This is a genomic window from Streptomyces sp. NPDC102360, from assembly GCF_044766085.1.
In the GTDB taxonomy this organism is placed as follows: domain Bacteria; phylum Actinomycetota; class Actinomycetes; order Streptomycetales; family Streptomycetaceae; genus Streptomyces.
On sequence record NZ_JBIWLG010000006.1, the window covers coordinates 418,526 to 474,896 of the forward strand.

Genomic DNA, 56,371 nt, shown 5'->3' on the forward strand with positions numbered 1-56,371 from the left:
GGGCCCCATTTCGCGGGTTGCCACAAACACACCCGCCCCCCCCCCCCCACACACACACGGGGGGGGGGGGGGGCGGCCCCGGGCCCCCCCCCCCCCACGGCGTTACCTACAGTGAACCGGGCTCACTGGTCGCGGTACATCTCCGCCACCAGGAACGCCAGGTCGAGCGACTGGCTGCGGTTGAGGCGCGGGTCGCAGGCCGTCTCGTAGCGCTGGTGCAGATCGTCGACGAAGATCTCGTCGCCGCCGCCCACGCACTCGGTGACGTCGTCACCGGTGAGCTCGACGTGGATGCCGCCCGGGTGCGTGCCGAGCGCCTTGTGGACCTCGAAGAAGCCCTTGACCTCGTCGAGCACGTCGTCGAAGCGCCGGGTCTTGTGACCGGAGGCCGCCTCGTACGTGTTGCCGTGCATCGGGTCGGTGATCCAGGCGACCTGCGCACCGGACGCCGTGACCTTCTCGACCAGCTCGGGCAGCTTGTCGCGGACCTTGTCGGCGCCCATGCGGACGATGAAGGTCAGCCGGCCGGGCTCGCGGTCGGGGTCGAGGCGCTCGATGTACTGCAGCGCGTCCTCGGCCGTCGTCGTCGGGCCGAGCTTGATCCCGATCGGGTTGCGGATCTTCGAGGCGAACTCGACGTGCGCGTGGTCGAGCTGACGCGTGCGCTCGCCGATCCAGACCATGTGGCCCGAGACGTCGTACAGATTGCCCGTACGCGAGTCCACGCGGGTCAGCGCCGACTCGTAATCGAGGAGCAGCGCCTCGTGGGAGGCGTAGAACTCGACGGCCTTGAACTCGGCCGGGTCGGTACCGCAGGCCTTCATGAAGTTCAGCGCGTTGTCGATCTCGCGGGCGAGCTTCTCGTAGCGCTGCCCGGAGGCCGACGCCTTCACGAAGTCCTGGTTCCACGCGTGCACCTGGCGCAGGTCCGCGTAGCCACCGGTGGTGAAGGCACGCACCAGGTTGAGCGTGGAGGCGGAGGCGTTGTACATCTGCTTCAGGCGCTCGGGGTCCGGGACCCGCGCGGCCTCGGTGAACTCGAAGCCGTTGACCGAGTCGCCGCGGTAGGTCGGCAGGGTCACGCCGTCGCGGGTCTCGGTGTTCTTGGAGCGCGGCTTGGAGTACTGGCCCGCGATGCGGCCGATCTTCACGACCGGCACGGAGGCCGCGTACGTGAGGACGGCGCTCATCTGGAGCAGCGTCTTCAGCTTCGCGCGGATGTGGTCCGCGGAAACGGCGTCGAAGGCCTCGGCGCAGTCGCCGCCCTGGAGCAGGAACGCCTCTCCCTTGGCGACGGCCGCCAGGCGGTTGCGCAGCTGGTCGCACTCGCCGGCGAAGACGAGCGGCGGATACGACTCGAGGTCCGCGATCACATCGCGCAGAGCCTCGGCATCGGGGTACTCGGGCTGCTGCGCCGCGGGCAGGTCTCGCCAGGTGTTGCCAGCGCTGGCGCTGGTCTTAGCGTTCACGGTCACCTCGTAAACACTACGGGGTCGGGTCGCCGGTCCATTCCCCCGCTCATCTTTTGAGACGGACGCGACACGTCTGAGCCGCACCGCCCGGCCATCGGGTACGGTGACGCTCATGTTCGCGCAGCAACTGCACCGCACCTGGTGGTGGACCGCACATCCGGCGGCCCACTGACTGCGCGTTCCCGAAACCGCGAAGGCCGCCCGAGGGGCGGCCTTCAGTGTTTTCACGGGCTGTTCCTCCCTGACGACTCGAAGTCGACGACTCACGAAGTCCCTGGAAGGAACACTCCTCATGCTGGACGCCCTGCTCACCGACGACCGCCCCTTCGCCCTCCTGCGCCGCCGCACACCCGGCCGCGAGCAGGACACGGTCGAGGTCCTGGTCGGCCAGGTCGGCGCGTACGAACGCCTGGCCGACATCCCCGAAGGGCTCGCCCTCGTCCCCTTCCGGCAGATCCGCGAACGCGGCTTCGACGTCCGCGACGACGGCACCCCGCTCACGGTCCTCACCCCCGAGGAGTCGTACGAGCTCCCGCTCGCCGAGGCCCTGGAACAGCTCCCGCGCCACGACGTCCAGGTCCGTGACGGCGGCTTCGACGTCGACGACGACCGTTACGCGGACATCGTCGGCCGGGTGCTGCGCGAGGAGATCGGCCAGGGCGAAGGCGCCAACTTCGTCATCCGTCGTACGTACGAGGGTGAGATCGCGGGATTCTCGCGGGCCGACGCCCTCGCGCTGTTCCGGCGGCTGCTCGACGGGGAACGGGGCGCGTACTGGACGTTCGTCGTGCACACCGGGGAGCGCACGCTGGTGGGCGCGAGCCCGGAGGTGCACGTGCGGATGTCCGGCGGCACCGTCGTCATGAACCCGATCAGCGGCACGTACCGCTACCCGGCCGAGGGGCCGACGCCCGAGCACCTGCTGGACTTCCTGGCCGACGGCAAGGAGATCGAGGAGCTGTCGATGGTCGTCGACGAGGAGCTCAAGATGATGTGCACCGTCGGCGACATGGGCGGTGTCGTCGTCGGTCCGCGGCTCAAGGAGATGGCGCACCTCGCGCACACCGAGTACGAGCTGCGCGGGAAGTCGACCCTCGATGTGCGGGAGGTCCTCAAGGAGACGATGTTCGCGGCGACCGTCACCGGCTCGCCCGTGCAGAACGCCTGCCGGGTCATCGAGCGGCACGAGGTCGGCGGCCGCGGCTACTACGCGGGCGCGCTCGCGCTCGTCGGCCGCGACGCGGGTGGGGCGCAGACGCTCGACTCCCCCATTCTGATCCGCACCGCCGACATCGACGCCGCCGGGCGGCTCCGCGTCCCGGTCGGCGCGACCCTCGTGCGCGGCTCCGACCCGGCGAGCGAGGTCGCGGAGACGCACGCGAAGGCGGCCGGTGTGCTCGCCGCGCTCGGCGTGCGTCCGGCGCGCCCGCGCGGGGAGGGTGCGCGGGCGCCGCTCGCCGACGACCCGCGGGTGCGGGCCGCGCTCGACGGGCGGCGGGCATCCCTGGCGCCGTTCTGGCTGCGGATGCAGAAGCGCGAGAACGACCTCTGCGGGCACGCGCTCGTCGTCGACGGCGAGGACACGTTCACCGCGATGCTGGCGCACGTACTGCGCTCGACGGGGCTCGACGTGACGGTGCGGCGCTACGACGAGGAGGGGCTGCGGGAGGCGGTGCTCGCGCACGAGGGCCCGGTCGTCCTCGGCCCGGGACCCGGGGATCCCTCCGACGTCACCGACCCGAAGATGCGCTTCCTGCGGGCCCTGACCGCCGACGTGATCCGCGACCACGAACACGGCGTGCTCGGCGTCTGCCTGGGCCACGAGCTGATCGCGGCGGAGCTTGGCCTGGAGATCGTCCGCAAGGAGGTGCCGTACCAGGGCGCGCAGACCGACGTCGAGGTGTTCGGGCGGACCGAGAAGGTCGGGTTCTACAACAGCTTCGTGGCGTCCTGCGACGACGGGGCGGCGACCGAGCTGGCCGCGCACGACGTGGAGATCAGCCGGGACCGGGCGACCGGCGAGGTGCACGCGCTGCGCGGCCCCACGTTCGCCGGCGTCCAGTTCCACCCGGAGTCGGTGCTGTCGCTGCGCGGCGCCGGGATCGTGCGGGAGCTCCTCGCTCAGCTGCTGGACTCGGCGGGCACCAGCACGTTCTCGGAGCGGCGGCCCGCCTGATAGTCCAGGACGTTCTGCACCGTGGTCTCGATGATCTGTCCGACCGCGTCCACGGTGTAGTACGCCTGGTGGGACGTGACCAGGACGTTCGGGAACGTGACGAGGCGGGCCAGGGTGTCGTCCTCGACGACGTCGAGGGACTTGTCGAGGAAGAACAGGCCCGCCTCGGCCTCGTACACGTCGAGGCCGACGCCGGCGAAGCGGCCTTCGCGGAGTTCGGTGACGAGCGCCTTGGTGTCGATGAGGCCGCCGCGGCTGGAGTTGATCAGGATCGCGTCGTCCTTCATGGCGCGCAGCGCGGCGGCGTCGACGATGTGCTCGGTGGCGGGCAGCAGCGGCACGTGCAGGCTGATGACGTCCGCCTCCGCGAACAGCTGCTCCTTGTCGACGTACTTCATGCCGAGGGCCGTGCAGTTCGGATCCTCGGCTACGTCCCAGCCGAGCAGGTTCATGCCGAAGCCGTGCGCGATCCGGGTGAAGGCCTCACCGATCTTGCCGGTGCCGAGCACGCCGACGGTGCGGCCCCGCAGATCGCGGCCCATCAGCCCGTCGAGGCGGAAGTCGAAGTCGCGGGTGCGGGTGCTGGCGCGGACGATGCGGCGGTTGACGGCCATCGCGAGGGTCCAGGCGAACTCGGCGACCGAGTACGGCGAGTAGTACGAGACGCGCGCCACGGTCAGGCCGAGCCGCTCGGCGACCTGGAGGTCGATGTTGTTGAACCCGGTGGAGCGCTGGGCGATCAGTTGCGTGCCGCCGGCCGCGAGGGTCTGGAGCACGCGGTGGTTGAGGGTGGCGTTGACGCTGGTGGAGACGATCTCGTAGCCGGCCGCGATCGGAGCGGTGTCCTCGTTGAGGAAGACGTCGACGCAGCGGACGTCGTGGTGCCCTTCAAAGGCCTTCTCGATGAGCGGCTTTTCGTCCGATTGAACCCCGAATGCGAGAATCTCCATGCGGGCGAGTCTAGGCGGACCAAGCCCGTGCGGCGATCAGTCCCCCACCCCGCCCTTTCCCGAAAGTCCTGCCGGACGGGCCTGCTCAATCGCCGCAGGGGCTATAAACAGCCCCTGCGGCGATTGGCGTCAGCCGAAGAAGACGCCCACCTCTTCGTACAGCGCCGGATCCACCGTTTTCAGCCGGGACGTCGCGTCGGCGATCGGGACCCGCACGATGTCCGTCCCCCGCAGCGCCACCATCTTCCCGAAGTCCCCGTCCCGCACCGCGTCGATCGCGTGCAGCCCGAACCGGGTGGCCAGCCACCGGTCGAAGGCGGACGGCGTGCCGCCCCGCTGCACATGGCCGAGGACCGTGGTCCGCGCCTCCTTGCCCGTGCGCTTCTCGATCTGCTTCGCGAGCCACTCCCCCACGCCGGAGAGGCGCACGTGCCCGAAGGAGTCCAGGGACTCGTCCTTCAGCACCACGTCGCCGTCGCGCGGCATCGCCCCCTCGGCGACCACCACGATCGGCGCGTACGAGGACCGGAAGCGCGAGGTGACCCAGGCGCAGACCTGCTCGACGTCGAAGCGCTGCTCGGGGATGAGGATGGCATTGGCCCCGCCGGCCAGGCCCGAGTGCAGCGCGATCCAGCCCGCGTGCCGGCCCATGACCTCGACGACGAGGACCCGCATATGGGACTCGGCGGTGGTGTGCAGCCGGTCGATGGCCTCGGTGGCGATGCCGACGGCCGTGTTGAAGCCGAAGGTGTAGTCCGTGCCGGAGAGGTCGTTGTCGATGGTCTTCGGTACGCCGACGACCTTGATGCCGTACTCGTCCGCGAGCCGGGCCGCGACGCCGAGGGTGTCCTCGCCGCCGATCACGATGAGGGCCTCGACCTCCTGCTTGGCGAGGTTCTCCTTGACGCGGCGGATCCCGTTCTCCGCCTGGAGGGGGTTGGTCCGCGAGGAGCCGAGGACGGTGCCGCCGCGGGGCAGGATGCCGCGCACCGCGGGGATGTCGAGAGGGACGGTGTCGTTCTCCAGGGGCCCGCGCCAGCCGTCGCGGAACCCTACGAAGTCGTAGTCGTACTCCTGAACGCCCTTGCGCACGATGCCCCGGATGACAGCGTTCAGTCCGGGGCAGTCACCGCCTCCGGTCAAAACTCCGACCCTCATGGCGTAACTCCCTTGTCACGGCGAGTGGTTGGGGCCACTCTCCCGCGCGGGGTCAGTCGTCGTCCAGACCCCGCTCGATCGCGTACCGGACGAGCTCCACGCGGTTGTGCAGCTGGAGTTTGCCGAGGGTGTTCTGCACGTGGTTCTGCACCGTGCGGTGCGAGATGACCAGGCGCTCGGCGATCTGCTTGTAGCTCAGCCCCTTCGCGACGAGCCGCAGCACCTCGGTCTCCCGGTCGGTGAGCTGCGGGGCGGCGCCCGGCTCGTCGCCGCCACCGGCCGGGGACGGGTCCGAGGCGAGCCGCCGGTACTCGCCGAGGACGAGGCCGGCGAGGCCCGGCGTGAACACGGGATCGCCGACGGCGGTGCGCCCCACCGCGTCGATCAGCTCGTCCGTGGAGGCGGACTTGAGCAGATAGCCGGTGGCGCCGGACTTCACCGCTTCCAGTACGTCGGCGTGCTCACCGCTCGCCGACAGCACGAGGACGCGCAGGCGGGGGTCGGCGCCGACGAGTTCCTTGCAGACCTGTACGCCCGGCTTGGCCGGCAGATTCAGGTCGAGGACGAGGACGTCGGGGCCCGCGGCCTGCGCGCGGCGCACCGCCTGCTCGCCGTCACCGGCCGTGGCGACGACCTCGAAGCCGGCCGCGCCCAGGTCGCGGGCTACGGCGTCGCGCCACATCGGGTGGTCGTCGACCACCATGACCTTGATGGATCCGTTCGGTTCGCTCATCTCTCCTGCCCTGCCTTCCCCCGTGACCCTCGCGGGCCCTTCCTCAACTACTTCTTCGGTACGCGCAGTTCGACCTCGGTGCCCTGGCCGGGGACCGAGATCAGCTCGGCCGTGCCGCCGATGTCGCGCAGCCGGCCCCTGATCGACAGGGCGACGCCAAGCCGCCCCTCGCCCTCGGCCTGCGCGAGGCGGCCCTCCGGGATGCCCGGACCGTCGTCCCGCACCGTCACGATCACCGCGTCCGACTCGTCCTCGACGAGGATCCACGCGCTGGCGTCCGCGCCCGCGTGCCGACGCACATTGTCCAATGCGGCACTGACAGCGGCGGCCAGTTCGCGGGCCGCGGCGGGCCGCATCGGCACCGGGGCGCCCGGCTCCGAGAAAGTGATGCGTCCACCGGCGTGCCCGGCGAGCAGGGGGCGCAGATCGCGGGCGTCCGCGCCGTCCCCCTCGGCCGCTTCGTCCAGTTCCTCCGGTTCCACCTCGCCGCGTACGAGCGCGCCGCTCTCCGCGTCCTCGGAGACACGGGAGGCCGGCACGAGGCCCCCGGCGACCAGGGTGCGCAGCGCGACCTCCTGCTCGCCCGCCATCCGGCCGAGCTCCGCCGCCTCGCCGCCCAGGGCGGTGCCACGGCGCTGCACCATCGCGAGGACCTGCAGCACGCTGTCGTGGATGTCGCGGGCGAGGCGCTCCCGCTCGCGCGTCGCCGCCTCGATCTCCAGGGCGCGGGCGAGGGTGCGCTCGGAGGCGCGGGCCACCTCCACGACGTAGCCGATCGCGATGGAGGCGATGCAGACCAGCAGGACGCTGTGGACGAGGCCGCGGGTGATGTCACCGCGCTGCAGTACGTTGGCGACGCCGATGAGCAGGGAGGCTCCGGCCGCCCACCGCCAGCCGCCCTTGAGCGCCCAGGCGAGGACCGCGCCCGCCGTCCAGATCGACGGCAGGGTGGCACCTCCGGTGGCGGCCCGCTCGTGCCCGGCGACCGGCGAGAGCAGGATGCCGGCGACGGCGATCGTCAGGTCGGCGGTGAGGAACCGCTTGGTGCAGCGCCGGGCGCCCGACACCTGCGGCAGCGTCGTCAGCGTCCACACCGTGATGACCACGAAGTAGCCGACACCGACCCACGGGCGCTCGTACACCTCGTACGAGGAGGCGAAAAGACCGACCGCGTAGACGAGGGTCAGCAGGCGGTACCCGGTGAGGGCGCGCCACAGCGGCTGCTCGACCGACATCCGCACGACGCGCTCGCGCCCGGCCGTGTTCCCCATGTCCCCTGTCCCCCCGTGGCACTTCTGGGTACGTCCGCTTCTGGGCACTTCTTGAGAACGACGCGGCTAGGAGCCGCCCCGTTCCTTCTCCAACGCCTTCTTCGCCGCTTCCTTCTCCGCCTTGGCCGCCTTCTCCGCGTCCGCGATCTGCCGCTTGGCGGCCGTCGCGTAGATGTCGACGTACTCCTGGCCGGAAAGCTTCATGATCTCGTACATGACCTCGTCGGTGACAGCCCTCAGGACGAAGCGGTCGCCCTCCATGCCGTGATAGCGGCTGAAGTCGAGCGGCTTGCCGATGCGGATGCCCGGCCGCATCAGCTTCGGCATCACCTTGCCCGGGGGCTGGATCTTCTCCGTGTCGATCATGGCGACGGGGATGACGGGGGCGCCGGTGGACAGCGCCACGCGCGCGAGGCCGCCCGGCTTGCCGCGGTAGAGGCGGCCGTCGGGGGAACGCGTCCCCTCCGGGTAGATGCCGAACAGCTCGCCGCGCTCCAGGACCTCGACGCCGCTCTTGATGGCGGCCTCACCCGCGCCCCGCGAGCCGGAGCGGTCCACGGGCAGCTGGCCGACGCCCTTGAAGAAGGCGGCCGTCATCTTGCCCTTGACCCCGGGGGTGGTGAAGTACTCGGCCTTCGCGATGAAGGTGACCTTGCGGTCGAGGACGGCGGGGAGGAAGAACGAGTCGGAGAACGAGAGGTGATTGCTGGCGAGAATCGCGGGGCCCTCGGCGGGAATGTTCTCGAGGCCCTCCACCCACGGCCGGAAACCGAGCTTCAGCGGCCCTCCGATGGCCACCTTCATTGCGCCGTAGATCAACCCACTGCCTTCCCTCGTGCCCGGACCTCGTACCGGGACCAGTCCGAGGATCCGACCTTAACCCGCGGGGCCGCCCAGGGGCCCGATGACCCTGGCCGACCGGCTTGTCCGGCCGGGGGTCCGGGGGTTGTCCCCCGGGAAGACACAGCACCCGCGGGGCCGCCCAGGGGGCCGACGACCCTGGTCGGTGTCAGTCCGGTCGCGTACCGTGAGGTCCAGGTCGCTGTTGCTCTTCAGCGTTGCTCTTCAGCTCGTTCCCCCGCACGTCCGTCCACCGTTTCTCTGCCATGAACAGGAGACCGAAGGTGCCGGTCCTTCCTGGAGCCGAGCCGTACCGCCATGACGGCGGCGAGGTCGGCGTCCTCCTCTGTCACGGATTCACCGGATCACCCCAGTCGCTGCGGCCCTGGGCCGAATACCTCGCCGAGCGCGGCCTGACCGTCTCGCTCCCGCTGCTGCCGGGCCACGGCACGCGCTGGGAGGACCTGGCCGTCACCGCGTGGCAGGACTGGTACGCGGAGGTGGACCTCGCCCTGCGCGAACTCACGGAGCGCTGCTCCACGGTCTTCGTGTGCGGCCTGTCGATGGGCGGCGCGCTCGCCCTGCGCCTCGCGGCCAAGCACGGGGACGAGATCGCGGGCCTCGTCCTGGTGAACCCCGGCAACAAGGTGCACGACCTGGCCGCGCATACGCTTCCGGTCACCCGGCACCTCGTGCGTTCGGTGAAGGGCATCGCCAGCGACATCGCCAAGGAGGGCGTGGAAGAGCTCGGCTACGGCCGGATGCCGCTGCACGCGGTGTACCAGCTGCGCCGCTTCTTCCAGCTCGTCGACCGTGAACTGCCGCAGGTGACACAGCCCTTGGTGGTGCTGCACAGCATGAACGACCATGTGGTGCCGCCCGCCGACTCGGCGCGTGTGCTCGGCCGCGTCTCGTCCACGGACGTCACGGAGATCCTGCTGGAACAGAGCTACCACGTGGCGACGTTGGACCATGACGCGGACCGGATCTTCGAGGAGAGCTACGCGTTCTTCGACCGGCTCGCTCCCGAAGTCGGCAAGATCCCCAGCGAGGGCGTGGAAGGGACGGGACCGGGTGACTGAGCAGGAGCGGGGCGGGTCCGAGCGGCCGGACAGCTCGGAACCGCACGACCAGGAGGAGACCGGCGGGCAGTCGCGCGATCCCCTCCTGCCGAGCGACGAGGACGCCGCGTGGGCGGCGATCGTCGCCGGTTACGGGGAGGAGCCGCCGGACCCGCCGGGCGCCAAGCCGTTCAAGTCGGTGGAGGACCTGGCACTGCTCGAACCGGAGACCAACGAGTCACCGGAGCGGCCGTCGGACACCCAGCGGAGCCCCCTGAAGAAAGACGCCAAGGACCAGGGCCAAGGTCAGGACCGGGACAAGGCGAAGGGTGAGGACAAGGGCCAGGACCGGGGCGAGCAGAGCTCCCTCGGTTCCTCGGTCTCCTTCGCGCCAGGCATCGCCTCCGCTCCCGGCCCCCGCGACCACGCGGCGCCCGAGCCCTCGGACGACGACTTCGACGGCGCCGACGAGGGCCACTTCGTCCCGCCCGAGCCGCCCCCGCTGCCGGAAGGCGACGTCACGGCCAGGTTCGCCTGGCTCGCGGTGGTCGGCGGCCCGACCCTGCTGCTCCTCGCGGTGCTGCTGGGCTGGGACATGACGTGGTGGCTGGCGACGCTGTGCATCGGCGGCTTCCTCGGCGGCTTCGGCACGCTCGTCGCCCGGATGTCACCGGGCGACGACGAGGACGGCGACGATCCGGGCCGCGGCGCCGTGGTCTGAAGCTATTCGGCGGCGGGGACACGGAGGGCGGCGAGCACCGGCAGATGGTCGGTGGCCGCCCTCAGCTCGTCCCGGTCCAGGAACTCCGGCACCCCGCACCCCAGCACCTCGATACCCTTGGTGGCGAGGATCGCGTCGATACGCTGATGGGGATCGGCCGGCGTCGAGGTGTACTCGTCGCCCCAGGGCCGGGTCGCCCAGGCGTCGTTGAGGGCGCCCGCGAGGCGCCGGAAGGTGCGCCCGCCGGGCCGCTCGTTGAGATCCCCGCCCACCACGACATGCCGCACTCCCGAGGCGTCCATCGCCTCGACCCGGTCGAGCAGCATCCCGCCCTGCGCGTACCGCTCGTCCTTCTGCAGGCTCAGATGGCAGCTGACGACGCCCACCCGGACGCCCCCGAACCGCACGACAGCGGTCGCGAAGCCGCGCCGGTGCAGTCCGGGCGTGAGCGGAAGCAGCACGTCCTCCGTGCGTTCGACGGTGGCTCGCAGCGAGCAGAGCAACGCGGGCCCGGCGGCGCTGCCGCCCCCGGAGAGGATCACCAGGTCGGCGGCGCGGGCGAGCCGGGCGAGGTGCTTGCGCCAGCGGAAGAACCGGGGCGCCTCCTGGATCAGTACGAGGTCCGGGGCGCAGGCCTTCATCACGCGGGCGAGGGCGACGGGGCTGTCGCGCATCGAGCGGATGTTGTAACTGAGGACGCGAATGACGGCCGAACCATCCGCTTCTGTACGGGACTTGGGGAGTTCGGTGCGTGCTTCGGGGAGCGAGCCGGAGTCCATGAAGATCAAGATACGCCGGTGCCCGCCGCCCCCACGGGGAACGACGGGCACCAGGTGCGTAGGTACGTCACATGACGGGGTCGGGCTCCCGCGCGAGGTCGGCCGCGCCGACCATGCCCGCCTTGTTGCCCAGCTGGGCGGCGATCACGTCGGCCACGGGCCGCCAGTTGCCGCCGACCAGCCACCGCTTGTACGACTTGCGGATGGGGTCGAGTACCAGCTCGCCCTCGTCCGAGAGGCCGCCGCCGACGATGAACGCCGACGGGTCGAACAGCGAGGCCAGGTCGGCCAGGCCCGCGCCGGCCCAGCGGGCCAGCTCGCGGTACGAGTCGACGGCCACCGGGTCGCCCTCGCGGGCGGCCGACGAGATGTGCTTGCCCTCGATGCCCTCGGGGCTGCCGTCGCCGAGCGAGAGCAGGTACGAGGCGTTCTCGGGGGTGGCGTTGGCGCGCTGCTTGGCGTAGCGGACGAGCGCGCGCCCGGAGGCGTACTGCTCCCAGCAGCCCTGCGAGCCGCAGCCGCACAGCAGGCCGTCCGGCACCATGCGGATGTGGCCGAACTCGGCGGCCACACCGAAGTGGCCGCGGCGCAGCTTGTTGCCGATGATGACGCCGCCGCCGAGGCCGGTGCCGAGCGTGATGCAGATGACGTTGCGATGGCCCTTGCCCGCGCCGAACTTGTACTCGCCCCAGGCGGCCGCGTTCGCGTCGTTCTCGACGACCACGGGCAGCTTGACGCGCGCCTCGACCTTCTCCTTCAGCGGTTCCTGGCGCCAGTCGATGTTCGGCGCGAAGTACACGGTGGAGCGCTGGCGGTTGACGTAACCGGCGGCACCGATCCCCACACCCACGATCTCGTGTCCGGCCCTGGCACCCTCCACGGCCGAGGCGATCGCGTCGACGATCCCGTCAGGCGTGGAAGGCGTCGGCACCTTGAACGTGGAGAGGATGTTGCCTTCCTCGTCGACCACACCGGCCGCGATCTTCGTGCCGCCGATATCGACGCCGATGGTCAGTCCCATGGATCCCTCAGTTCGGTCGAGCCCCGCTACGGCCCACCTTAACCGAGCGGCATTCAGTCCAGGTCGATGTGCTCTCCGCCGGGGCCTTCGTCCTCGGGCTTGGCGTCCTTCGGCGGGGCGGGCTCCTGGGTGCGCTGGGTCCAGCGGCTCTCCTGGCCCTCGACCGCGGAGCGGTAGGCGGCGAGCAGCTCGGTGCCCGCGGCGGCCAGGTGGTCGAACACGTCCGCGTTGCGGTCGATGACCGGCTCGATGACGGAGCGGGCCTGCCGGACGGCCTGCTTGGCGACCTGCTCCGCGGTGCCCTGCGCGACCGCCCCGAGGAACGGGGCCTGCACGGACGAGAGCTTGTCGGTGACGGCGTCGACGAGCTTCTTCAGCTCCTCGGCCGCGGATCCGGGCGGCGGACCGTACTCGGCCCTGCGGCGGGCCCGCTCCTCCTCGAGATCCTCGGCACACGCCTTCTCCCAGGCGTCGTCGTCGGCCTGGTGGACGGGCTGCTCGGTGGCGTCGCTCATGACGGCTGACTCCTGCGGAGAGCTGGACCGGTTACCCCTTCGACGTTACCCGAACGGGTGCGCCCCGTTCATCGGTTGTGCGGCCACAGATCCGGGTCGGGGGCGAAGCGGACACGGAGTTCGCCGTCGACGAGGCCCGCGCCCGCCACGGTGCAGCGGCGGGGCGCGGAGGGCAGCGGGACGATCCGCCGGAACGGGCCCACGCCGACGACCAGTTCGTCGCCGCGCCGCACCAGGCTCAGCTCCTCGCGGACGGCTCCGGGCAGCGGTATCCGCCACACCAGGACGCCGTCCTCGCCGAGCCGGTCCTCCACGGGCCACGGGTCACGGGGGCCCGGCAGGGTCACCGGCACCGGTACGTCCAGGTCCTCGGGGCGCGGGTCGCGGCCCAGGTGGGGCAGCTCGTACGCGCCGGGCCACTCGGCGACGACCTTGCGCTGGCGGGCGGCGGCGTCGGCGAGCCACGGGTCGGTGGAGCCGTCGGGGAGCAGCCGGTTGGCGACGACCGTCTCGACGTCGAGGCCGTGCAGGGCGAGGCCGGTACGGGTGGTGCGCAGGGTCTCGGCGGCGGCCCGGGTGGGCTCCGCGACGAGCCGTACCCGGGTGGTGCCCGCGTCGATCACGGCCTGCGCGGCGGCGAGTTCGGCGTCCCAGCGGGCGGCGGACTCGTACAGCCACTGTGCGGGCATCGGCACCCCGGCGAGCCGGCCGAGTACGGGGCGCAGGGCGCGCGCGGCCTGGCGCTCCGCGGGGAGCAGGCGGCGCAGGTAGCGGCGGAGCTGCTCGGGGAGGGCGAGGGTGTCGATGGCCCGCGGGGCGGCCGGCAGGTCGACGACCAGCAGGTCTTCGTCTCCCTCCGCGGCGGTCCGCAGCGCGCGGAGCAGCGCCAGTTCCTCGCTGCCCGGCAGTGGCGTGAGCTCGTCGGCGTCCAGCTTCGCGGCGCCGAGGAGTTCGAGGCCGGAGGCGGCGCGTTCCTGGAGGGCGAGGAGGTCGCGGCGGAAGTCGTCGGCCGGGGTGAGGCGGGTCACCTCCACGCCGGGGAGCCCGGGCGCCGGGGCCGCGGTGATGAGTCGTGTGCGCTGGCCCTGGCGGGCGGCCTTCAGGGCGGTGGCTGCGGCGATGGTCGTCTTGCCTGAGCCACCGGGGCCGGTGACGAGAAGGGTGCGCATGGGGTTCGAGGTTACCGGTGGTGGGCGCCCCCGTGATCGGCGCGCGGCACCGGGGCCTCGGGGCTCCGCCCCGGACCCCGCGCCTCAAACGCCGGCGGGGCTGAAAGATCGGGGCTCCGCCCCGGACCCCGCTGCTCAATCGCCGCAGGGGCTTGAAAAGCCTGCTCAAGCGCCGCAGGGGCTTGAAGGGCTCGATCGCCGGCGGGGCTTATTCGCCCGTCTCGACGCGCTTCTTCAGGCCTGCCAGCGCGCGGTCGATGATGACCTTCTCGGCCTTGCGCTTGATCATGCCGAGCATGGGGATCTTCACGTCGACCGTGAGGGAGTACGTGACCTCGGTCCCCTCACCCGCCGGCTTCAGCACGTACGAGCCGTCGAGGGAGCGCAGCATCTGGGACTTCACGAGGGTCCACGAGACCTCGTTCTCGCCGGCCCAGGTGTACTTGAGCGTCTGGTCGTCCTTGATCGCTCCGGCGTCCATGACGAGCCGGACCTGTTCGGCGCGGCCGGACCCGTCCTCGGCGATGACCTCCGCCTCCTTCACCTCACCCGTCCAGTCCGGGTAGCGGGCGAAGTCGGCGATCACCCCCATGACATCGGCGGGGGCCGCCTCGATCGTGATGCTCGAGCTGGTGTGTTCCGCCATCGCCGTGGCTCCTCCGGATACCGGTCATGGATGCGCCGTGCCTGCGTGTGTGTCGCCTGAAGGCTATCGCGCGCATGCGCTCACGCTGTCACCACTCCAGCGCCCAGGGCCTGCCCGACCCCGCGAAATGGCCGACGTTCACGCATTCCGTGGCCCCGATCCGCATCCGCCGCGCGAGCGGCTGGTGGACATGGCCGAAGAGCGAGTACCGGGGTTTGGTCCGGCGAATCGCCTCCAGGAGGGCGCGGCTGCCACGCTCGAACCGCCGCGCCACGGTGTCGTAGACGAGGTCGGGAACCTCCGGCGGGATGTGTGTGCACAGCACGTCGACCTCGCCCACGGCCTCGATCTTCGCGGCGTACTCCTCGTCGTCGATCTCGTACGGCGTGCGCATCGGCGTGCGGAGCCCGCCGCCGACGAAGCCGAAGACCCGGCCGCCGATCTCGACGCGCTCCCCGTCGAGCACGGTCGTGCCGGGTGCGGCGTACTCGCGCCAGAGTTTCGGCATATCGACATTGCCGTAGGTCGCATACGTCGGTGTGGGGAACGCCGCGAACATCTCCGCGTACTGCTTCCGCACCGCTTTTTCGATGGCAGGGACACGGTCTATGCCGGCCCACAGCTCCCTGCCGAAGGCGCGCGCCTCCTCGAAACGGCGGGCCGTGCGCAGTTCGACGATGCGGTCCGCGTTCTCGACTCCGAACAATTCGGGGAAAATGCCGCGCGAGTGATTTGCGTAATCAAGGAACAACACCAGGTCACCAAGGCAGATGACGGCATCGGCGCCGTCTCCGGCTCGTGCGAGGTCGGTGGAGTTTCCGTGCACATCGCTGACTACGTGTACGCGCATACCGATCACCCTAGGACGATGGGTCCCGGAATGGGTAGAGGCCTCGGACCTGCGGTTACTTCCGAGTCGCTCGGCTCCTGGACTAGGGTGCGAGGACGGTCGCGGCGACGTGTGACGCAGCGTACATCTGGTCCGACCCCCCTATCGAAGAAGCAGTACCGGTGGGTAACGTCCGGGCAGTCCAGTCGTGTTCAGTTCAAGCAATGAGTGACGCCGAGTTCGGGCGGGCAATTCATTGATGCACTGTGCACCTGCCCGATCTTGGACCGCACCGACGCATCACAGAAGAGTGGCGCCGGCGCCCTACGAGGAGCAGCAGTCTTGCGCGAGTTCAGCCTTCCCGCTTTGTACGAGGTCCCCGCGGACGGCAATCTGACCGACATCGTTCGCAGAAACGCCGCGCAGCACCCTGATGTCGCCGTGCTCGGCCGCAAGATCGACGGCACGTGGCAGGACGTCACGGCCGTCCAGTTCCTCGCCGAGGTGCGCGCGGCCGCCAAGGGGCTGATCGCGTCCGGCGTGCAGGCAGGCGACCGCATCGCGCTCATGTCGCGCACGCGCTACGAGTGGACGCTGCTCGACTTCGCGATCTGGAGCGCGGGCGCGATCACCGTTCCGGTCTACGAGACGAGCTCGCCCGAGCAGATCCAGTGGATCCTCGGCGACTCGGGCGCGGTCGGCATCCTCGTCGAGCTGGACGCGCACGCCGCGGCCGTCGCCTCCGTGCGCGACCGGCTGCCCGAGCTGCGGGACGTCTGGCAGATCGAGGGCGGCGGCCTGGACGAGCTGTACCGCGCCGGCGCCGAGCTCTCCGACGGGATGGTCGACGACCGCAGCGCCATCGCGAAGGCCGACGACCCGGCGACCATCGTCTACACCTCGGGCACCACAGGGCGCCCCAAGGGCTGTGTCCTCACGCACCGCAGCTTCTTCGCGGAGTGCGGCAACATCGTGGCCCGCCTCGGCCCCCTGTTCCGTACGGGCGAGTGCTCCGTACTCCTCTTCCTCCCGGTGGCGCACGTCTTCGGCCGCCTCGTCGAGGTCGCCTCGCTGATGGCCCCGATCAAGCTGGGCCACGCCCCCGACATCAAGCAGCTCACCGATGAACTGGCCGCTTTCAGGCCTACGTTGATCCTCGGTGTGCCGCGCGTCTTCGAGAAGGTCTACAACTCGGCGCGCGCCAAGGCGCAGGCCGACGGCAAGGGCAAGATCTTCGACAAGGCCGCCGACACGGCGATCGAGTACAGCCGCGCGCTCGACAGCCCGAACGGTCCTTCGCTGGCCCTGAAGCTCAAGTACAAGACGTTCGACAAGCTCGTCTACGGGAAGCTGCGCACCGTCCTCGGCGGGCGCGGCGAGTACGCGATCTCGGGCGGCGCGCCGCTCGGCGAGCGGCTCGGTCACTTCTTCCGCGGCATCGGCTTCACGGTCCTGGAGGGCTACGGGCTGACGGAGTCCTGCGCGGCCACGGCCTTCAACCCGTGGGACCGCCAGAAGATCGGCACGGTGGGCCAGCCGCTGCCGGGGTCCGTGGTCCGGATCGCCGACGACGGCGAGGTGCTGCTGCACGGCGAGCACCTCTTCACCGGCTACTGGAACAACCAGGGCGCGACCGAGGAGGCGCTGGCCGACGGCTGGTTCCACTCCGGTGACATCGGCACCCTCGACGAGGACGGGTACCTGCGGATCACCGGCCGCAAGAAGGAGATCATCGTGACGGCGGGCGGCAAGAACGTCGCCCCGGCCGTCATCGAGGACCGGATCCGCGCGCACGCGCTCGTCGCCGAGTGCATGGTGGTCGGCGACGGTCGCCCGTTCGTGGGCGCGCTCGTCACCATCGACGAGGAGTTCCTCGGCAAGTGGGCCGCGGACCACGGCAAGCCGGCCGGGTCCACGGTGGCCTCGCTCCAGCACGACCCCGACCTGCTGGCCACGGTCCAGGCGGCCGTGGACGACGGCAACGCGGCGGTGTCCAAGGCGGAGTCGGTCCGCAAGTTCCGCATCCTCGGCGCCCAGTTCACCGAGGAGTCGGGCCACCTGACGCCTTCGCTGAAGCTGAAGCGGAATGTGGTGGCGAAGGATTACGCGGACGAGGTCGAGGCGATCTACCGCGGGTAGCGGTACCGGGTGGCATCCGCCGGGCGCGTGTTGTGCGCGTTGCGGCGGATGTTGCGTTTCGCCCGTCGTTTCCCACGCCACGGGGCTCCGCCCCGGACCCCGCGCCTCAAACGCCGGCGGGGCTGGATCTGCTCAATCGCCGCAGGGGCTTGATTTGCCGCCCCGCCTTGGGCAATCTGCCGCCTTGGGCGGCAGGGTGGGCAAGGCGGCACCACGGTGCCGCGCACCGCTGCCGACGGCCCCGGCCCCGTCCAACCGGTTACAGCAACCCGCGCAACCGATCCGCCAGCAGGTCCCAGCGCCACCTCTCCTCGACCCACTCACGCCCCCGCTCGCCCATCCGGCGGCGCAGCTCCGGGTCCTGGAGGAGGGTCACGATGCGGTCCGCGGACTCCGTTTCCGAGCCGCCGCGGACGACCCAGCCCGTCTCACCGTCGAGCACCGCGTCCGGCGCCCCGCCGGAGTCGCCGGAGACGACCGGGAGCCCGGTCGCGGAGGCCTCCAGGTAGACGATGCCGAGGCCCTCGACGTCGAGCCCGCCCCGCCGCGTACGGCACGGCATCGCGAAGACGTCACCCGCGCCGTAGTGCGCGGGCAGCTCCTCCCACGGCACGGATCCCGTGAAGCGCACGGAGTCCGCGACCCCGGTCTCCCGCGCCAGCCGCCGCAGGTCCTTCTCGTACGGCCCGCCGCCGACGATGAGCAGCACCGCGTCCGGCACCGCCGCCAGGATCTTCGGCATGGCGAGGATCAAGGTGTCCTGGCCCTTGCGGGGGACCAGGCGGGAGACGCAGACGACGACCGGACGGTCCGTCAGGCCGAGCCGGGCCCGCACCACGTCCCCGCCCGACCCCGGGTGGAACGTCTTCTCGTCGACCCCCGGCGGGAGTTGTGCCATCCGCCCCGCCGCCGCAGGCGTGAGCGCCGCCGCGATCCGCGAGCGCGTGTACTCGCCGAGGTACGTGATCGTGTCCGTGCCTTCGCCGATCCGCCGCAGCAGCTGCCGGGACGCGGGGAGCTGGGCCCAGCCCGCCTCGTGCCCGTGCGTCGTCGCGACGATCCGCTCCGCACCGGCCCTGCGCAGCGCCGGCGCCATCAGACCGAGCGGCGCCGCCGCCCCGAACCACACCGACGTACAGCCGTGCGCCCGCAGCAGCCCCGCCGCACGCCTGGTCACGCGCGGGGTCGGCAGCAGCATCGTCGTGTTGTCGCGCACCACGGTGAACGGCTGCTCGGCATCGAAGGCCGCCGTGGCCTCGACCCCTTCCCGGCTGCGCTTCCACGTCGAGGCGTAGACGACGAGCCGCTCCGGGTCCAGGCGCAGCGCCATGTTGTGCAGGAACGCCTGGATCCCGCCGGGGCGCGGCGGGAAGTCGTTGGTCACGAGCAGAGTCTTCGGTGTCTGGCGCATCACCGCCGACAGTACCGAACGCGTCCGGCGGGGGCCGCCGCGCCGCGGGGGTCCATGGCCAGGCCACAGGGCTTCCCGGCATCATGTCTCGAATGAAGTCGCGAACGCCCGCCGGGCTCCTGGTCACCTGGGTACTGACCCGGGCGCTGCTCCTGCTGTGCGTCTTCAAGGTGATCGTGGTTCCGGGTCCCGATGTCACCAGCGACGTCCACGTGATCTACCAGGGCTGGTTCGACGTGCTGCGCAGCGGAACGTTCCCTCTGGACGACGTGACGTGGCAGTACCCGCCGGCCGCCGCGATGGCGATCCTCTCCCCCGCGCTGCTGCCCTTCCTGGAGTACGCCTCCGCCTTCTTCCTGCTCGCGTTCCTGGCGGACGCCGTCGTCCTGCTGATGCTCCTGTACGTCTCCGAGCGGCGGGGAGCCTCGCGGCGCGGCACCTGGGTGTGGGTCGTCGGTCTGCCGCTGCTCGGACAGACCGTCTACGCGCGCTACGACGTGATGGTGACGGCCGTCGCGATCGCGGCGCTGCTCGCGGCGGCCCGGCATCCGAGGGCCGCGGGCGTCTTCGCGGCGATCGGCGCGATGATCAAGGTGTGGCCGGCGCTGCTGCTGCTCGGCACGCGGCGCGGCCGGGCCACCCGGCAGACGTGGGGCACGGCGGTCCTGACGGCCGCCGGGCTGCTCGTCGCCTTCACGGTCGCGATGCCGGGCGCGCTCGGCTTCCTCGCCTTCCAGAAGGACCGGGGCACGGAGGTGGAGTCCCTCGGCGCCCTCGTCTTCCACGTGGCGCGCCAGTTCGGCTGGAACGGCACGGTGCAGCTGAACTACGGCTCGATGGAGTTCCTCGGCCCGCACGTGGACGTGGTCAGCACGCTGGCGCAGGTGCTCACGGCGCTCGCGTTCGGCTGGCTGGTGCTGTGGCGGCTCAGGGCGCGTGCCTGGCAGTCCGCGACGCTCGCCGACGCGGGCCTGACCGCGGTGCTGCTGTTCACGACGACGAGCCGGGTGATCAGCCCCCAGTACATGGTGTGGCTGGTGGGCGTGGCCGCCGTCTGCCTGCTGTTCCACGACAGCCGGATGACGCTGCCGGTGTGGCTCGTGCTCGCGGCGACCTTTGTGACGTTCCTGGAGTTCCCGCTGTACTTCGGGAACGTGGTGTCCAGCGACCCGCTCGGCGTCACCCTCCTCTTCGTACGCAACGGCCTGCTGGTCGTGGCCTCCCTCAGCGCCTGCCGCCGGCTGTGGCGCGCCACGGTGACCGAGCCCCGGCTCGCCGACCCCGGCCCGCCGCCGGTCCAGACCGCGCACGACGACACGCTCACCGCCCGCTAGGAACCCAGCTCGGAGCGGACGTAGTCCCGCCACTGCGCGACGAACTCCTGCTCGTCGATGCCGAGGGCCTGTCGCAGCGCCGCGTCGACGGCCCCGGCGCGCTGTTTGTGGCCGCCGACCGCCGTGTAGAAGGCGTTGAGCTTCGCCTCGCCCCAGCGGTCCGCGATCATCCGGCAGGCGAGCCAGCCGCTCTCGTACGCGCGGGCGAGCTTGGCGGAGTCGCCGGAGAAGCCGAAGTCCGCGTCGTCGGGGAGCTCGGCCGGCGCCGTGCTCTGCTCGACCGCGCGGCGCAGCTCGGGCGCCGCCTGGTCCGGTGTGCGGTCGCTCTCGCGGTAGCCCGCCCAGTCCGCGTACCCCTCGGAGAGCCACAGCGGGGTCGCGGCGGACGTCGCGCGGCGGGTGGCGACGTGGGCGGTCTCGTGGGTGAGGACGACCTGCTTGCCGACCTCGCCGAGCACTCCGTACGCCTCGGGGTTGAGGATCACCCGGTCCGCGGGCGCCGTCCGGGGACCGCCCGCCTCGCCCGTCGTGACGGCCGCGATCCCCTGGTAGCCGGCGGCGGGAGCGCCCAGCAACTCGCCCATCTCGTTGAGGGATTCGGGCACCAGGACGACGACCCGGCGCGCCCATTCATCGCCCCACGCGCGTTGCACCGAGGGCACCGCCTCGTCGGCGAGCTTCGCGTACGAGCGCAGTTCGGAGCGTGGTTTGCCGACCCCGAGCACCAGGCTGTGCGCGCCCTTCACCGCGGTCACCGGGCCCTGCTCCCACAGCTGCTCACCGGCCTTCTTCCCGGGCCGGTCCCCGGTGACGTACCAGCCGTCGTCGCCGTGCCCCAGTGTCAGCCTGCGCTCGGCGACCACGGGAGCCTTGTCGTAGCCGTCGACCCGATAACGGAGGTCGGCCGTGGCGGTGGCGCGGGTCCCGGAGCGCTTCAGGTGGGTGAGCTTGTACTGCCAGGAGTCGAGCGGGACCTCGGAGAGATCGTCGAGCAGGCCCGGCTCCGCGCTGCCCGTCGACCGGTACGCGGGCCCGTCCCGGGTGACGACGGCGTGCGCCCGCTGGTCGAGCACCCGCTGCACGGCGGACGCGTCCGCGCCCTTCGGTCCTTCGTCCGCGCCGCACCCGGAGAGCGCGGAAAGCCCGACGAGCAGGGCGCCCAGTGCCACCGCACTCCCCGCCCTGCCCACCGCACGCCGTCGACCAGCCATCTTGTCGATCGTACGGCGAAGTCGTACGAGGAGCCTCAGACCCGGGTCACGGATGAGACGGGCATCATGCCCACCGGGTCGTAGCGCACCGGGGCGCCCGGGTGCGGCGCGTGGATCACCTGGCCGTTGCCCGCGTAGATGGCGATGTGGTGGGCGTCGGAGCCGTACGCCACGAGGTCGCCGGGCTGCGCCTGGGACACCGGCACCTGCTGACCCGCGTACCGCTGCGCCTGCGAGGTGCGCGGCAGACCGACGCCCGCCTGCCCGTACGACCACTGCATCAGGCCCGAGCAGTCGAAGCCGGAGGGGCCTGTCGCGCCCCAGATGTACGGCTTGCCGAGCGCCGACTTGGCGGCGGCGAGCGCGGCGGCCGCGCGGGCGGAGGAGGCGGGTCCCGCACCGGCCAGATCGGGGCGGGCCCCGCCGCGCGCGGCCCGGTCGTACGCGGCCCGCTCCCCGCCCGGCATCGCGTTGAGCAGCCGCCGCGCCTTGGCCAGCTTCTTCTCGACGGTCTGCTTGTGCTGCCGGACGGCCTTGCGGCTGGCCTCCAGTTCGGCGAGCTCGGTCCGTGCCTCGGCCCTGCGCTGGTCCAGATCGCGCTGGGCGCCCCGCAGTTCGACGAGCTCGCCCGCGTTCCGGGCGCCGATCCGGTCGAGCGTGCCGGCCTTGTCGAGGTAGCCGTCCGGGTCGGAGGAGAGCATCAGGGCGAGCGCGGGGTCCATGCCGCCGGAGCGGTACTGGGCGCCGGCCACCACGCCGAGCGCGCGCCGCATCGCGTTGATCCGCTCCTGCCCGCGGGCCACCTGGTCCTGGGTGTCGGCGAGTTCCTCGCGGAGCTTGTCCGCGCGCTCGTCGGCCCGGTTGAACGCCTCGGTGGCCTTCTCGGCCTGCTCGTACAGACGGTCCACCGCGGCCTTGCCCGCGGGCCTGTCCTGCGGCGCGGCGCCCGCGGGGGCTGCGCCAAGGGCCGCGGCAGCTGAGGCCGCGGCCACTCCCAGAACAGTCGCACGCGTACTCCGGTCGAGGCCCGAGTGCCGAGAATGCGAGATACGGCGATGAGAACCCACGGGTAGCCGCTCCCCTTCCGCTGACGGACCCCCGTGATCGGGGGAATGCGCGCCGACAGTAGTCGGGCGACTACCGCCTGACCAAAGACCGTTCAGGGGACACGCAGCGCGGCGCCCCGCCTCTGACGCAGGTCATGGGCGGGGCGCGGGGGTCAGCGCGGGTCTGCGGAATTCGCCCGAACGGGCGCGTTTCCAGGGCAGGTTGGGACGGGTCAGATGCGGCGGGCCGTCTGGTAGGGGCCGACCGTGTCCATCGACTCGTAGCGCACGCTGGCACCGGGGTGCGGGGCGTGCAGCACCTGGCCGTTGCCCGCGTACAGGCCCACGTGCTCGGTGTTGTTGAAGAAGACCAGGTCGCCGGGCTTGAGCTGGCTCCTGGGCACCTCGGTGCCCTCACCGATCTGCGTGTACGTGGTCCGGGTTATGGAGACACCGGCCTGGTTGTACGCCCACTGGGTCAGGCCCGAGCAGTCGTAGGAGTTGGGGCCCGAACCGCCGGAGACGTACGGCTTGCCGATCTGGGAGGCGGCCGCGGACAGGGCGGCGGAGGCGCGGCCCGAGGCGGGCAGCGCGTCACCGAGGTCGACGCGGCTGGCGGAGTCGCGGCTGGCGCGCTCCTGCTCGGCGGCCATCTTGGCCCGCTGCTCGGCGGTCAGCGTGTTGAGCAGCTTGCGGGCCTCCGCGAGCTTGCCCTGGACCTGGTCCTTCTTCTTGCCGAGCTCGGTGCGGGTGTCGGCGAGGTCCTTGAGCTTCTGGGAGGCCTCGGCGCGCTCCTGGGCGAGCGTGCGCTGCTTCTCCTGGACCTTCTTCAGCGACTCGAGCTGCTGGGCGCTGAGCGAGTCCAGCGTCGAGGCCTTGTCGAGGTAGCTGTCCGGGTCGGAGGAGAGGAACAGCTGGACCGAGGGGTCGATGCCACCGGAGCGGTACTGCTGCCCGGCGAGCGTGCCGAGGCCGGAGCGCAGCTCGTTCAGGTCGTCCTGGCCGCGGGCGACCTTGTCCTGGAGATCGCCGATCTCCGACTCGAGCTTCTTCTGCTTCTCCTTGGCCCCGTTGTAGTGGTCGGTCGCCAGACCGGCCTCTTCGTAGAGCTTGTCGACCTTGGCCTTGACTTCGCTCTTGCTGGGCTTCGGTGCTGCGTTGGCGGCCTGAGAGGTGAGGGCCACGGCAGCGGCGGCGGTCGCGGTGAGCACGGTCACGCGGGTGCGGCTCGGCTGCTTGGGTCGACGGTGGGACGCCACGAAGGCGAGCTCCTTCTTCCTCCAGCCGCCTACCGAGGCTCCGGCGGGCGGTGCCCCTCCACCGTCACCCCTTATGAGTGATCACCCGAGCGGAGGTTCGAGCCGACCTTAGTGACCTCTTCGTGATCAGTTCAAATCCCTCAGAGAAAAAACTCCGTCACTCGCTGCATTCTTTGCACTCAACTCACATGCAGTGATGTCCGCTTGACGCTACGTTGCGTGAAGGTTTCGCCAATTCGGGCATTCGACACGGATGTTGCGCGTGTGACTTAAGTAACTCGGAGCCTCTTTTGGGGGAACGTCAGCCGTGCGACAGTCGCTTCAGGAGCACCACGGAGGCGACAGGGCGCGCCCCGGCCTTCGCAATGCCGTCCGCGACCTCCCGGTCGGTCGACACGACGATGACGGGGCGCCCCGACGGCTCGGCGCGCACGAGCTGGCGGATCAGCTCGTCCGCCGTGACCCCCGGTTTGGAGAACAGCACCCGCACCCCGCGCGGTGGCGCGAGCAGTACGGGCGCGGCGAGTTCGGCCCCGTCGAAGACGCACGTCACCTCGGCCCCGGTCTGCGCCGCGAGCTGCGAGAGCGAGCCGAGCAGGCGCAGCCGCTGCTTCTCCAAGGGCATCGTCGGATACCCGGTCTTCGTGACGTTGTACCCGTCGACGACGAGGTGGGCCTGCGGCAGCGCCAGCAACTGGTCGAGGATCGCCGGGTCGTGCTCGTGCAGGGCGCGGGCCGCGATGTCCTTCGGCGTCATCCGGCCCGGCTCGACGGCGTCCACGGAGTCGGCGGGCCGCGTGGACACCGGCGGCAGCGCGAGCTCCCTGCGCAGCCCCTGGGCCGCGTCCAGGACCGTGTCGAGGAGCAGCCGCACCCGCATGTCCTCGATGCTGCGCCCCTCGCGGGCCGCCCGGCGGGAGGACTCGAGGGCCGACTCGGCCTCACCGAGCCGCGACTTGAGCCGGCGCGTCTCGCTCTCCGCCGCGGACACCTGGGCCTGCCCCTCGGCGCGCACCGCGTCGGTCTCGGCCCTCGCCTTGCGCACGGCGGCCTCGCCGCGCTTCACGTCGCTGAGCGCGGCCCGCAGCTTGCGCTCGACGGCGGCGACCTCGCGCTTGGCGGCGTCGGACTCCGCGCGCAGCCGCTCCGTCTCGGTCCTGGTGTGGGCCCTGGCCTCGGCCAGCTCGGCGCGCAGCCGCTCGAGTTCGGCGCGGGTCTCGTCGTCGGCCCGCTCGGCGTCGGCCCGCTCCGCGTCCTCGCCCGCGGCGGCGACGAGCTTCACCCAGCCGACGGGCCGCAGCACATACGCGGCCGCCGCCACGTCGAGCGGATCGGCCGCGGGCGGCGGGGACCCCGCCTCCAGGGCGGCCGCCAGCTCGGACTGCGCGTCCCGCAGGCGCTCCCCGATCCGCTGCCGGAACAGCGGGTCGCTCTCCAGGGCCGCGGCCATCGCGTTACCGGCGAACTTCATCCGCCGGGTCGGGGTGAAACGGGCGTACTGCCGCAATTGAGACGGAAGTTCACCTACCGTCAGACCGCCGAAACCGTCCGACGCGATCTGCACGACCCGTCGTCGTACCCCTTCGGGCAGCGGGCGGTCGAGCACCTCGGCGGCGCCGCCCTCCCCGGCCTCCCCGCCTGTGCTCTCCACCATCCGTCACCCCAATGTCGCTGTGGAGCCGCTCCTCAGGAGTCGGCGCCCGGCCTGTCCACCAGTTCCACCTGATCCACCGCGTTGCACCACCGGCAGCGCACCGACTCGATGGTCTCACTGACCACCTCGCGCTCCTCCACCTTCGGCTCACCGGCCAGGTCCAGGTGCATGTACTCGACGACCTTCGAGGACCGCGTGACGTCGAACCGCGTCAGATTGCCGCACAGGGTGCAGCGCCAGCGGGTGGTGGCGGTCGGCAGGGGAACCGTCATCGAGTGGTGCCTTCTTCCGGATGCATACGGATTGCGTGGTGCTGCTTTATTGCCCGTAACCCTACGGCCTGCCGTGCGCCGCCCGCTCCCCGCCTTGCGTCATGCTCTGTCCATGATCGGCAATGGGCGCTCCGCGATCGACAGGCTGACCGCATTCCTCAGAGGTCATCCGGCTCCGGTCACGTACAGCATCATCGCGGTCTGTTGTGTGGTCTTCGTGCTGTCCCCCGCCTCGGGTCTGAACCCCGGCTACGGCACGGGGGACCAGCTGCTCGCCGCGCAGAGTGCCTACTTCGAGCGCTGGGGCGTGGTCCCCGGCGAGCTGTTCGACGGTTCGGCGCGGGCCCTGCTCACCCCTCTCACGGCCCTGTTCGTGCACGGCAGCTGGCTGCACCTGCTGGGCAACATGCTCTTCCTCTACGTGTTCGGGGCCATGGTCGAGGAACGCATGGGCGGCCTCTCGTACGCCCTGTTCTATGGAGTCAGCGGCTATCTGGCGCTTCTCGGGTACACGCTCGCGCACGCCGATTCCGACCAGAGCCTGGTCGGCGCGTCCGGGGCGATCTCGGCGGTACTCGGCGCGTTCCTCTTCCTGTTCCCCGGAGCGCGCGTGACGAGCCTGTTTCCCTTTCTCCTCTTCCTGCCGCTGCGGTTTCCGGCATGGGTGGTGCTGCCGTTCTGGGTGGCACTGCAGTGGGTGGCGGCGGGACAGGTCAGCCAGGGGCCGGGCGTGGCGTATCTGGCGCACCTGGTGGGGTTCTCCGTCGGGTTCCTGTGGGCGTGGGTGAGGTACAGAGGGCGGGCTAGAGTTGAGGCGACCCATGCCACGGCCACCGAGGGAGACAGCCAGCCGTGATCACCGCGATCGTGCTCATCAAGACCAGCGTGGACCGGATCCCCGAGATCGCCGAGTCGATCGCGGCACTGGAGAACGTGAGCGAGGTCTTCTCCGTCACCGGTACCTACGACCTGATCGCCATGGTCCGGGTCGCCCGCCACGACGATCTGGCGGACGTCATCCCCGGGAAGATCAGCAAGATCCAGGGCGTCGAGGGCACGGACACGCACGTCGCGTTCCGTACGTACTCGCAGCACGACCTGGAGGCGGCGTTCTCGATCGGCCTCGACGCGTAACGCCCTTCGCGGCAGCTGTATGAAGGTCCTGTATGAAGGTTTCTTCATCCCCGGTTCATGCTGACGCCGCGGTACGCCGCCGAGCCTGGCTGCCATGGCCTTCTCCCACCGCATGGCGGCCCTCGCCGCGGTCGTCGCGATCCCGCTCGGCATCGCGGCGACCAGCTACGCCCTGACCGACAGCCCGGATCCCCCGAAGTCGCCGCCGAAGGTGGAGCTGGAGAGCGGCTCACCCTCGCCGCGCCCGACGCCCAGTGACGAGACGGTGTCCCCGCCACCGGTGAGCGAGAATCCCTCAGCCGATGACAGCACGCCCGGCACAGACGACGACGCCGACGACGGAAACGACGGAGCGGACGACCGCGGCGGCTCCGACGACGACGGGCCCGGCGACGACGGCTGAGCCCGCGCACCGGTGGGTCTCCGCCCGCGTCCGCATCCTGCTGTGGCTGCTCGTCGTGATGACGGTGGCGCTCACCGCGGTCGCCGCCACCACCCGCTCGGTGCTGCTGCGCGATGTGGACCACCGCGTGGACCGGCTGCTCGCGCAGGAGACCGGCGAGTTCGCCAACTTCGTGCGCAGGGGCGTCGACCCGCGCAGCGGCGAGCGGTTCACCGACCCGGACCCGCTGCTCAAGCTGCACCTGGAGCGGCAGTACGCCGACCCGGACGAGGAGCTGCTCGGCCTGGTCGACCGCGGCTCGGACCGCACCCCCGCCAAGAAAGAGCAGTCCCGGGCGCCGGACGTCGACCACGCGCTCGCCCAGGACCCGGCGGGCCTGCGCGCCGTCTTCGGCTCCCCCGACGCCACCGGCACCCTGGACCGCCCCGGCGGCGTGATCCGCTGGTCGAAGGTGGAGATCGGGGCGGGCGACGGCCGGCCCGCGGCGGCGTTCGTCGTCGCCTTCCACCCGGAGCGCGAACAGGCCAAGGCGGAGGGCGTCTTCCACATGCTGCTCGCGATCTCCGGGGTGGCGCTGCTGATGACGACCGGCATCGGCTGGGCGGTCGCGGGCCGCATCCTGCGCCCCGTACGCCTCGTGCGCACGACGGCCGCGCAGCTCACCGAGCAGGACCTCACCCGGCGCATCCCGGTGCAGGGCAGGGACGACATCGCCGCGCTCGCCGAGACGTTCAACGGGATGCTCGACCGACTGGAGCGGGCGTTCGCGGCGCAGCGCGAGTTCGTCGACGACGCCGGGCACGAGCTGCGTACGCCCATCACCATCGTCCGGGGCCATCTGGAGCTGATGGGCGAAGATCCGCGCGAGCGCGAGGAGACGGTGCGGATCGTGATGGAGGAGCTGGACCGGATGAGCCGCATCGTCGAGGACCTGCTGCTCCTGGCGAAGGCGGAGCGCCCGGACTTCGTGACGCCGGAGCCGGTGCAGCTCGCCGAGCTGACCGCCGACGTGTTCGTCAAGGCGCGGGCGCTCGGCGAGCGGGACTGGGAGCTGGCCGAGGTCGCCGACACCGAGGCCGAGTTGGACCCGCAGCGGATCACGCAGGCGATGGTCCAGCTCGCGCAGAACGCGGTGCAGCACACCGTGCCGGGTCAGCGCATAGGCATCGGTTCGCGGCTCGTGCACGGCCGGGTGGGGCGCGAGCAGGTCGAGCTGTATGTCGCCGATGCCGGGCCCGGTGTCACGGACCAGGACGCCGCGGTGATCTTCGAGCGGTTCCGGCGGGGCACCGCGCGGCGCGGCTCACGCAGTGCGGGCGCCGGGCTCGGCCTCGCGATCGTCCAGGCCATCGCCCAGGGGCACGGCGGCCACGCCGAACTGAGCCGCACCGACGGCGGTGGCGCCACCTTCACCCTCGTACTCGACCGGACGGAGCCGAAGTGAACCGCATCCTGATCGTGGAGGACGAGGAGCGAATCGCCTCCTTCGTGGAGAAGGGGCTGCGCGCGGGCGGCTTCACGACGACGGTCGTCGGGGACGGCGACTCCGCCCACGACTACGCCCTGACCGGCGGCTTCGACCTGATCGTCCTGGACATCGGGCTGCCGGGCCGGGACGGTTTCACGGTCCTGCGGCAGCTGCGCGAGGCGCGGGTGACGACGCCGGTGATCGTGCTGACCGCGCGGGACTCGGTGCGGGACACGGTGGCGGGTCTGGAGGGCGGCGCCGACGACTGGATGACCAAGCCGTTCCGCTTCGAGGAACTTCTCGCGCGCGTGCGGCTCCGGCTGCGGACTGCCTCCGGCACTCCTGAGGTGACGATGCTGGGGAGCGGGGATCTCACGCTCGACCTGCGCACGCGCCGGGCGCGGGCGGAGGGGCGGACGGTGGATCTGACGGCGCGTGAGTTCGTGTTGTTGGAGCTGTTCCTGCGCCATCCCGGGCAGGTGCTGTCGCGTGAGCAGATCCTGTCCCACGTGTGGGGATACGACTTCGATCCCGGGTCCAACATCGTGGACGTGTACGTGCGGGCGCTGCGGAAGAAGCTGGGCGCTCGGCATGTGGAGACGGTGCGGGGGGTGGGGTATCGGTTGCCGGAGTCGCCGTGAGGTCGTGTTGCGGTCAAGAGGGGTTGCGGTTGCGGGGCTCTGCCCCGGGCCCCGCGCCTCAAGCGCCGGCGGGGCTTGATAGGCGGCACTTGATACCCGCGGTGAATTTCCCTTCATGTAGCCCTCATTGAGGGCTCACCGCGCCGCACCACGCTGAGCCGTGTGACCCTGAAATTTCGTGACGCCGCGACCCTGTGCATCGCCCTCAGTATCTGCGCGCTGCTCGTGGTCCCCGGCAACTTCCCCGGTCTGACCGGTGACGCCCGGCTCACGCTTGGCGTGTTCGCGTTCGCGACCTGCGCGTGGATCGGCACGTCGATCGACGACACGTACATCGCGCTCGGCGCCGGCCTGGCGCTCACCGCGACGGGCGTGATCAGCAGCGAGACCCTCTTCGGCACCCTGGGCGACGAGACGGTGTGGCTGCTGATCTGCGCGTTCGTGCTTGCCGCCGCCGTGGCCCGCAGCGGGCTCGCGGGGCGGGCGGCGGCGTTCCTGGTCAGCGGGGCGCGCGGCGTACGGCAGTTGACGCATCTGACGACGGCGGCGCTCGTCGTCACCGCCTTCGCGGTACCGGCCACCTCGGGCCGCGCGGCGCTCGCGCTGCCCGTCTTCCTCGCCCTCGCGAAGGTGCTGGCCGACCGTCGTCGACTCGTCGTGATGCTGGCGCTGCTCTTCCCCACGGTCATCCTGCTCTCCGCCGTCGCGACACTGATCGGAGCGGGCGCGCACCTCATCACGGTGTCCGTCCTGTGGGAGGCGACGGGCGAGCGGATCGGCTTCACGCAGTGGCTGCTGCTCGGGCTGCCGCTCGCCGTCGTCTCGTCCCATCTGGCGGCGGAAGCCGTCCTGTTGACGACGACGCGGCGCGCGGACCGCGCGGGCCCGGTGCGGATCACGATGGACGACCTCCAGGAGCACAGCGAGCAGCCGGTCACCGGGCCCTGGGAGCCGGCCGAGACCCGCTGCGCGCTGCTCCTCGCCACGGTCGTCGCCCTGTGGTGCAGTGAGCCGCTGCACCAGGTGCCGCCCGCCGTCGTCGCGCTGATCGGAGCGGTGGTCGCGGCCTCCCCCGCGCTCGGCACCGTACGCCTGAAGGACGCGCTCGGTACGGTCCCGTGGTCGCTGCTCCTGTTCATGGCGGCGACGATGGCGATGGGCGTCGCGCTCGCCGAGTCCGGCGCCGCGAAGTGGCTGGTCGGCGGGGTCCCCCTGGATGTACCGCCGTGGCTGTTCCTCGCCGTGGTGATCGCGGTGAGCACGGCCGCCCACCTGATCCTCCAGTCCCGCTCGGCCCGCTCCTCCGTGCTCGTACCGCTGGTCGTGGCGGCGGCCGTCGGCGCAGGCGTCAACCCGGTCGCCGCCGCCCTCGCCTCCACCGCCGCAGCGGGCTTCTGCCACACGCTGCCCGCGTCCGCGAAGCCGGTGACGCTCTTCGCCCAGATACCCGGGGTGCCCACCTATACCCCGCGCGACCTGCTGCGCCTCTCCGCCGTCCTGGCCCCGCTGACGGCCGCCGCCGTCCTGCTGTGCGCGCTCACGCTGTGGCCGCTGCTCGGCGTGCCCGTCCGCTGAACCCACCCTGGAGACCGACGTGTTGACCCATTTCGCCATCGCCCCCAGCGGCTTCAAGGAGTCCCTGTCCGCGGGCGCCGCCGCCGAGGCCATCGCCTCCGGTGTACGCCGTGTGGTGCCGGACGCCGTGACCGACCTCATCCCCCTCGTCGACGGCGGCGAGGGCACGGCCCGCGCGCTCGCGGCCGAGGGTGGCGGCCGCCTGGTCGCCCTGCCCGCCACGGGCCCGGTCGGCCAGCGCGTCGGCACGCACTTCGCGCTGCTCCCTGACGGCACCGCGGTCGTCGAGATGGCGGCCGTCGCCGGGCTCTCCCTCGTCCCGCGCGAGCTGCGCGACCCGAGCGCCACCACGACGTACGGCGTCGGCGAGCTGATCCGCGCGGCCCTCGACGCGGGCGCCCGCCGCATCCTCGTGGGCTGCGGCGACTCCGGCACCTCCGACGGCGGCGCGGGCGCGCTGCAGGCACTCGGCGCCCGACTGCTCGACCCGTACGACATGCAACTCCCGCTGGGCGGCAGGGAGTTGATGCACCTGGACCGTATCGATCCGAGCGGCCTCGACCCGCGTCTGAAGGACACCGAGATCCGGGTGGCCTGCAATCCGTTCAACGTGCTGTGCGGGGAGCGCGGCGTCGCCCGCGTGTTCGGCCCGCAGAAGGGTGCGACGCCCACGCAGGTCGAGCAGCTTGCGGCCGCCCTTGAGCACTGGGCGCACGTCCTGACGCGCGACCTGGGCGTACGTACCGACCTGTTCAGCGGGCCGGGCACGGGCGCCTCCGGCGGACTCGGCGCGGGCCTCGCCGCGCTCGGCGCCGAACTCCTCCCCCGCTTCGACGTCCTCCTCGACCACCTCGACCTGGACGCCCGCCTCGCCCGTGCCGACCTGGTCGTCACCGCCGAGGGCGCCCTCGACCACCAGACGCCGCGCGGCAAGGTCCCCGCCGAAGTGGCCCGCCGCGCCAAGCGGTTCGGCCGCCCGGTGCTCGCCCTCGCGGGCACCATCGGCGACGGCGCGCACACGGTGACGGCGACCGGGGTCGACGCCTACAGCTCGATCCTGCCCGCCCCTGTGACGCTCGCGGAGGCGCTGGGCCGGGGCGGCGAGTTCCTCACGGATGCCACCGAGCGGGCCCTGCGCATGATCCTGCTGGGCAGCCGGCTCACCCCGAGGGATCAGGCGTTGGTGGTGTCCGGCACGCAGCGCCCGTCCTCGGTGCGGTAGTTCCAGCGGGCGCCGTCCCGCACGAGCTCCGTCACGGCGGACACGAACCGCTCCACGTGCTCGTCGGGCGTCCCGGCGCCGAAGCTGACGCGGATGGCGTTGAGCGACTTCTCGCCCGGCGCGGCCTCCGGGGCACCGCACTCGCCCTGCTGCTGCGGGTCGGAGCCGAGCAGCGTGCGCACCAGCGGGTGGGCGCAGAACAGGCCGTCGCGCACCCCGATGCCGTACTCGGCGGAGAGCGCGGCGGCGAAGTGCGAGGAGTTCCAGCCGTCGACGACGAAGGACAGCACGCCCACCCGCGGCGCGTCGTCCCCGAACAGCGACAGCACCTTCACCTCGGGCACGGCCGCGAGCCCCTCCTGGACCTTGCGGATCAGGTACTGCTCGCGGGCGACGAGGTTGTCGAACCCGGCCTCGGTGAGTGCCTTGCAGGCGGAGGCGATGGAGTACACGCCGATGACGTTCGGCGAACCGGCCTCGTGGCGCGCGGCGGTGGCGTGCCACTCGACGTCCACGCCGCCGTCGGCGCGCCGCGCGACCTTCTTGGAGGCGCCACCACCGGCGAGATAGGGCTCGGCCGCCGTCAGCCAGTCGGAGCGGCCCGCGAGCACGCCCGAGCCGAAGGGCGCGTACAGCTTGTGCCCGGAGAAGGCGACCCAGTCCACATCCAACTCCTTTACGGAGACGGGGTGGTGGGGCGCGAGCTGCGCGGCGTCGAGCACGATGCGGGCACCCTGCGCGTGAGCGGCCGCCGCGAGCTCGCGCACCGGCCAGAGCTCACCGGTGACGTTGGAGGCACCGGTGACGCAGACGAGGGCCGGGCCGTGGGGGTCACGGCCGGCGAGGGCGCGCTCCAGCGTGGCGACGGCCTCGTCCGGGGTGCGCGGCGCGTTCAGGTACGTCACGCGGGCGTCGCGCCACGGCAGCAGCGAGGCGTGGTGCTCGGTCTCGAAGACGAACACCTCGCAGTCGGCGGGCAGCGCGGCGGCGAGCAGGTTGAGCGAGTCGGTGGTCGACCGGGTGAAGACGACCTGGTCGTCCTCGCGGCAGCCGAGGAACTCGGCGACGGCGACCCGGGAGTTCTCGAACAGGTCGGTGGACAGCTGCGACAGATACCCGGCGCCGCGGTGCACGCTGCCGTAGTACGGCGCGTAGGCGGCGACGTCGTCCCACACCCGCTGCAGGGCGGGCGCGCTGGCCGCGTAGTCGAGGGCGGCGTACGTGACCTCGCCACCGGTGACGAGCGGCACGGTGACGTCCCGGCCGAGGACCGGAAGCGGGGCTGCGATCCCGGAAGGGGACGAGGTGCAGGCGGCGGCGTCGACGGAAACAGACATGGGTGAACTCCCTGGCGCGATCAGCGAATTGACCATGCCGGAACCAGAACCGGACGCGGCTCGACGGCATGGAAAGAAAGATGAAACAGGTACGCGGAGGCGGGGCCGAAACGCCCTATCGCATTCGCTTGCTCACGAGACTGCTCCCTTGAGGACCAGGACCCCAGGGTTGTTCGCAGGGGTCCGCGCTTGCCATGGACCTTGCTGTCCACGGCCTGGTCTTCACCCGGGGCACCCCGCCACGGACGGAGGGTTGCCGGACAGCGAGCCGGGGCTTAATCGCTGTCACTCATGACCTGCGCAGCATCTTGCCACACGATCTTGCCGGTGCCCACCGCTGTCCGGCATCCGGACCGCGGTGGGCGCCACACTCACCTGTTGCTGGCCGCCACCCACCGCTCCAGGGCGGACTTCGCCGCTCCGGAGTCGATCGACTCGGCGGCCCGGTCCATGCCCGCCCTGATCTGCTCGACGAGCGTGCCCTCGCCGGGCCGCACGGCGACCAGGGCCGCCGCCGCGTTCAGCAGCACCGCGTCGCGCACGGGCCCCCGCTCGCCGTCGAGGAGGCGCCGGGCGACCTCCGCGTTGTACGAGGGGTCGCCGCCGCGCAGCGCCTCGATGGGCACGATGTCGATGCCGACGTCGCGCGGGTCGAAGGACTCCTCGCGCACGGCGCCGTCCCGCACCACCCACACGCGCGAGGAACCCGTGGTGGTCAGCTCGTCGAGGCCGTCGTCGCCGCGGAACACCAGGGACGAGTTGCCGCGCTCGGCGAAGACCCCGGCCACGATCGGCGCCATCCGGGCATCGGCGACGCCGACGGCCTGCGACTTCACCTTGGCCGGGTTGGTCAGCGGGCCCAGCAGGTTGAAGACCGTGCGGATACCGAGCTGGCCGCGCGCGGCGCCCGCGTAGCGCAGCGCGGGGTGGAACTTTATGGCGAAGCAGAACGTGATGCCGGCTTCCTCCGCGACCTCGGGCACCCGCTTCGGCGACAGGTCGAGATTGACGCCCAGCTTCTCCAGTACGTCGGAGGAGCCGGAGGCCGAGGAGGCGGCGCGGTTGCCGTGCTTGACGACCTTGGCGCCCGCACCCGCGATCACGATGGCGGCCATGGTGGAGATGTTGACGGTCTTCGCGCCGTCCCCGCCCGTGCCGACGATGTCGACGGTCTCGCCGGGCACCTCGATCACGTTGGCGTGCTCGTACATGCCGCGTACGAGACCGGAGATCTCCTGCACGGTCTCGCCCTTGGCGCGCAGCGCCACCGCGAACCCGGCGATCTGCGCGTCGGTCGCCTCGCCCCGCATGATCCGGTCCATCGCCCACGCGGTGTCGTCGGCGCTCTGGTCACGGCCCTCCAGCAGGCCGTTCAGGACGGCGGGCCAGGAACGGTCCGCCGAGGTGTTGCCTCCAGCGGGGTTCAAAGCGCTCATGGCCGCTCCTGTGTGCATCTGTGGGTTGAAAGGTGCTGCGGTCCCACCCTATCCAGGTATCAGGACCGCAAAGAGCCCCCGTCCAGGCACTGGACGAGGGCTCCCGCGGTGGCTTGCAGCGACGGATCAGAGATCAGTGGTGGCCGTGGCCGCTGGTGATCTCCTTGTACTCCTCGGCGGTCGGCTTCGGGATCTGGTTGTTCTCCCCGTAGTAACCGCGCGAGAGCTTGCCGCGCAGCTTCTGGAGCCGCGAGACCTTGCGCTCGACACCGTTCTCGTCGACCGTCGGGCCGATCTCGGCCGGCGCGTACTGCTCGTGCGCCGTGAGGGTGTGCAGGGCCTCCTGGTCGAGCGGCTCGTGCACCTCGACGAACTCACCGTGCGGCAGGCGCTTGATGATGCCGGACTCGCGTCCGTGCAGCACCTTGTCCTTGTCGCGGCGCTGGAGGCCGAGACAGATCCGCTTGGTGACGATGAACGCGATGACCGGTCCGACGAAGAACGCGATCCGGACGAACCAGGTGATGGCGTTGATCGACAGGTGGAAGTGCGTGGCCCAGAGGTCGTTACCACCACCGATGAGCAGCACCATGTACCAGGTGATCCACGCGACACCGAAGGCCGTACGCGTCGGAGCGTTGCGCGGGCGGTCCAGGATGTGGTGCTCGCGCTTGTCGCCGGTGACCCAGGACTCGATGAACGGGTAGACCGCGATCGCGACCAGGACCAGCGGGAAGATCACGACCAGCGGGATGGCCACGCCCAGGACGAGCGTATGACCCCAGAAGTCGATCTCCCAGCCAGGCATCACACGGATCAGGCCTTCGGAGAAGCCCATGTACCAGTCCGGCTGGGCGCCCGTGGACACCTGGTCGGGACGGTATGGACCGATGGCCCAGATCGGGTTGATCGTGGCGATCGCGGCGACCACCGCGATGACGCCGAAGACCAGGAAGAAGAAGCCACCCGCCTTGGCCATGTAGACCGGGAGCAGCGGCATGCCGACGACGTTCTTGTTGGTCTTTCCGGCACCCGCGAACTGCGTGTGCTTGTGGTAGAAGACCAGGATCAGGTGCGCCGCCATCAGGCCGAGCATGATGCCCGGCAACAGCAGGATGTGGATCGAGTAGAACCGCGCGACGAAGTCGCCGCCGGGGAACTCGCCGCCGAAGAGGAAGAACGACATGTACGTGCCGACGATCGGCACGGACAGGATCGCGCCCTCCATGAAGCGGACACCGGTGCCGGAGAGCAGGTCGTCCGGGAGCGAGTAACCGGTGAAGCCGGTGAACATGCCCAGGACGAACAGCAGGAAGCCGAAGACCCAGTTGACCTCACGCGGCTTGCGGAACGCACCCGTGAAGAACACGCGCATCATGTGCACGAACATGCCCGCGAGGAAGATCAGCGCGGCCCAGTGGTGGATCTGACGGATCAGCAGACCACCGCGCACATCGAAGGAGATGTGCATGGTCGAGTTGAAGGCCTCCGACATCAGCTGCCCCTGGAGCGGGACGTAGCTGCCGTCGTAGGTGACCTCGTTCATCGACGGGTGGAAGAACAGCGTCAGATACACACCCGTGAGGATGATGATGATGAAGCTGTACATGCAGATCTCGCCGAGCATGAAGGACCAGTGGTCCGGAAAGATCTTGCGCATGTTGGACTTGGCCAGGGAGTAGATCCCCAGACGTCCGTCGGCCCAGTCGGCTACGCGCTCGCCGGCCGGTGCCTTCTCGCGCGCAGGCGCGTCGTTCGTGGTCGTAGTACTCATCCGCGCTCCCAGAAGGCAGGGCCGACGGGCTCAGCGAATTCGCTCTTGGCCTCGAGGTGACCCTCGGCGTTGACGCCGATGCGCAGCTGCGGCAGCGCGTGACCGGCAGGACCGAAGATCACCCGGGCGCCGTCGGAAAGGTCGAAGGTGGACTGGTGGCACGGGCACAGAGCGTGGTGCGTCTGCTGCTCGTACAGCGAGATCGGACAACCCACGTGGGTGCAGATCTTCGAGTAGGCCACGATGCCCTCGTGGGACCACTCGAGTTCCTGCTTGTCCTTGATGTTCTCCGGCTGGATCCGGACGAGCATCAGGGCGTCCTTGGCGATGTTCACCTGGAAGTCCTCGTCGTGCTCCTCCAGGCCCTCGGGCTTGGCGAAGGTGAGCGAGCCGACCGCGATGTCCGAAGGACGCAGCGGCTCGTTCGTGTTCATGTTGACGAGGGTCAGGCCCTTCTTCCACGACGTGGTGCGCAGCTTCTTCTCGGGCAGCGGCCCGAGGTCGCGAAGCAGGACCACACCGGAAAGGGGCACCAGCGCCAGCGCGCCGAACAGGGTGTTGCGGATCAGCTTGCGCCGGCCGAACTGCGACTCGCGGGCACCGTCGGCGAAGTCCTGCAGGACCTTCGCCTTGACCTCGGGCTCCGCCTCGATCGGGTGGCGCTCCTGGATGACCTCTTCGTCGGACATCAGGGTGCGGGCCCAGTGGACCGCGCCCGCGCCGATGCAGAACAGCGCCACACCGAGAGTCATGCCCAGCGCGAAGTTCAGCGCGCTGATATGACCCAGCGGGAAGATGTAGACGCTCGTATCGACGTCGATGGTGACGTACGAGGCGATGAAGCCGACGGTGGCCAGCATCGACACCATGAACAGGAAGGCGACGACGCGCTCGGACCGCTTGGCGGCCCGCTCGTCGAGGTCCTGGATCCGGTGCTCGTGGGGCGGCAGACCCGGGTCGGTGAAGGGCTCGTCCTTCACCGCGACCGAGCCGTGCACTGTGCCCTCGTTGGATTCCTGCTCTGCGGGCAGGTTCTCTTCTGGAATGTCTTGGCTACTCATGACTTCTTGGCCTTTGCGGTCCGAGCGGCAACCCAGATGGCGACGGCGATCAGACCGCCGAGCCCGAAGATCCAGGCGAACAGGCCCTCACTGACCGGGCCGAGCCCGCCCAGCTTGAGACCGCCGGGGCTCTCGGACTTGTCACCATTGACCGCGTCGAGGTACGCGATGATGTCCTGCTTGTTCTGCTTGGTCATCGTCGTGTCCGGGAACGACGGCATGTTCTGCGGGCCCGTCTGCATGGCCTCGAAGATGTGCTTCGGGGCTACACCCTCAAGGCTCGGTGCGAACTTGCCGTGTGTCAGTGCGCCACCCTCACCGGTGAAGTTGTGGCACTGGGCGCAGTTGGTGCGGAACAGCTCGCCACCCTTGGCGATGTCCGCGCCGTTGGCGCTGTAGTCCTTGTCGGTCGGCGTGACCGGACCGGCACCCAGCGACGCGACGTACGCCGCGAGCTGGTCGATCTCGGCCTGCGTGTAGATGACCTTCTTCTTCGGGACCTGCGCGCCCGGCTGCTGGGCCGGCATACGGCCGGTACCGACCTGGAAGTCGACGGCGGCGGAGCCGACGCCCACGAGGCTCGGCCCGTCGGAGGTGCCCTGACCGCCGGTTCCGTGGCAGCTGGCGCAGCCCACGGAGAAGAGCTTCTTGCCCTCGTCGATGGCGAGGGACTGGGAGGTTTCATCGGCCTGCGCCTTGTCCGCCGGCGCGAACGCGGCGTACAGCCCCCCGGTGGCCGCCAGCGCGAGGAGTAGGACGACGACCGCCGCCAGCGGATGGCGTCGTCGTGCGGAGAGCTTTTTCACGGATTACCCCGGTGTCAGGATCTTCTGCGTCGGTGCTGCGGAAATGTGTCGGGTACTTCGCCCGATGCTGTGCTCGTCGAGCTACTTGATCAGGTAGATCGTGGCGAAGAGACCGATCCAGACGACGTCCACGAAGTGCCAGTAATAGGACACGACGATGGCGGCCGTCGCCTGATGGTGGGTGAACCTCCGGGCCGCGTACGTCCTGCCGAGGACGAACAGGAAGGCGATGAGGCCACCTGTCACGTGCATGCCGTGGAAGCCGGTGGTCAGGTAGAACACCGAGCCGTACGGGTCGGAGGAGAGCGAGAGCCCATCCTTCTTGACCAGCTCGGTGTACTCGTAGACCTGACCGCCGATGAAGATCGCACCCATGATGAAGGTGACGATGAACCACGACCGGAGCTTCTTCACGTCGCCGCGCTCAGCGGCGAACACGCCCATCTGGCACGTGAGTGAGGAGAGCACCAGGATCGTGGTGTTCGTCGCGGAGAACGGAAGATTCAGCGCATGCGCCATTTCCTTCCAGTGATCCGGTCCGGTCACCGATCGCAGGGTGAAGTACATCGCGAAGAGGGCCGCGAAGAACATCAGCTCGGAACTCAGCCAGATGATGGTTCCGACGCTGGTGAGGTTCGGTCGATTGACCGACGGGTGCGCGTGCCCGGTTTCTACTGTCGTTGCTGTCGCCACGACCGACATTATGTCGGTCGCTTATCTCGCCCTCACTCCGGGGGGTGCCGTTCGGAGTGTCTGGGTGGTGTGTCCAGCCCATATGGCCCATCGGAGCCGCGTGCGAACCGGTGTTGACGGGGTGTCGGGAGGAGTAGGCTCCGCGGCACGGATCACCGTACAGACGCCCTTGGACGCCGAAGTCTTCGGAGGAACGATGCAGTCGACCGCGACGGTTCTGGTCTACAGCGACGACGCCAACACCCGGGAGCAGGTGCGCCTCGCGACCGGCCGGCGGCCCGCGTCCGACGTCCCAGAGGTGCAGTTCATCGAGTGCGCGACGCTTCCGGCCGTCCTGAAGGAGCTGGACCGCGGCGGGATCGACGTCTGCGTCCTGGACGGCGAGGCCGCTCCCGCGGGCGGTATGGGCGTGTGCCGGCAGATCAAGGACGAGATCTTCCACTGCCCGCCGGTGCTGCTCCTGATCGGCCGCCCGCAGGACGCGTGGCTGGCGACGTGGAGCCGCGCCGAGGCGGCTGTGACGCTCCCTGTGGAGCCCGTGGAGTTCGCCGGGGCACTGGCCTCCCTGCTGCGCTCCCGGCTCGCTGTCGGCGCCTGAGGCGCCCCGCACGAACCGGTGGCCGCACGCGCCGACTCCCGTACACCGATGGCGTACGGGAGTCGGACGTCACACTGATCCGGCCCGACGGCCTCAGGCTTCGGGGCTGAGCCGTGCCTGGAGGGCCGGGTCGGGCTTGTCGGCCTTCGGAGTGAGGGCGCTGCCCGCCTTCCACTTCTTCCAGCTGACGTTCCAGTCGCCGAACCCGTTGCCGAACGGGTCCATCTCCGAGCCGTAGCTGTTGACGACCTTCACGATGTCGCCCTGGCGCACGGTGTCGTAGAACCAGGCGGCGTTGCTGGTGCTCATGCCGGTACAGCCGTGGCTGACGTTCGCGGAGCCCTGCGCGCCGACGGACCAGGGCGCGGCGTGCACGTACTCGCCGCTCCAGGTGACGCGTGTCGCGTAGTACACCGGCAGGTCGTACGAGTCCGAGGAGCCCTCGGAGATGCCGATCGTCTCGCCGCGCATCCGTACGTAGTACTCCTTGCCGAGCACCACCTTGACGCCGTTACGGGTCTCGAAGCCGGCCTTGCCGGTGGTGACCGGGATGGAGTTGATCTCCTTGCCGTTGCGGTAGACCGTCATGGAGTGCGAGGAGGCGTCGGTGACGGCCACGATGCGGTCACCCGTACTGATGGTCAGCGGCTTGGAGCTGCCGCCCCACAGCCCGTCCCGGACCTTTACGCCCGCCAGCCTGCTGCTGGCGGTGATTTTCGCCTGTGTGGGCCAGTAGCCCTTCGGCCGATAGTGGAGTTCGGTGCTGTCCACCCAGTACCAGGAGCCGTCCACGGCCGGCTTGGAGTCGACCTGCAGGGAACGCTCCACCAGCGCGCGGGACTTCTCGTCCTTGACGGGCTTGTTGAGTTCGGCGGTGATCGGCTGTCCGACGCCGTAGGTGCCCTTCTGCGGGCCGAACGTGACCTTGAGGGCCTTCTCCTTGGCCGGGTGGCCCGTGTCGAAGCCGAGGACCTTGCGGCCGGGCTCGCCGTCCTCGTCCTCGGTGCTCACCCGGACCGTGTAGCGGGTGTCCGCGGTCAGCGGGGCGGTGGTGTGCCACCGCGTGCCGTCGGCGGAGAGTTCGCCCGCGACGTGGCGGCCCATGGCGTCCTGGGCGGTGACGTCGGTGATGCGGGACTCGTCGCCCTGGGCGGTGACCTCCAGCGGCTTGTCCGGGTCCACCTTCTTGCTGCTGCCCACGGGGCCGTTGAAGGAGATCTGGCTCGCCGCGTCGTACGGCTCGGCGGAGAGCGGGTGGGAGGAATTGCCGCATGCCGCGGTGCCCGCACCGAGTGCGGCCACCAGCACGGTGCAGCCCAGAACCGTACGGATACGCGGTGAGTGGTTCATGAACTCACCGTAAGAAGGTTCCGCGCGTCCAGCGCGGCGAGTGAGCCGCACGGGGCATGCCGAAGGGCCCGGACGCTCCATCAGGAGTGTCCGGGCCCTTCGGGTACGGGAGTTCAGTCCCCGGTCAGCCGAGGCTCACTGGTTCTGGTTCTCGCCGCGGTAGTACTCGAAGACCCAGCCCCACAGGCCGAACAGCACGATGGGGGCCGAGAAGTACAGCAGCCACCAGCCGATCGCCACGGCCAGGAACGCGAGCGCGCCACCGACCGCCAGCGAGAGCGGCTGCCAGGAGTGCGGGCTGAAGAAGCCCACCTCGCCGGCGTCGTCCGCGACGTCGGCCTCCTTGTTGTCCTGAGCGCCGGTGTCGACACGCCGGGCCGTGAAGGCCAGGTAGTAGCCGACCATGATGCACAGGCCGAACGCCAGGAAGAGTGCCGTCGTGCCGGCCGGCTCCTTCGACCACACGCCGTAGACACCGGCCATGATCAGGACGAAGAGGCTCAGCCAGATGAACATCTTGCCTTGGACCTTCACTTGCCGGCCTCCTTAGCAAGAGCCTTGTCGCCGTGTGCGGCGTTCTCCAGCTGGTCCAGCGCGGCGATCTCCGGGTGGTGGAGGTCGAACGCCGGGGATTCCGAGCGAATGCGCGGCAGGGTGAGGAAGTTGTGCCGCGGGGGCGGGCAGGACGTCGCCCACTCGAGCGAACGGCCGTAGCCCCACGGGTCGTCGACCTCGACCTTCTTGCCGTACTTGGCCGTCTTCCAGACGTTGTAGAAGAACGGCAGGATCGACAGGCCGAGCAGGAACGAGCTGATCGTCGAGATCGTGTTCAGCGCGGTGAAGCCGTCGGCCGCGAGGTAGTCCGCGTAACGACGCGGCATGCCCTCGACGCCCAGCCAGTGCTGCACCAGGAACGTGCCGTGGAAGCCGATGAACAGCGTCCAGAACGTGATCTTGCCGAGACGCTCGTCGAGCATCTTGCCGGTCATCTTCGGCCACCAGAAGTGGAAGCCGGCGAACATCGCGAAGACGACGGTGCCGAACACCACGTAGTGGAAGTGCGCCACCACGAAGTACGAGTCCGAGACGTGGAAGTCCAGCGGCGGGGCCGCCAGGATGACGCCGGTCAGACCACCGAAGGTGAAGGTGATCAGGAAGCCGATCGTCCAGAGCATCGGTGTCTCGAAGGACAGCGAGCCCTTCCACATCGTTCCGATCCAGTTGAAGAACTTCACGCCCGTTGGCACGGCGATCAGGAACGTCATGAAGGAGAAGAACGGTAGCAACACGCCGCCGGTGACGTACATGTGGTGCGCCCACACCGTCACGGAGAGACCGGCGATCGCGATCGTCGCACCGACGAGGCCGGAGTAGCCGAACATCGGCTTGCGCGAGAAGACCGGGATCACTTCGGAAATAATTCCGAAGAATGGTAGGGCGATGATGTACACCTCTGGGTGTCCGAAGAACCAGAAGAGGTGTTGCCATAGCAATGCGCCGCCATTACTGGCGTCGAATACATGGGCACCGAATTTACGGTCCGCCTCCAGGGCGAACAGCGCGGCGGCCAGGACCGGGAAGGCCAGCAGGACCAGCACAGCGGTCAGCAGCACGTTCCACACGAAGATCGGCATGCGGAACATCGTCATGCCGGGGGCGCGCATGCAGATGATGGTGGTGATGAAGTTGACCGCACCGAGGATCGTGCCGAAGCCGGAGAAGGCCAGACCCATGATCCACATGTCGGCGCCGATGCCCGGCGAGCGGACCGCGTCCGACAGCGGGCTGTAGGCGAACCAGCCGAAGTCGGCGGCGCCCTGCGGGGTGAGGAAGCCACCCACCGCGATCAGCGAGCCGAACAGGTACAGCCAGTAGGCGAACATGTTCAGCCGCGGGAACGCGACGTCGGGGGCGCCGATCTGGAGCGGCATGATCCAGTTCGTGAAGCCGGAGAACAGCGGCGTCGCGAACATCAGCAGCATGATCGTGCCGTGCATCGTGAACGCCTGGTTGAACTGCTCGTTCGACATGATCTGCGTGCCGGGGCGAGCGAGTTCGGCGCGCATGAACAGCGCCATGACGCCGCCGATGCAGAAGAACGCGAACGACGTGACCAGATACAGCGTGCCGATGGTCTTGTGGTCAGTGGTGGTGAGCCACTTGATCACCGTCGCGCCGGGGCTCTTGGGCCGGGCCGGCAGCTCGTTCTCGTACGAGTCGCTTGCTGCCGCGGCACCCTGGGGTTCGTTGAGGATGCTCACAGGTTCTTCGTCTCCCGGTCCTTCTCGTGGTCCGTCTGGGCGATGCCAGCCGGGACGTAACCGGTCTGCCCCTTCTTGGCGAGGTCCTTGAGGTGCTGCTGGTAACGCTCAGGAGAGACGACCTTCACGTTGAACAGCATCCTGGAGTGGTCGACGCCGCAGAGCTCGGCGCACTTGCCCAGGAAGGTCCCCTCCTTGTTGGGGGTCACCTCGAAGGAGTTGGTGTGGCCCGGAATGACGTCCTGCTTCATCAGGAACGGCACCACCCAGAAGGAGTGGATGACGTCACGCGAAGTCAGAACGAAGCGGACCTTCTCGCCCTTGGGGAGCCAGAGGGTCGGGCCGGGGTTGTTGGTCTGCGGGTTCCGCTCGCCAGGAGTACCGACCTCGTAGACACCACCGGCGTTCGCCGGGAAGTCCTCCTTGAAGCGCTTCGGGATAGCCGAGAGCTCCTTGGAGGTCTTGGCGTCACCGTCGACACCCGGCACGTTCTCGACGTAGTTGAAGCCCCAGCTCCACTGGTAGCCGACCACGTTGACGGTGTGCGCGGGCTTGTCGTCGAGCTTCAGAAGCTTCGACTCGTCGCGCGCGGTGAAGTAGAAGAGGACCGACACGATGATCAGCGGAACAACCGTGTACAGCGCCTCGAGCGGCATGTTGTACCGCGTCTGAGTTGGAACCTCGATCTTGGTGCGGCTGCGCCGGTGGAAGATGACACTCCACAGGATCAGACCCCACACCAGCACGCCCGTGGCGAGCGCTGCCGCCCACGAGCCCTGCCAGAGGGAGAGGATCCTAGGGGCCTCCTCCGTCACCGGGGTGGGCATACCAAGACGAGGGAAGTCCTTGTATGTGCAACCGGTAGCGGTTACCAGGATCAGGCCCGCAGTCAGCACCTGCGGCAGCTTCCGCCGCATCGGGCGCCGCGACGAGCGGTCGGAGCCGTTGGGACTCACGTAGCGCCTTCCCGAGAGTCTCGCCCGCGCTCTTTGGTTGGCTACGGCCGCCATCTCGCTGGTCGCTCGCCGCCCTGGCACACGGGCAGGGGTTTGGATGTTTATGCGGACCAAACCCTACTGGACGCTATTTGGGGTTGCGCGGGGAGGGTGCCTAACGCGCCGCGGGTCACTCCGAAGGGTGGGATCGGGCCGTGTTTGGGGGTTTCTGACGGTGGGTCGGGGTGGCGGACGCCCTGGGCGGGCGTGTTGACCGGACCCGCGGGTGGCGGCTCACCGTGGCTGGGGTTGCGCAGTTCCCCGCGCCCCTGGGGGGAGGCGGGGTTGGTCGGGCCCGCGAGTCGCGGCCAACCGTGGGTGGAGTCGCCCTGCGCCCCATGGAAGGTGCGCTCCGTGGTGGGGGCGGTGGTGGGGCAGGGCCGGGGTCTGGGGGAATTTCTTCTTGCCTGCCCCTTAGCGTTGCGGCGTGAGTTACTTTGACGCGGCGTCGGCCGCTCCACTCCACCCTGTCGCTCGGCAGGCGTTGCAGGCCTCACTTGATGAGGGGTGGGCCGATCCGTCCCGTTTGTACAGGGAAGGGCGGCGGGCGCGGCTGCTGCTCGACGCCGCGCGCGAGGCGGCCGCCGAGGCGGTGGGATGCCGGCCCGACGAGTTGGTGTTCACGTCGTCCGGGACGCGTGCCGTGCACGAGGGGATCGCGGGGGCGCTCGCCGGACGGCGGCGCGCCGGAAAGCACCTGGTCGTGTCATCCGTCGAACACTCTTCCGTGCTCCATTCGGCCGCGGCGCACGAGGCCCTCGGCGGGTCGGTGGCGCAGGTCGGGGTGGGGCGCGAAGGAGGCGTCTCCGTCGAGGCGTTCCGTGCCGCGCTCCGGGAGGACACCGCGCTGGCCTGTTTGCAGTCCGCCAATCACGAGGTGGGGACCGTGCAGCCGGTGGAAGACGTGGCTTCGGTGTGTCGGGACACCGGGGTGCCGCTGTTCGTCGATGCCGCGCAGTCCCTGGCCTGGGGCCCGGTGCCCGGCGACTGGTCGGTGCTCGCCGGGAGCGCCCATAAGTGGGGCGGCCCGGCCGGGGTCGGCCTGCTCGTCGTACGGAAGGGGACGCGGTTCGCCCCGCAAGGGCCCGCCGACGAGCGGGAGTCGGGGCGGGCCGCCGGGTTCGAGAACATTCCGGGAATCGTGGCCGCGGCCGCGTCGCTCCGGGCCGTTCGGGCGGACGCCGCCGACGAGGCGGCGCGGCTCAAGGAGTTGACGGAGCGGATCCGGACCCGGGTGCCCGAGCTGGTGCCGGACGTGGAGGTCGTCGGGGATCCGGTGCGACGGCTGCCGCACCTGGTGACGTTCTCCTGTCTGTACGTCGACGGGGAAAGCCTGCTGCACGGGCTCGACCACGCCGGCTTCTCCGTTTCATCCGGTTCGTCCTGTACCAGCAGCACGCTGACGCCCAGCCACGTGCTGCGCGCGATGGGCGTGGTGAGCGAGGGGAACGTACGGGTGTCGCTGCCTCTGGGCACGGAGGCCGGTGAGGTCGAGCGGTTCCTCGACGCGCTGCCGGGCGTGGTGGGCGAGGTACGGGAGAAGCTGGGCGCGCCGGTGGCGGGAGCGGAGGGCACGGCCGAGTCGGCGACCGTCGACGCCCTTGGCCTCACCTGCCCCCAGCCGGTCATCGAACTCGGCCGGGCGATCGGCCGGGTACGCCCCGGCGGCACGGTCACCGTCCTCGCCGACGACGAGGTGGCCGCGGTCGACATCCCCGCTTGGTGCTTCACCCAGGGCCACGAGTACGTAGGGGCAGAGCCACACCCCACTACTGGGGGCACGACATACGTGGTGCGCAGGAGGATCTGACCCAGGGGCGCGGGGAACTGCGCAAAGAACCGGACCACAGTGGAACCGCGGCCGCACCGCTCGACGAAGGAGCAGCAACGGCCGCGACCTCTGCCAGGGCATCAGCCCAGGTGCGCCTCCACCTCCACAGCGGCAGCGTCCCCGTACTGCTTGCGGAACCGGTCCATGAACGGCGCCCGCCGCAGCTCGTACTCCTGCGTACCGGTCGTCTCGATGACCAGCGTCGCGAGCATGCAACCGACCTGCGCCGCACGCTCGTGCGAGACACCCCAGGCGAGACCGGACAGGAAGCCCGCGCGGAACGCGTCGCCGACGCCCGTCGGGTCGACCTTGGCCTCCTCCTCCGGGACGCCGACCTCGAGCGGGTCCCCGCCGGACTTCTCGATGCGCACGCCGCGCGCGCCGAGCGTCGTGACGCGGTGGCCGACCTTGCCGAGGATCTCGGCGTCGGTCCAGCCGGTCTTGGACTCGATGAGGCCCTTCTCGTACTCGTTGGAGAAGAGATACGTGGCGCCTTCGAGGAGCGTCCGGATCTCCTCGCCGTCCATGCGCGCGATCTGCTGCGAGAAGTCGGCGGCGAACGGGATCGACCGGCTTCGGCACTCCTCCGTGTGACGGAGCATCGCCTCCGGGTCGTCCGCGCCGATGAGGACCAGGTCGAGGCCGTCGACACGGTCGGCGACGGTCTTCAGCTCGATGAGCCGGGCCTCGCTCATGGCTCCCGTGTAGAAGGAGCCGATCTGGTTGTGGTCGGCGTCCGTGGTGCACACGAAGCGGGCGGTGTTGAGCGTCTCGGAGATACGGACCGAGTGCGTGTCCACGCCGTGGCGGTCGAGCCAGGCGCGGTACTCGTCGAAGTCCGCGCCCGCGGCGCCCACCAGGATCGGGTTGGTGCCGAGCTGCCCCATACCGAAGGCGATGTTGGGGCCGACGCCTCCACGGCGTACGTCGAGGTCGTCGACGAGGAAGGAGAGGGAGACCGTGTGCAACTGGTCCGCGACGAGTTGGTCGGCGAAGCGGCCGGGGAAGGTCATCAGGTGGTCGGTGGCGATGGAGCCGGTGACTGCGATTCGCACGGCGTGAGATCGCTTCCTGCGAGGGGAGGGATTGACGCTTCACGCTACCCGTTGGGAGCGCGCGTGTTGAAGTAGGGGAAATGCCTGATAGTGGGGCTTTCTTCAGATGTCACCTCAGGGCTACCGTGCCGTCATGACCTACGACGTGTCAGGCACGACCGATGACGGGCTCGCGGCGTTGCGCGGCGACTGCGTCCGGATGCTCCCGCACTGGGTGACACCGCCCGCGCCGTGGGAGGTCGAGCGGCACGGCGCCGCGCCCGGGCCCGCCGGGATCCACGGGGTCGTCGTGCCCGAGTCGTCCGCGCGGCTGATCGACTCCATGGCCGGTTTCGGCGACTGACGGCTTCCGGAAGGGAACCGCGCCACCGCGTGCCCCGTCCCATCGGTGTCCCCGGTGCGAAGGAGCGATGCGGTGAGCGGCGAAGAGCGGACGCGGGACCGGCTCCGGCGACGGCGCACGGCGGCTGTCGTGTCGGTCGCGGCGGCCGTCCTGCTGGCCGGTGGCGGCGGCGCGTATCTGACGGCGAACGCGAGGGGCGGGTCCGACGACGAGGGGTCGGCCCGGCCCGGCGGCACCGGCACTCCCCCGCCGCTCGCCCTGGACGGCTACTCGGGCGCCTCCCCTTCGTCCGGGACGGCGCCGCCCGGCATCGCGCCCGGCGAACCCGACCCGAACGGCACCCGCTACAAGGCGACCGGCGATCTCCCGGCGGGCCCCGGAAAGGCGCCCGTATACCGGGCCCGCGGCGAGGTGACCGCCGCCGAGGCCGGTGCTCTCGCCGAGACCCTCGACGTTCAGGGGAAGCCGCAGCGGTCCGGTGACGCCTGGAAAGTGGGGCCTGCCAAGGACGGTTCGGGGCCCTCGTTGCAGGTGAGCCGGGAGGCGCCGGGGAGCTGGACGTATTCCAGGTACGCGCCGTCCACCGGCGGCAAGTGCGCGGGCGGGACGAAGTGCGCGGACCCGACGGGCGGCGGCGCCGAGGACGCGGTGAGCGAGGCCGCCGCGAAGCGGGCCGCCGCGCCGGTCCTGAAGGCCCTCGGCCAGGACGACGCCGAGCTGGATGCCGGGCAACTCATGGGCGCCACCCGCGTGGTGAACGCCGACCCGGTGGTCGGCGGGCTGCCGACGTACGGCTGGTCGACCGGGATCCAGGTCGGCTCGGACGGCCAAGTGGTGGGCGGGAGCGGCCGGTTGAAGGCGCCGGCCAAGGGCGACACGTATCCGACGGTCGCGGCGCGCGAAGCGCTTGAGCGGATGAACGGGGCGGCGGCCGGTGGCCGGGTGTCCGTCGGCGGGTGCGCGAGTCCGGTGCCGCTCGGCGAGGGCAGGAACGAGGACTGCGCGTCCGCGCCGCCGCCGAAGCCGTCGACGGTCGACGTCACCGAAGCGACGTTCGGGCTCGCCGCGCACACCGTCGCTGGGCGGCAGGCGCTGGTGCCTTCGTGGCTGTTCGAGGTGCGGCCCACCGGGGCGGACGCCGCGTTCACGGTGACGTATCCGGCGGTGGAGCCCAAGTACCTGGCGGCGCCGAAGAGTTCACAGCCGAGCCCGAAGCCCACGCCATCGGCCCCCTCGGACCCCTCCGGCAAGGCGGGCGGCGGCGACACCCGCACCGTGCACATCCAGGGCTACAGCGCCAAGGGCAGGACCCTGACCCTGCACTTCACGGGCGGCGTGTGCGCGAAGTACGCGGCGTCGGCGGACGAGTCCGGGGGCCGGGTCAGCGTGAAGATCACCGAGACGCAGAAGAAGGGCACCGTCTGCATCGAGCTGGCGAAGTTCTATACGTTGCCGGTGACGCTGGACGCGCCACTCGGCGAGCGGAAGGTGGTGGCGGCAGACGGAGCCGGCGTGCCGCACGCGCAGAAGAACGCACCCGGCGGGGTCGAGCCCGCACCGCGCGGCTGAGCGCCCGGAGCAATGCCGAAGGGGCGGCCCCAGTGGGGCCGCCCCTTCGCGCTTTACAGCTGTACGACTTAGCTGAACGAGTCGCCGCAGGCGCAGGAGCCCGTCGCGTTCGGGTTGTCGATCGTGAAGCCCTGCTTCTCGATGGTGTCGACGAAGTCGATGGAGGCGCCGCCCAGGTACGGGGCGGACATGCGGTCGGTGACGACCTTCACGCCACCGAAGTCCTTCACGACGTCGCCGTCGAGCGAGCGCTCGTCGAAGAAGAGCTGGTAGCGCAGGCCGGAGCAACCGCCGGGCTGAACCGCCACGCGCAGGGCCAGATCGTCGCGGCCTTCCTGGTCGAGCAGGGCCTTGACCTTGGCCGCGGCTTCGTCGCTGAGCTGGATGCCGTCGCTGACGGTGGTGGTCTCGTCCGATACGGACATCTACATCTCTCCCGGGTTGTTCGGAGACTGCTTGCCGACCAGTGCAACCGGCAAGGGCCCGGATCCATTCCGGGTTTCGCACTTCTTCTCTTCATGCTCGCACACAGTGGCCGGGCGGGGCACGGGTGAGGCCCGGCGGATTGCGTCACATCGACGACATTGCCATCGTCAAACTGACGTGAAGCACGTATGATAGATAGCGTCAATTCGACGAAAAGTCGAAGCAGAGCGAAGAAAGGGTGCGTGACGTGACCACGGCCCAGTCCCCCCAGGCCCCCGTTGACCTGGATGTTTCCCCCACGCCTCTGGCGCTCCTGCTGCTCGGCCGCGAGGCCGACCCGCGCAGCGAGCGCGGTGTGGAGTGCCCCGGTGACCTGCCCTCGCCGTCCGACCCGGACCTGGTGGAGCGGGCGCGCGCGGCCAAGGAAAGGCTCGGAGACAAGGTGTTCGTGCTCGGACACCACTACCAGCGCGACGAGGTCATCCAGTTCGCCGACGTCACCGGGGACTCCTTCAAGCTGGCGCGGGACGCGGCGGCCCGGCCCGAGGCCGAGTACATCGTGTTCTGCGGTGTGCACTTCATGGCCGAGTCGGCCGACATCCTGACCGGGGACGACCAGAAGGTGGTCCTGCCCGACCTCGCCGCCGGCTGCTCCATGGCGGACATGGCGACGGCCGAGCAGGTCGCCGAGTGCTGGGACGTGCTGACCGAGGCCGGCATCGCCGACTCCGTGGTCCCCGTCTCGTACATGAACTCCTCCGCGGACATCAAGGCGTTCACGGGCAAGCACGGCGGCACGATCTGTACGTCCAGCAATGCCGAGCGGGCGTTGAACTGGGCGTTCGAGCAGGGCACCCCTGGGCCGACCCAGGTGCTCTTCCTGCCCGACCAGCACCTCGGGCGGAACACCGCGGTGCGCGACCTCGGCATGTCGCTCGACGACTGTGTCGTCTACAACCCGCACAAGCCGAACGGCGGCCTGAGCGTCGAGGAACTGCGGGCCGCGAAGATGATCCTGTGGCGCGGGCACTGCTCCGTGCACGGGCGCTTCTCGCTGGAGTCGGTGGAGGACGTGCGGGCGCGCATACCCGGCGTCAACGTCCTGGTGCACCCGGAGTGCAAGAACGAGGTCGTCGCCGCGGCGGACTACGTCGGATCGACGGAGTACATCATCAAGGCGCTGGAGGCGGCGCCCGCCGGGTCGAAGTGGGCGATCGGCACGGAGCTGAACCTCGTACGCCGACTCGCGAACCGGTTCGCCGCGGAGGACAAGGAGATCGTCTTCCTCGACAAGACGGTCTGCTTCTGCTCGACCATGAACCGGATCGATCTGCCGCACCTGGTCTGGACGCTGGAGTCCTTGGCGGACGGCCAGCTGGTCAACCGCATCGAGGTCGACCGTGAAACGGAAGGGTTCGCGAAGCTGGCCCTTGAGCGGATGCTGGCACTGCCGTAGCGGTGCCGGTGGCCGCCGCCTTGGGCGGGTGGGCAAAATCAAGCCCCTGCGGCGATTGAGCAGCGGGGTCCGGGGCAGAGCCCCGAGGCCGGGCGACGGGGCGAGCGCCTGATGAAGCGCTCGCCCCGCACCGGGGTGCCGCCTTGCCCAATCTGCCGCCCAAGGCGGCAGATTGCCCAAGGCGGCGGTAGCCGTCAGGCGTTCGCCGGCTCCGGCTCGGCAGCCGGGGACTGGGGCGGAACTCCGGGTCCGCCGCCGTCGCCGCGCTTCGACGCCCGCTTCGCCGCCCGCCGCTCCTTGCGAAGCTCCAGCATCGCGTACAGCGTCGGGACGAGAAGCAGCGTCAGCAGCGTCGACGAGATCAGACCGCCGATCACGACCACCGCGAGCGGCTGCGCGATGAAGCCGCCCTCGCCGGTGACGCCGAGCGCCATCGGGAGCAGAGCGAAGATCGTCGCGAGCGCCGTCATCAGGATCGGGCGCAGCCGGTGCCGCCCGCCCTCGACGACCGCCTCGACCACACCGAGCCCCTGAGCCCGGTACTGGTTGATCAGGTCGATCAGGACGATCGCGTTCGTGACCACGATGCCGATGAGCATCAGCATGCCGATCATCGCGGGCACGCCCATCGCCGTGCCGGTCGCGACCAGCAGGCCGATCGCGCCGGTCGCCGCGAACGGGATCGAGACCAGCAGGATCAGCGGCTGGGCCAGCGAACGGAACGTCGCCACCAGGAGCATGAAGACGATCGCGATCGCCGCGAGCATCGCCAGGCCCAGGTTCTTGAACGCGTCGTCCTGGTCCTCGCTGACGCCGCCGATGGTCGCCGTGGCGCCCTTCGGCAGATCCAGCGAGCCGAGCTTCGTCTGCAGGTCGGCGCTGACCGCGCCCGTGTTGTCGCCGTCCGGCTTCGCCGTGATCGTCGCCGCGCGGGCGCCGTCGATCCGGGTCATCGAGACAGGACCGTCGACCGTCTTCACCGTGGCGATGTCGCCGAGCGTGACGCCACCGGGGCCCATCGGCAGCTTCTTCAGCTCGGCCATCGTGGTGGCCGGCTTCGCCGACTTCACGACGATGTCGCGCTCGGTGTCGTCGATCGTCACCTTGCCGCTGGTGGTGCCGCGCACGGACTGGGTGACGGCGGCGCCGAGCGTCGTGTCGTTGAACCCGGCGGCGGCCGCCTTCGCGTTGGCCTTCACCGAGATCCGCGGCACGGACTGCGACAGGTCGCTGGTGACGTCGCTGACGCCGTCGAGCCCGGCGACCGCGTCGCGGACCTGCTCGGACGCCTTGTCCAGCACATCGCCGTCGGCGGCCTTCACGACCACGGACAGGTCCTGGCTGCCGAAGCCGCCACCGGCCCCGAGCGTCGTCGTACCCACGCCGGAGAGCTGTCCGAGCTCGCGCTCGATGCGCTTCTGCGTGGCCTCGTACGTCGAGCTGTCCTTCAGCTTCACCTGGTACGACGCCTGGTTGGTGTCGGTGCCGCCGCCGAAGGCGGCCATGAAGCCGGAGGAGCCGATGGTGACCTGGTAGTCCTCGATCTCGTCGATGCCCGCGAGCATCTTCTCGACCTTCTTCGTGGCGGCGTCGGTCGCCGACAGGCTGGTGCCGGGCTGCAACTCCTGCTTGATGGAGAGGACTTCCTGGTCACCCTGGTCGAAGAAGTTCGTCTTGAGCATCGGCGCCATGCCGAACGTGCCGACGAGCACGACCACCGCGATGAGCAGGCTCGTGAAGCGGCGACGCGTCGCGAAGCGCAGCACGGGAACGTAGATCCGCTGCAGCCAGGAGCGCGCCTCCTTCTCCTCGGCCTTGCGCCGGGCCTCCTCCGGGTCGACGCCGCGGGCCGACTTGGGCGGGCGCAGGAACCAGTAGGAGAGGACGGGCACGACCGTCAGCGACACGAGCAGGGACGCGAGGAGCGCCGCCGTCACCGTGATGGAGAACGAGCCGAACAGCTCGCCCACCATGCCGCCGACCAGGCCGATCGGGAGGAAGACCGCGACGGTCGTGAGGGTCGAGGACGTGACGGCCCCGGCCACCTCGCGTACGGCCTTGAGGATCGCTTCCCTGCGCTCCTCGCCGTAGCCGAGATGGCGCTTGATGTTCTCCAGGACCACGATCGAGTCGTCGACGACGCGGCCGATCGCGATGGTCAGCGCGCCGAGCGTGAGCATGTTGAGCGACAGGTCGCCGGTCCACAGGACGATCAGCGCGAGGACCACGGACAGCGGGATGGAGACCGCCGTCACGAGCGTCGAGCGCAGCGACGCCAGGAAGATCAGGATCACGATGACCGCGAAGAGCAGGCCGAGCGCGCCCTCCGTGGTCAGTCCCGAGATGGACTTCGAGACGGCCGGGCCCTGGTCGCTGACGACGGTGACCTCGGCGCCGGAGCCCAGGTCGTCCTTCAGCTGCGGCAGCTTGTCCTTGACGGCCTTGGAGATGGCGACCGCGGAGCCGTCCTGGTCCATGGTGACCGCGAGCGACAGGCTGGGCTCGCCGTCGGTGCGGGTGATCGAGTCGGCCGTGGACGGCTGCTGCTTCACCGTGGCGACGTCACCGAGGCGTACGGGCTTCTTGACGCCCTCGCCCGTGATCATCAGGTCCTGGATCTGCTTCAGGGACGTGAAGCCGCCACCGACCTGCACCGTGCGGTTCTTGCCCGCCTCGTCGAGCGAGCCCGCCGGCATGGTGGCGCCGCCGGCCTTCAAGGTCTCGCCGAGCGCCTGGGCGTTCACGCCGGCCGCGGCCATCTTCCGGTCGCTGGGCGTGATGTCGATCTGGAGGTCGCGGACGCCGTCGACGGTGACCTGGGAGACGCCGTCGATGTCCTTCAGCGTCGGCACGACGGACTTGTCGAGCTGGTCGGCGAGCGCCTGCTGGTCCTTGTCCGAGGTGACGGCGAGGACGACGGTCGGGATGTCGTCGGTCGAACCGGCGACGACCTGCGGGTCGACGTCCTCGGGCAGTTGGGCACGGGCCCGGTTGACGGCCTGCTGGACGTCGGCGACGAGCTGCTTGCTGCCCTCGGAGCCGTAGTCGAACTGGGCCATCACCAGGGCGTTGCCCTCGCTGGCCGTCGACGTGACGCCGGTGATTCCGTCGACCGCGTCGATGGAGTTCTCAAGAGGCTCGACGACCTGCTTCTCCACCACGTCCGGGGACGCGCCCTGGTAGGGGGCGATGACGGAGACCATGGGCAGTTCGATCGAGGGCAGCAACTGCTGCTTGAGCTGAGGGATCGCGATCGCACCGAAGACGATCGCGATGATCGAGATCAGCCCGATGAGGGCGCGTTGAGCGAGGCTGAACTTCGACAGCCAGGACATGGATCGGGTCTCCGTGGGACGTGAGCGGAAGATGAGGGTCCGTGCCATGACAACCGGTGCGGTGTCGGGCTCGAGGGACCCACGGTCCACCTTCGGTCATGCGTGCGACCCGATTCGTCGCTCCCAGGTCCCGTTCTTGCCCGCCGCCTACTGCGCCCGTAGTACGCGGCACGTAAGGGTCACTCCACCCGTGGACGGACCAGGCCCGATTCGTACGCGATGACGACGAGTTGGGCGCGGTCGCGGGCGCCCAGCTTGGCCATGGCGCGGTTGACGTGGGTCTTCACGGTGAGCGGGCTGACCTCGAGGCGCTCGGCGATCTCGTCGTTGGAGTGGCCGCCCGCGACCTGGACGAGGACCTCCCGCTCGCGCCCGGTGAGCGCGGCGAGCCGCGCGCCGCTGCCGTCCGTGGGGCGCGCCCCCTCCTCGTAACCGTCCCCCTGCGCGAGGAACTTGGCGATCAGGCCCTTGGTCGCCAGCGGCGAGAGCAGGGCGTCGCCCGCGGCCGCGATCCGCACGGCGCCGAGCAGCTCGTCGGGTTCGGCGCCCTTGCCGAGGAAGCCGGAGGCGCCGGCCCGCAGCGACTGCACCACGTACTCGTCGACCTCGAACGTCGTCAGCATCACGACGTGTACGTGGCCGAGGGCAGGGTCCGCGCTGATCTCGCGGGTGGCGGCGAGGCCGTCGGTGCCGGGCATCCGGATGTCCATGAGCACGACGTCGGGGCGCTCCGAGCGGGCGAGCCGCACGGCCTCGGCACCGTCGGAGGCCTCTCCCACCACCTCCATGTCGGGTTCGGAGTCCACGAGCACACGGAAGGCGCTGCGCAGCAGGGCCTGGTCGTCGGCGAGGAGGACCCTGATCGTTGCGCTGGTCATGTGGTGGCGTCCTCGGAGGTGTTGGTGCCCACGGCGGGGTCGGCGCCGCTGGTGCGGGCCTTGGTCGGAAGGATCGCATGGACGCGGAAACCGCCGCCGTAGCGCGGTCCCGCGGTGAGAGCGCCACCGAGCGCGGTGACGCGTTCGCGCATGCCGAGGAGGCCGTGCCCGCCGTTCGCCTCGGGCTCGTCCGGTTCGCTGGGGTGGTCGCCGTACGCGGCCGTGGCTCCGGGGCCGTTGTCGAGGACGGTGATCTCCACGTTCGGTCCCACGCGCACGACGCTGACCTCGGCCTTGGCGTCGGGGCCCGCATGCTTCTGTACGTTCGTCAGGGCTTCCTGCACGACGCGGAAGGCGGCGAGGTCGACGGCGGCGGGCAGGGCGGGGGCGTCCTTCGCGCGGGCCACCTCGACGGGCAGCCCGGCGTGCCGGAAGGTGTCCACGAGGTCGTCGAGCCGGTCGAGCCCGGGGGCGGGCTCCGTGGGCGCCTCCGGATCCCCGGTCTGCCTCAACAGGCCGACCGTGGCGCGGAGTTCGCCCAGCGCGGAGCGGCTGGCCTCGCGGACGTGACCGAGGGCCTCTTTGGCCTGGTCGGGCCGCCGGTCCATGACGTGTGCGGCGACGCCGGCCTGCACGTTGACGAGCGCGATGTGGTGGGCGACGACGTCGTGCAGGTCGCGGGCGATCCGCAGCCGCTCCTCGGCGACGCGGCGCCGCGCCTCCTCCTCGCGGGTGCGTTCGGCCCGTTCGGCGCGCTCCCTGATCGCGGTGACGAAGGCGCGGCGGGAGCGGACCGCGTCGCCCGCGGCCGCGGCCATGCCGGTCCACGCGAAGATCGCGAGGTTCTCCTGGGAGTACCAGGGCAGCGGCCCCGCGAACATGGCGACGCCGGTCAGCACCGCCATCGAGGCGAGGCCGACGCGCCAGGTGGTGGGGCGGTCCGTGGTGGCGGCGACCGTGAAGAGGGCGACGACCGCGGACATCACGACGGGGGCGCGGGGGTCGCCTGTGACCAGTTCGACCACGGAGACGGTGGACGTCGCGGCGAGTACGGGGA

The 56,371-nt window shown here is 70.4% G+C and carries 51 protein-coding genes and 1 riboswitch (1 of these 52 only partly in view); of the genes, 18 read left to right on the top strand and 33 right to left on the bottom strand.

Annotated features, from left to right (window positions below):
- Window positions 1-122 precede the first annotated feature (122 nt).
- Entirely contained in the window at window positions 123-1,475 is a 1,353-nt protein-coding gene (locus ACIRHA_RS25300; RefSeq protein ID WP_326019301.1) for a class II 3-deoxy-7-phosphoheptulonate synthase, read from the bottom strand.
- A 109-nt stretch (window positions 1,476-1,584) separates the two neighbouring features.
- Here ACIRHA_RS25300 and ACIRHA_RS25305 point away from each other — a divergent pair, with 109 nt between their 5' ends.
- Together ACIRHA_RS25305 and ACIRHA_RS25310 are read left to right on the top strand one after the other, a co-directional pair.
- On the top strand, window positions 1,585-1,644 hold the full coding sequence (locus ACIRHA_RS25305; RefSeq protein WP_351338815.1) for a trp operon leader peptide: 60 nt from the start codon (window positions 1,585-1,587) through the stop codon (window positions 1,642-1,644).
- A 120-nt stretch (window positions 1,645-1,764) separates the two neighbouring features.
- Window positions 1,765-3,648, top strand: a complete 1,884-nt coding sequence (locus ACIRHA_RS25310) for an anthranilate synthase family protein (RefSeq protein WP_403849912.1) — start codon at window positions 1,765-1,767, stop codon at window positions 3,646-3,648.
- Here the strand turns inward: ACIRHA_RS25310 and ACIRHA_RS25315 are convergent.
- The 5 genes from ACIRHA_RS25315 to ACIRHA_RS25335 all read right to left on the bottom strand — a co-directional run bounded on the left by ACIRHA_RS25315 (window position 3,594) and on the right by ACIRHA_RS25335 (window position 8,579).
- Complete coding sequence (locus ACIRHA_RS25315; RefSeq protein ID WP_403849914.1) at window positions 3,594-4,598, bottom strand: 2-hydroxyacid dehydrogenase; 1,005 nt, start codon at window positions 4,596-4,598, stop codon at window positions 3,594-3,596. The two genes, ACIRHA_RS25310 and ACIRHA_RS25315, sit on opposite strands and share 55 nt — an antisense overlap.
- Before the next feature lie 129 nt (window positions 4,599-4,727).
- Complete coding sequence (locus ACIRHA_RS25320) at window positions 4,728-5,756, bottom strand: 6-phosphofructokinase (RefSeq protein WP_403849917.1); 1,029 nt, start codon at window positions 5,754-5,756, stop codon at window positions 4,728-4,730.
- Between the two features lie 52 nt (window positions 5,757-5,808).
- Window positions 5,809-6,489 carry a response regulator gene (locus tag ACIRHA_RS25325; RefSeq protein WP_403849919.1) on the bottom strand — a complete coding sequence of 227 codons (681 nt, stop codon included), beginning with the start codon at window positions 6,487-6,489 and terminating at the stop codon, window positions 5,809-5,811.
- A 47-nt stretch (window positions 6,490-6,536) separates the two neighbouring features.
- Window positions 6,537-7,760 (bottom strand): MacS family sensor histidine kinase, encoded by a 1,224-nt coding sequence (gene macS / locus ACIRHA_RS25330; RefSeq protein WP_403849922.1) that lies wholly within the window; start codon window positions 7,758-7,760, stop codon window positions 6,537-6,539.
- 66 nt (window positions 7,761-7,826) lie between these two features.
- Complete coding sequence (locus ACIRHA_RS25335; protein ID WP_403849924.1) at window positions 7,827-8,579, bottom strand: lysophospholipid acyltransferase family protein; 753 nt, start codon at window positions 8,577-8,579, stop codon at window positions 7,827-7,829.
- A 305-nt stretch (window positions 8,580-8,884) separates the two neighbouring features.
- Between ACIRHA_RS25335 and ACIRHA_RS25340 the strand changes: the two genes are divergently transcribed.
- Both ACIRHA_RS25340 and ACIRHA_RS25345 read left to right on the top strand, forming a co-directional pair.
- Complete coding sequence (locus tag ACIRHA_RS25340) at window positions 8,885-9,682, top strand: alpha/beta hydrolase (protein WP_403850163.1); 798 nt, start codon at window positions 8,885-8,887, stop codon at window positions 9,680-9,682.
- Window positions 9,675-10,382: a hypothetical protein gene (locus ACIRHA_RS25345; RefSeq protein ID WP_403849927.1), complete on the top strand. Its 708-nt coding sequence runs from the start codon at window positions 9,675-9,677 to the stop codon at window positions 10,380-10,382. The genes ACIRHA_RS25340 and ACIRHA_RS25345 overlap by 8 nt, the downstream gene beginning before the upstream one ends.
- A gap of 2 nt (window positions 10,383-10,384) precedes the next feature.
- Here ACIRHA_RS25345 and ACIRHA_RS25350 read toward each other — a convergent pair whose 3' ends face one another.
- From ACIRHA_RS25350 to ACIRHA_RS25375, 6 genes are all read right to left on the bottom strand, one after another.
- On the bottom strand, window positions 10,385-11,161 hold the full coding sequence (locus tag ACIRHA_RS25350) for an endonuclease/exonuclease/phosphatase family protein (protein ID WP_403849930.1): 777 nt from the start codon (window positions 11,159-11,161) through the stop codon (window positions 10,385-10,387).
- A 67-nt stretch (window positions 11,162-11,228) separates the two neighbouring features.
- Window positions 11,229-12,182, bottom strand: coding sequence for an ROK family glucokinase (locus tag ACIRHA_RS25355; protein ID WP_399234615.1), 954 nt, complete (start codon window positions 12,180-12,182; stop codon window positions 11,229-11,231).
- A gap of 53 nt (window positions 12,183-12,235) precedes the next feature.
- Window positions 12,236-12,697, bottom strand: a complete 462-nt coding sequence (locus tag ACIRHA_RS25360; RefSeq protein WP_403849934.1) for a DUF5304 domain-containing protein — start codon at window positions 12,695-12,697, stop codon at window positions 12,236-12,238.
- Window positions 12,698-12,765: 68 nt separating this feature from the next.
- On the bottom strand, window positions 12,766-13,866 hold the full coding sequence (locus ACIRHA_RS25365; RefSeq protein ID WP_403849937.1) for an ArsA family ATPase: 1,101 nt from the start codon (window positions 13,864-13,866) through the stop codon (window positions 12,766-12,768).
- Between the two features lie 208 nt (window positions 13,867-14,074).
- The gene (locus tag ACIRHA_RS25370; RefSeq protein ID WP_403849940.1) at window positions 14,075-14,512 is read right to left on the bottom strand and encodes an SRPBCC family protein; all 438 of its coding nucleotides are present in this window, start codon (window positions 14,510-14,512) and stop codon (window positions 14,075-14,077) included.
- 88 nt (window positions 14,513-14,600) lie between these two features.
- Window positions 14,601-15,362 carry a metallophosphoesterase gene (locus ACIRHA_RS25375; protein ID WP_403849943.1) on the bottom strand — a complete coding sequence of 254 codons (762 nt, stop codon included), beginning with the start codon at window positions 15,360-15,362 and terminating at the stop codon, window positions 14,601-14,603.
- A gap of 321 nt (window positions 15,363-15,683) precedes the next feature.
- Between ACIRHA_RS25375 and ACIRHA_RS25380 the strand changes: the two genes are divergently transcribed.
- Window positions 15,684-17,480 (top strand): AMP-dependent synthetase/ligase, encoded by a 1,797-nt coding sequence (locus tag ACIRHA_RS25380; protein ID WP_403849946.1) that lies wholly within the window; start codon window positions 15,684-15,686, stop codon window positions 17,478-17,480.
- A gap of 259 nt (window positions 17,481-17,739) precedes the next feature.
- Here the strand turns inward: ACIRHA_RS25380 and ACIRHA_RS25385 are convergent, their stop codons facing one another.
- Window positions 17,740-18,891 carry a glycosyltransferase family 4 protein gene (locus tag ACIRHA_RS25385; RefSeq protein ID WP_403849949.1) on the bottom strand — a complete coding sequence of 384 codons (1,152 nt, stop codon included), beginning with the start codon at window positions 18,889-18,891 and terminating at the stop codon, window positions 17,740-17,742.
- Window positions 18,892-18,983: 92 nt separating this feature from the next.
- Between ACIRHA_RS25385 and ACIRHA_RS25390 the strand changes: the two genes are divergently transcribed.
- Window positions 18,984-20,225, top strand: a complete 1,242-nt coding sequence (locus ACIRHA_RS25390) for a glycosyltransferase 87 family protein (protein WP_403849952.1) — start codon at window positions 18,984-18,986, stop codon at window positions 20,223-20,225.
- Here ACIRHA_RS25390 and ACIRHA_RS25395 read toward each other — a convergent pair.
- From ACIRHA_RS25395 to ACIRHA_RS25415, 5 genes are all read right to left on the bottom strand, one after another.
- Window positions 20,222-21,436 carry a hypothetical protein gene (locus ACIRHA_RS25395; RefSeq protein WP_403849955.1) on the bottom strand — a complete coding sequence of 405 codons (1,215 nt, stop codon included), beginning with the start codon at window positions 21,434-21,436 and terminating at the stop codon, window positions 20,222-20,224. The genes ACIRHA_RS25390 and ACIRHA_RS25395 overlap by 4 nt on opposite strands.
- Before the next feature lie 35 nt (window positions 21,437-21,471).
- Window positions 21,472-22,503 (bottom strand): NlpC/P60 family protein, encoded by a 1,032-nt coding sequence (locus ACIRHA_RS25400; protein ID WP_403849958.1) that lies wholly within the window; start codon window positions 22,501-22,503, stop codon window positions 21,472-21,474.
- Between the two features lie 212 nt (window positions 22,504-22,715).
- Window positions 22,716-23,741, bottom strand: coding sequence for an NlpC/P60 family protein (locus ACIRHA_RS25405; RefSeq protein WP_403849961.1), 1,026 nt, complete (start codon window positions 23,739-23,741; stop codon window positions 22,716-22,718).
- A gap of 301 nt (window positions 23,742-24,042) precedes the next feature.
- Window positions 24,043-25,395, bottom strand: a complete 1,353-nt coding sequence (locus tag ACIRHA_RS25410; protein WP_403849964.1) for an NYN domain-containing protein — start codon at window positions 25,393-25,395, stop codon at window positions 24,043-24,045.
- Window positions 25,396-25,427: 32 nt separating this feature from the next.
- Window positions 25,428-25,667, bottom strand: coding sequence for a hypothetical protein (locus tag ACIRHA_RS25415; RefSeq protein ID WP_403849967.1), 240 nt, complete (start codon window positions 25,665-25,667; stop codon window positions 25,428-25,430).
- Window positions 25,668-25,779: 112 nt separating this feature from the next.
- On the opposite strand from ACIRHA_RS25415, the gene ACIRHA_RS25420 reads away from it, so the two are divergent.
- From ACIRHA_RS25420 to ACIRHA_RS25450, 7 genes are all read left to right on the top strand, one after another.
- Window positions 25,780-26,523 carry a rhomboid family intramembrane serine protease gene (locus ACIRHA_RS25420; protein ID WP_403849970.1) on the top strand — a complete coding sequence of 248 codons (744 nt, stop codon included), beginning with the start codon at window positions 25,780-25,782 and terminating at the stop codon, window positions 26,521-26,523.
- Complete coding sequence (locus ACIRHA_RS25425) at window positions 26,520-26,801, top strand: Lrp/AsnC family transcriptional regulator (protein ID WP_403849973.1); 282 nt, start codon at window positions 26,520-26,522, stop codon at window positions 26,799-26,801. The genes ACIRHA_RS25420 and ACIRHA_RS25425 overlap by 4 nt, the downstream gene beginning before the upstream one ends.
- 94 nt (window positions 26,802-26,895) lie before the next feature.
- Window positions 26,896-27,204, top strand: a complete 309-nt coding sequence (locus tag ACIRHA_RS25430; RefSeq protein ID WP_403849976.1) for a small secreted hydrophilic protein — start codon at window positions 26,896-26,898, stop codon at window positions 27,202-27,204.
- Window positions 27,104-28,648: an ATP-binding protein gene (locus tag ACIRHA_RS25435; protein ID WP_403849978.1), complete on the top strand. Its 1,545-nt coding sequence runs from the start codon at window positions 27,104-27,106 to the stop codon at window positions 28,646-28,648. The genes ACIRHA_RS25430 and ACIRHA_RS25435 overlap by 101 nt, the downstream gene beginning before the upstream one ends.
- Window positions 28,645-29,313, top strand: coding sequence for a response regulator transcription factor (locus ACIRHA_RS25440; RefSeq protein WP_403849980.1), 669 nt, complete (start codon window positions 28,645-28,647; stop codon window positions 29,311-29,313). The genes ACIRHA_RS25435 and ACIRHA_RS25440 overlap by 4 nt, the downstream gene beginning before the upstream one ends.
- Window positions 29,314-29,475: 162 nt before the next feature.
- On the top strand, window positions 29,476-30,888 hold the full coding sequence (locus ACIRHA_RS25445; RefSeq protein ID WP_403849983.1) for an SLC13 family permease: 1,413 nt from the start codon (window positions 29,476-29,478) through the stop codon (window positions 30,886-30,888).
- 19 nt (window positions 30,889-30,907) lie between these two features.
- Complete coding sequence (locus ACIRHA_RS25450) at window positions 30,908-32,110, top strand: glycerate kinase (protein WP_403849985.1); 1,203 nt, start codon at window positions 30,908-30,910, stop codon at window positions 32,108-32,110.
- Here the strand turns inward: ACIRHA_RS25450 and ACIRHA_RS25455 are convergent.
- From ACIRHA_RS25455 to ACIRHA_RS25480, 6 genes are all read right to left on the bottom strand, one after another.
- The gene (locus tag ACIRHA_RS25455) at window positions 32,062-33,447 is read right to left on the bottom strand and encodes an aminotransferase class V-fold PLP-dependent enzyme (RefSeq protein ID WP_403849987.1); all 1,386 of its coding nucleotides are present in this window, start codon (window positions 33,445-33,447) and stop codon (window positions 32,062-32,064) included. The genes ACIRHA_RS25450 and ACIRHA_RS25455 overlap by 49 nt on opposite strands.
- Window positions 33,448-33,627: 180 nt before the next feature.
- A riboswitch (SAM riboswitch) is annotated at window positions 33,628-33,744 on the bottom strand.
- A 74-nt stretch (window positions 33,745-33,818) separates the two neighbouring features.
- On the bottom strand, window positions 33,819-34,883 hold the full coding sequence (gene trpD / locus ACIRHA_RS25460) for an anthranilate phosphoribosyltransferase (RefSeq protein ID WP_403849990.1): 1,065 nt from the start codon (window positions 34,881-34,883) through the stop codon (window positions 33,819-33,821).
- Window positions 34,884-35,016: 133 nt separating this feature from the next.
- Window positions 35,017-36,657 (bottom strand): cytochrome bc complex cytochrome b subunit, encoded by a 1,641-nt coding sequence (locus ACIRHA_RS25465; protein ID WP_403849992.1) that lies wholly within the window; start codon window positions 36,655-36,657, stop codon window positions 35,017-35,019.
- Window positions 36,654-37,718 (bottom strand): Rieske 2Fe-2S domain-containing protein, encoded by a 1,065-nt coding sequence (locus tag ACIRHA_RS25470; RefSeq protein WP_403849995.1) that lies wholly within the window; start codon window positions 37,716-37,718, stop codon window positions 36,654-36,656. Before ACIRHA_RS25470 ends, ACIRHA_RS25465 begins: the two co-directional genes overlap by 4 nt.
- A complete protein-coding gene (locus ACIRHA_RS25475) occupies window positions 37,715-38,524 on the bottom strand; it encodes a c-type cytochrome (RefSeq protein ID WP_403849997.1) in 810 nt (269 codons plus the stop codon). Before ACIRHA_RS25475 ends, ACIRHA_RS25470 begins: the two co-directional genes overlap by 4 nt.
- 81 nt (window positions 38,525-38,605) lie before the next feature.
- Window positions 38,606-39,226 carry a heme-copper oxidase subunit III gene (locus tag ACIRHA_RS25480; protein WP_326014682.1) on the bottom strand — a complete coding sequence of 207 codons (621 nt, stop codon included), beginning with the start codon at window positions 39,224-39,226 and terminating at the stop codon, window positions 38,606-38,608.
- 187 nt (window positions 39,227-39,413) lie between these two features.
- Between ACIRHA_RS25480 and ACIRHA_RS25485 the strand changes: the two genes are divergently transcribed.
- Window positions 39,414-39,815, top strand: a complete 402-nt coding sequence (locus tag ACIRHA_RS25485; RefSeq protein ID WP_403849999.1) for a hypothetical protein — start codon at window positions 39,414-39,416, stop codon at window positions 39,813-39,815.
- A gap of 93 nt (window positions 39,816-39,908) precedes the next feature.
- On the opposite strand, the gene ACIRHA_RS25490 is transcribed toward ACIRHA_RS25485, so the two are convergent.
- The 4 genes from ACIRHA_RS25490 to coxB all read right to left on the bottom strand — a co-directional run bounded on the left by ACIRHA_RS25490 (window position 39,909) and on the right by coxB (window position 44,382).
- Window positions 39,909-41,165, bottom strand: a complete 1,257-nt coding sequence (locus tag ACIRHA_RS25490; protein ID WP_403850002.1) for an Ig-like domain-containing protein — start codon at window positions 41,163-41,165, stop codon at window positions 39,909-39,911.
- A 135-nt stretch (window positions 41,166-41,300) separates the two neighbouring features.
- The gene (locus tag ACIRHA_RS25495) at window positions 41,301-41,699 is read right to left on the bottom strand and encodes a cytochrome c oxidase subunit 4 (RefSeq protein WP_403850004.1); all 399 of its coding nucleotides are present in this window, start codon (window positions 41,697-41,699) and stop codon (window positions 41,301-41,303) included.
- Complete coding sequence (ctaD, locus tag ACIRHA_RS25500) at window positions 41,696-43,426, bottom strand: cytochrome c oxidase subunit I (protein WP_403850006.1); 1,731 nt, start codon at window positions 43,424-43,426, stop codon at window positions 41,696-41,698. The genes ACIRHA_RS25495 and ctaD overlap by 4 nt, the downstream gene beginning before the upstream one ends.
- On the bottom strand, window positions 43,423-44,382 hold the full coding sequence (coxB, locus tag ACIRHA_RS25505; protein WP_266720448.1) for a cytochrome c oxidase subunit II: 960 nt from the start codon (window positions 44,380-44,382) through the stop codon (window positions 43,423-43,425). Before coxB ends, ctaD begins: the two co-directional genes overlap by 4 nt.
- 466 nt (window positions 44,383-44,848) lie before the next feature.
- Between coxB and ACIRHA_RS25510 the strand changes: the two genes are divergently transcribed.
- Window positions 44,849-46,231 (top strand): cysteine desulfurase/sulfurtransferase TusA family protein, encoded by a 1,383-nt coding sequence (locus tag ACIRHA_RS25510; RefSeq protein WP_403850009.1) that lies wholly within the window; start codon window positions 44,849-44,851, stop codon window positions 46,229-46,231.
- 101 nt (window positions 46,232-46,332) lie between these two features.
- On the opposite strand, the gene ACIRHA_RS25515 is transcribed toward ACIRHA_RS25510, so the two are convergent.
- Window positions 46,333-47,307: a carbohydrate kinase family protein gene (locus ACIRHA_RS25515; protein ID WP_403850012.1), complete on the bottom strand. Its 975-nt coding sequence runs from the start codon at window positions 47,305-47,307 to the stop codon at window positions 46,333-46,335.
- 133 nt (window positions 47,308-47,440) lie between these two features.
- Between ACIRHA_RS25515 and ACIRHA_RS25520 the strand changes: the two genes are divergently transcribed.
- Entirely contained in the window at window positions 47,441-47,650 is a 210-nt protein-coding gene (locus ACIRHA_RS25520; RefSeq protein WP_403850014.1) for a hypothetical protein, read from the top strand.
- A 72-nt stretch (window positions 47,651-47,722) separates the two neighbouring features.
- Window positions 47,723-49,219, top strand: coding sequence for a hypothetical protein (locus ACIRHA_RS25525; protein ID WP_403850017.1), 1,497 nt, complete (start codon window positions 47,723-47,725; stop codon window positions 49,217-49,219).
- A 68-nt stretch (window positions 49,220-49,287) separates the two neighbouring features.
- Here ACIRHA_RS25525 and ACIRHA_RS25530 read toward each other — a convergent pair whose 3' ends face one another.
- Window positions 49,288-49,644 carry an iron-sulfur cluster assembly accessory protein gene (locus tag ACIRHA_RS25530; protein ID WP_326024164.1) on the bottom strand — a complete coding sequence of 119 codons (357 nt, stop codon included), beginning with the start codon at window positions 49,642-49,644 and terminating at the stop codon, window positions 49,288-49,290.
- Window positions 49,645-49,883: 239 nt separating this feature from the next.
- On the opposite strand from ACIRHA_RS25530, the gene nadA reads away from it, so the two are divergent.
- Window positions 49,884-51,101: a quinolinate synthase NadA gene (nadA, locus tag ACIRHA_RS25535; RefSeq protein ID WP_403850019.1), complete on the top strand. Its 1,218-nt coding sequence runs from the start codon at window positions 49,884-49,886 to the stop codon at window positions 51,099-51,101.
- Window positions 51,102-51,295: 194 nt separating this feature from the next.
- On the opposite strand, the gene ACIRHA_RS25540 is transcribed toward nadA, so the two are convergent.
- From ACIRHA_RS25540 to ACIRHA_RS25550, 3 genes are all read right to left on the bottom strand, one after another.
- Window positions 51,296-54,436 carry an efflux RND transporter permease subunit gene (locus ACIRHA_RS25540; RefSeq protein ID WP_403850022.1) on the bottom strand — a complete coding sequence of 1,047 codons (3,141 nt, stop codon included), beginning with the start codon at window positions 54,434-54,436 and terminating at the stop codon, window positions 51,296-51,298.
- 179 nt (window positions 54,437-54,615) lie between these two features.
- Window positions 54,616-55,314 (bottom strand): response regulator, encoded by a 699-nt coding sequence (locus tag ACIRHA_RS25545; RefSeq protein ID WP_403850024.1) that lies wholly within the window; start codon window positions 55,312-55,314, stop codon window positions 54,616-54,618.
- On the bottom strand, window positions 55,311-56,371 hold the 3' portion of the coding sequence (locus tag ACIRHA_RS25550) for a sensor histidine kinase (RefSeq protein WP_403850026.1). 214 nt of this gene lie beyond the right edge of the window; the window shows 1,061 of its 1,275 coding nt (coding positions 215-1,275); the start codon falls outside the window, past its right edge; the stop codon is at window positions 55,311-55,313. Before ACIRHA_RS25550 ends, ACIRHA_RS25545 begins: the two co-directional genes overlap by 4 nt.

What these genes read in the sequence shown, in the direction of transcription:
- ACIRHA_RS25480 (WP_326014682.1), bottom strand. Translation starts at nt 39,226, where the DNA reads ATGTCGGTCGTGGCGACAGCAACGACAGTAGAAACCGGGCACGCGCAC.
- trpD (WP_403849990.1), bottom strand. Translation starts at nt 34,883, where the DNA reads ATGAGCGCTTTGAACCCCGCTGGAGGCAACACCTCGGCGGACCGTTCC.
- ACIRHA_RS25540 (WP_403850022.1), bottom strand. Translation starts at nt 54,436, where the DNA reads ATGTCCTGGCTGTCGAAGTTCAGCCTCGCTCAACGCGCCCTCATCGGG.
- ACIRHA_RS25545 (WP_403850024.1), bottom strand. Translation starts at nt 55,314, where the DNA reads ATGACCAGCGCAACGATCAGGGTCCTCCTCGCCGACGACCAGGCCCTG.
- ACIRHA_RS25320 (WP_403849917.1), bottom strand. Translation starts at nt 5,756, where the DNA reads ATGAGGGTCGGAGTTTTGACCGGAGGCGGTGACTGCCCCGGACTGAAC.
- ACIRHA_RS25430 (WP_403849976.1), top strand. Translation starts at nt 26,896, where the DNA reads ATGGCCTTCTCCCACCGCATGGCGGCCCTCGCCGCGGTCGTCGCGATC.
- ACIRHA_RS25415 (WP_403849967.1), bottom strand. Translation starts at nt 25,667, where the DNA reads ATGACGGTTCCCCTGCCGACCGCCACCACCCGCTGGCGCTGCACCCTG.
- ACIRHA_RS25490 (WP_403850002.1), bottom strand. Translation starts at nt 41,165, where the DNA reads ATGAACCACTCACCGCGTATCCGTACGGTTCTGGGCTGCACCGTGCTG.
- ACIRHA_RS25390 (WP_403849952.1), top strand. Translation starts at nt 18,984, where the DNA reads ATGAAGTCGCGAACGCCCGCCGGGCTCCTGGTCACCTGGGTACTGACC.
- ACIRHA_RS25520 (WP_403850014.1), top strand. Translation starts at nt 47,441, where the DNA reads ATGACCTACGACGTGTCAGGCACGACCGATGACGGGCTCGCGGCGTTG.
- ACIRHA_RS25485 (WP_403849999.1), top strand. Translation starts at nt 39,414, where the DNA reads ATGCAGTCGACCGCGACGGTTCTGGTCTACAGCGACGACGCCAACACC.
- ACIRHA_RS25455 (WP_403849987.1), bottom strand. Translation starts at nt 33,447, where the DNA reads ATGTCTGTTTCCGTCGACGCCGCCGCCTGCACCTCGTCCCCTTCCGGG.
- ACIRHA_RS25350 (WP_403849930.1), bottom strand. Translation starts at nt 11,161, where the DNA reads ATGGACTCCGGCTCGCTCCCCGAAGCACGCACCGAACTCCCCAAGTCC.
- ACIRHA_RS25395 (WP_403849955.1), bottom strand. Translation starts at nt 21,436, where the DNA reads ATGGCTGGTCGACGGCGTGCGGTGGGCAGGGCGGGGAGTGCGGTGGCA.
- macS (WP_403849922.1), bottom strand. Translation starts at nt 7,760, where the DNA reads ATGGGGAACACGGCCGGGCGCGAGCGCGTCGTGCGGATGTCGGTCGAG.
- ACIRHA_RS25385 (WP_403849949.1), bottom strand. Translation starts at nt 18,891, where the DNA reads ATGCGCCAGACACCGAAGACTCTGCTCGTGACCAACGACTTCCCGCCG.
- ACIRHA_RS25360 (WP_403849934.1), bottom strand. Translation starts at nt 12,697, where the DNA reads ATGAGCGACGCCACCGAGCAGCCCGTCCACCAGGCCGACGACGACGCC.
- ACIRHA_RS25355 (WP_399234615.1), bottom strand. Translation starts at nt 12,182, where the DNA reads ATGGGACTGACCATCGGCGTCGATATCGGCGGCACGAAGATCGCGGCC.
- ACIRHA_RS25465 (WP_403849992.1), bottom strand. Translation starts at nt 36,657, where the DNA reads ATGAGTACTACGACCACGAACGACGCGCCTGCGCGCGAGAAGGCACCG.
- ACIRHA_RS25325 (WP_403849919.1), bottom strand. Translation starts at nt 6,489, where the DNA reads ATGAGCGAACCGAACGGATCCATCAAGGTCATGGTGGTCGACGACCAC.
- ACIRHA_RS25370 (WP_403849940.1), bottom strand. Translation starts at nt 14,512, where the DNA reads ATGGCGGAACACACCAGCTCGAGCATCACGATCGAGGCGGCCCCCGCC.
- ACIRHA_RS25410 (WP_403849964.1), bottom strand. Translation starts at nt 25,395, where the DNA reads ATGGTGGAGAGCACAGGCGGGGAGGCCGGGGAGGGCGGCGCCGCCGAG.
- ACIRHA_RS25310 (WP_403849912.1), top strand. Translation starts at nt 1,765, where the DNA reads ATGCTGGACGCCCTGCTCACCGACGACCGCCCCTTCGCCCTCCTGCGC.
- ACIRHA_RS25530 (WP_326024164.1), bottom strand. Translation starts at nt 49,644, where the DNA reads ATGTCCGTATCGGACGAGACCACCACCGTCAGCGACGGCATCCAGCTC.
- ACIRHA_RS25365 (WP_403849937.1), bottom strand. Translation starts at nt 13,866, where the DNA reads ATGCGCACCCTTCTCGTCACCGGCCCCGGTGGCTCAGGCAAGACGACC.
- ACIRHA_RS25315 (WP_403849914.1), bottom strand. Translation starts at nt 4,598, where the DNA reads ATGGAGATTCTCGCATTCGGGGTTCAATCGGACGAAAAGCCGCTCATC.
- ACIRHA_RS25470 (WP_403849995.1), bottom strand. Translation starts at nt 37,718, where the DNA reads ATGAGTAGCCAAGACATTCCAGAAGAGAACCTGCCCGCAGAGCAGGAA.
- ACIRHA_RS25435 (WP_403849978.1), top strand. Translation starts at nt 27,104, where the DNA reads ATGACAGCACGCCCGGCACAGACGACGACGCCGACGACGGAAACGACG.
- ACIRHA_RS25375 (WP_403849943.1), bottom strand. Translation starts at nt 15,362, where the DNA reads ATGCGCGTACACGTAGTCAGCGATGTGCACGGAAACTCCACCGACCTC.
- ACIRHA_RS25420 (WP_403849970.1), top strand. Translation starts at nt 25,780, where the DNA reads ATGATCGGCAATGGGCGCTCCGCGATCGACAGGCTGACCGCATTCCTC.